Consider the following 57151-nt stretch of genomic DNA (forward strand, 5'->3'; position numbering starts at 1 on the left):
CCTCCACGAGGGCCCGGAAGCGGGCGCCGGCAGGCGCGGCGGGGCGATCGGATGCGACGAGATAGGGCATGTGTCTCTCCTTCAGGCCGCGCGGACGGCGGCGCGACCGCGCGCTTCCAGCGGCACGAACACCTGGTGCTCTGGCCCCACATAATTGGCCGATGGGCGGATGATCTTGTTGTCGGCGCGCTGCTCCAGAATGTGCGCGCTCCAACCCGACGTGCGGGCGATGACGGATATGACCGCACGTGGTCTAGGATTTAAGGGTAACAGCAATCTAAATCGCCCAAATCTGCCGCGTTCCGCGGGCATGGAGACCCCCAAGGCTCAAGTTTCTCTCGTGGCAGCGAAGTTGTTGTCTAGTGCAAGCTTTTGTCGAGGTTTTACATGGGTCAGCCCGGCAGAGTGACGACGGAAAAAGAGGGTGCACATGTGTTGGTTCGCCTCACATGGAATGATCTCCCACCCATCGATCGAGACCGCCGCATCAGAGCATCGGAAGGCCTCGCGAGGCTCATGGCGCGAAAGCTCGACGGCGGTGATTATGCGGTTGGCGAAGGATGGATATCGTTCAGGGTTCCCGATCCCGGAGAGCGCCGGCTTGAGGCGTTTACCAAGCGGATGGAGACTCGTATCGGCGAGATACTGTTCGCCCCGCTTACCCCGAAAGCCGTTGACAGGGCTCTTGGCATCACTCCCAGAGAGCGCATTCGTTGGTACAAGGATGGGCGCCTTCCCACCTGCGGCCGGGAAAAAACCGACCATGGCGACCGCACAATTCAGTTCCCTATGTTTCCATTTGCAAATATCGCCAGCATTCAGGCGAACCCCGAGATTATCTCCGGTTGGAGGGTTCAGGATGCCCTGTAGTGGCTCCCCCTCGCCGAAGTCGTCCCGAAGGCATTCCTCCAATCCAGCCGAGACCCATGTCCACACAGCATTCGATCTCCATTTTCCGATATAAAGATGTCCTTATATGTCGTTGACGTGCTGGCGTTTGGCGCGTACGTTGACCGCGTCGTGGTTCTCTGGGCCGTTTGTGGCACCGGAGCTAAGAGGGAAGCCGGTTTAATGCCGGCGCTGCCCCCGCAACTGTAAGCGGCGAGCTGACGTCCATTCGTGTCACTGGGAGCAATCCTGGGAAGACGGACGACCGGCCGAGACCCGTGAGCCAGGAGACCTGCCCCGACAACATACGTACTCGGGCGGGGTGTCCCGGTGGTGCGCTTGGGTCTCGGCTGGCTCGCGCCCACCGCGCCCTGACGCGGCTGCCATGGCCTTCGCCCATTCAACGGAAGGGTTGAAGAGCCGTGACGACCATCACCACACCACCCCCCGCCATTCCCGTGGCCACGCTCGGGACGCCCCGCATCGGTCCACGCCGGGAGCTGAAGGCGGCGCTTGAAAGCTATTGGGCCGGGAAGACCGGCGACGCGGAGCTGCTGGACGTCTCTGCGTCCCTGCGGGCCGCGAACTGGGCCCGCCAGAAGGCGCGCGGCGTGACCGTGATCCCGTCCAACGACTTCTCTCTCTACGATCAGGTGTTGGACACCAGCGTGATGGTCGGCGCCATTCCGGAAGTCTATGGCTGGCGCGGTGGAAAAGTCCCGCTCTCGGTCTATTTCGCCATGGCCCGGGGCGCTGATGGCGCGGCGTCCGAGGCCTCCTGTGGCCATTCCCATCACCGGGACGGAGGTGCAGGGCAGGGGGCGCCGGCGCAGGAAATGACGAAGTGGTTCGACACCAATTATCATTACATGGTGCCGGAATTCGCTCCGAACCAGACCTTCCAGCTCGCCAGCCTGAAGGCGGTGGACGAGTATCGCGAGGCCAAAGCCCTCGGCTATGAAACCCGGCCGGTACTGCTCGGACCCGTCACCTTCCTGAAGCTCGGCAAGAGCAAGGAGGCGGGCTTCGATCCCCTGAGCCTCCTCGGCAACATCCTGCCGGTCTATGTGGATGTGCTCCGCCGCCTGTCCGCCAACGGCGCCGAGTGGGTGCAGATCGACGAGCCCTGTCTCGTGCTCGATCTCGACGATGCTGCGCGTGACGCCCTGCGGCGTGCTTATGCCTCCATCGCGCACGCTCTGCCCAACCTGAAGATCATGCTCGCCACCTATTTCGGCGCGCTCGGCGACAATCTCGATGCGGCCCTGTCCTTGCCGGTTGCCGGCCTCCATGTGGATCTGGTGCGTGCGCCGGAACAGCTTGAGGCGGTGGTTGAGAAGGCCCGTCCGGGCCTCGTGCTGTCGCTTGGGGCCATCGACGGGCGCAACATCTGGCGTGCGAACCTGCCGGCGCTCGCGGAACGTCTGAAGCGAGTGGTTGCACGGCGCGGCACCGATCATGTGCAGCTTGCTCCCTCATGCTCGCTTCTCCACGTACCGGTGGATCTCGAGCAGGAGACCGATCTCGATCCGGACCTGAAGTCCTGGCTCGCCTTCTCGCTGCAGAAGATGGACGAGCTTGCCGTGCTCTCGGCCGCGCTTTCGGGGGACCGCGTGCGGGTGAAGGACGCGCTGGATGCCTCCGCCGCGGCAGCTGAAGCGCGTCGGACTTCGCCCAAGGTGCACAACGCGGCAGTCGCGGCACGAACCAGCGCGGTCACGGCCGCCATGGCCCGCCGCACGAGCCCGTTCAGCACGCGTGCCGAACTCCAGCGCAAGCGCTTCGGCCTTCCCGCCTTTCCCACCACCACCATCGGCTCATTCCCGCAAACCGCCAAGGTGCGCCAGGCCCGTTCGGCTCATGCCAAGGGTGCGCTCAGCGATGACGCTTACACCCAGTTCCTGCGCGAGGAGACCGCGCGCGCAGTGCGGTGGCAGGAGAACATCGGCCTCGACGTGCTGGTCCACGGCGAGTTCGAACGTAATGACATGGTTCAGTATTTCGGCGAGCAACTCTCCGGTTTCGCCTTCACCAAGCACGGCTGGGTCCAGAGCTACGGTTCACGCTATGTGCGGCCGCCCATCCTGTTCGGCGACGTCGCCCGCCCGGCGCCCATGACCGTGGAGTGGTGGCGCTACGCCCAGTCGCTGACGCAGAAGCCGCTCAAGGGTATGCTCACCGGGCCGGTCACCATCCTCAACTGGTCGTTTGTGCGCAATGACCTTCCGCGCAGCGCTGCATGCCGGCAGATCGCCCTCGCCATCCGCGACGAGGTGGAAGATCTGGAGCAGGCGGGCGCCGCCATGATCCAGATCGACGAGGCGGCCCTGCGCGAGGGACTGCCGCTGCGCCGGAGCCAGTGGGGTGAATATCTCCGGTGGGCGGTGGAGTGCTTCCGTCTGTGCTCGTCCGGCGTCGGCGACCAGACGCAGATCCACACCCACATGTGCTATTCCGAGTTCAACGACATTATCGATGCCATCGGTGCCATGGACGCGGACGTCATCTCCATCGAGACCTCGCGCTCGAAGATGGAGCTGCTCGACGCCTTCCGCAGCTACAAGTACCCGAACGAGATCGGGCCCGGCGTCTACGACATCCATTCCCCCCGCGTGCCCGCCGTCTCCGAAATGACGGATCTGCTGTCCCGTGCCCGCCAGCGGCTGGACGACAGCCAGATCTGGATCAATCCCGATTGCGGCCTGAAGACCCGCAAATGGGAGGAGGTGAAGCCCGCGCTCGTCAACATGGTCGCCGCCGCGCGGGCTATCAGGTCAGCCACGAACTGATCCGAAACAGGCAGGCGCGGGCGGACAGCCTGCGCCTGCCATGAAGGCGCCGCCTGACCACGGGTTGGATCGCGCATCGTTCAAATCCGCCAGCCGGGCGGCGCAGCATACCTAAGGGTCCGTCCTCTGCAGCAGGTGAGCGTTCGAAAGGGTAGTCAGGACTTGCAGGGGGGTCGTCCGGGCTGCTGATGCCTGATCTCGCGTTGCAGACACTCTGGGCAAAGGCAATCCCCTTCGGCCTGCCTGACCTCCAGTTTTGGCAGATCCTGGCACCAGCACCATGAATCGGAACCGGAGGACGCCGATCCGCACGTGAATTCAGCGCCGCATCTTTCGCAGAGCAGCCGACGGATCGGAACGACAACAGGCACGGCATCGCCTCGCGCTTAATCGCGGATCGGCGTCCCAGCGCTGGCAGCCTCTTGAAACTGGGACCGGTGTAACCCGCAGACGATCATATTGCTTCCCATCATGGAAGATGGAAGCTCTATCTCAGAACCTGGTCAGGCCGATGGGCCGGGCGCTGCGCGGCTTCTGCCTGAACGCCCCGGATGCACCGCCGCCCACCTGCGGACGGCGGTGCGAAACCGTTCAGGGTGCAGGGTTTCCGTGCAGTTGGTGCAGGGCGTCGATGCGGTCTTCGATCTCCGGCGTCAGGGTCACGTCGAGCGCGCCGAGATCTTCCTCCAGTTGCGCGAGGGTGGTGGCGCCGATGATGTTGGAGGTCACGAACGGCCGGCTGGTGACGAAGGCGAGGGCGAGCTGGGCGGGCGTCAGGCCCAGCTCGCGGGCGAGGGCTACATAGGCGCGCACCGCTTCTTCCGTGCCGGGCTTCTCGTAACGCTGGGTGCGGTTGAACAGCGTTTTTCGGGCGCCGGCGGGCAGGGCGCCGTCGAGATATTTGCCTGTCAGAAAGCCCTGCGCCAGTGGCGAATAGGCGAGCAGGCCCACGTCCTCGCGCTGGTGGAATTCGGCAAGGCCGGTCTCATAGGTGCGGTTCACGAGGTTGTAAGCGTTCTGCACCGAGGCGACGCGCGGGCCGATGCCCTTTTCCGCTGCGGCGAGGAAGGCGGATAGGCCCCAGGCGGTCTCGTTGGAGAGGCCGACATGGCGCACCTTCCCGGCCTTCACCAAGGCATCGAGGGCGGCCAGCGTCTCCTCCACCGTCACCTCCGGGCCATCACCGCCGCCGCGCGCGCGGGTGGTGGCGCGCTGGCCGAACAGGGGCACGGCGCGATCGGGCCAGTGAAGCTGGTAGAGGTCGATATAGTCGGTGCCGAGGCGCTTCAGCGAGCCTTCGACGGCCTCGGTGATGTTCTTCGCATCAAGCCGCGTGGTGGTGCCGTCGGCGCGGAAATAGGTGGCGTCCGAGCGGCCCACCACCTTGGTGGCGATCACCACCTTGTCGCGGCTGCCGCGCGCCTTCAGCCAGGAGCCGATGATGCGCTCGGTGGCGCCCTGCGTCTCGGCCTTGGGCGGGATAGGATAAAGCTCGGCAGCGTCGATGAGATTGATGCCGCGGTCGCGGGCGATGTCGAGCTGGGCGTGGCCCTCGGCCTCGGTGTTCTGCTCGCCGAACGTCATGGTGCCGAGCGCGATGGACGACACCGTGATGCCGGTGCGCCCGAGGGGGCGATAATCAAGCATGGGGAAATGGAAATCCACAGGAGGGAACGGCGCGGAGGGTGGCTGCGCGGGCTGGCCGCGTCAATGCGGGAACGGAACGCCGTGGCGCTCGGCGATCAGCTCCAGGATGCGGCGGGTGTCGGTGACGAAACGGTAGGTGCCGTAGGCCTGCGCATCCGCCGGGAGGGGCGCCGCGTCGCCTAGGATGAGGACGGGCAGGCCCTGATTGTCCGGCCCGAGCAGCGCCACCACCTCGGCGCGCGGCCGCAGGAAGGAGACGCGCTTCACGGTGATGCGGCTGGCAAGACCCGGATTACTCGCAAGCACCCCCTCGATCTGGTTGCAGTCGGGGCAGAAGAAGCGCCGGCCGGGCTTCTGCGGATCAGTGAAACCGGGGGCGAGGAGGATGAGGAAGTCGCGGCTCATGGGGTGGGGCGTCCGGTGGCAGGGAAAACCTGGGCTGATGAAAAAGGCGGGCCCGCGCGGGTGAGGCGCAGGCCCGTGAGGCGGGGAGGAGGGGAAAAAGGGCGTCAGGCGGTGCCGGCGGTGAAGGCCTCCAGCGGCTCGCCCTCGATGATGGTGGACGGGCGCCCGTCCACACCCACCGGCACATCACCCTTGAGGGTGATGCGGTAGAGCTGGCGGTCGAAGTCGAGCGCATAGATGTCGCGCGGGGCGAGGTGCGCGGTGGTGCGGTTATCCCAGAAAGCGATGGAGCCCGGCCGCCAGCGGAAGCGCACGGTGAATTCCGGCCGCGTGATGTGCTCGAACAGCAGCTCCAGCAGTTGCTGGCTCTCGCGCGGGGTGAGGCCGGTGATGCTCTTGAGGAAAGAGGGGCTGACGAACAGCACCCGCTCGCCCGTCTCCGGGATGACGCGCACCAGAGGATGCTCGCTCACCAGCGGACGGCGGCGGTTCTTCTCCTTGAAGTCGGCCGTGCCGGCCTGCCCCTCGGGCGGGGCGAAGGCGTGGATGCCGCGCAGGGTATCGACGAAGCCGCGCAGGGTGGGGGAGAGCGCCTCATAGGCCACGGCGAGGTTGGTCCAGAAGGTGTCGCCGCCATAGGGCGGGATGGTGACGCCGCGCAGGATGGACGCTGCGGGCGGGTTCACCGCGGCGGTCACGTCCGTGTGCCAGCCGGTCCAGGGGCGGATCAGCGGCTCGCCGGTATGGCGCGTGGCGAAGCGGTCGCGGCCGATGGAATAGACCTGCGGATAGCCTTCCACGAAGCCGAACACGGGATGGCCGATGGTGGGCGCGCCGAAGGCCGAGGCCAGCGCCACATGCTCGGCATGGCTCAGCGGCTGGTCGCGGAAGAACACCACCTTCCACTTCAGCAGCGCGGCGCGGATTTCGTCCACCACTTCCGGCGACGGCGGGCGGGAGAGGTCCGGCGCCTCGATCTCCGCGCCGATGTGGCCGGTGAGGGGATGCACGGCGATGTGGCGCGGCGGCAGGTCGACGAAACCGCCTTCGCTGGAGGAGATGGGCGCGGCGCTCGGCATCGGTTTTCCTTTCCTGATAGGCGGTTGGCGCGGGCGGTGGCCGCACGCGCCGGCGCGCCGGATGGTCCCCGACGCGGGCGGCTCGACAATAATCTATCTTTTTCATCGATTTTATCAAAAAATAATTGACGCCCCGGAGCCGGGCCATATCGTTGGGTCTCGCGATGCCCCCATCGCGCTTCCCGCAGCCAAGGAGACCCGGCATGGCCCCGCCGCCCGCAGACGCATTCCCGTTCCTCGCCCCGCCTCCGCGTCGGGCGGTTCTGAAGGGGCTTCTGGCGGCGGCGTGCGTGATCGCGGCGTCGGCCGGGACGCCGTCATTCGCTGGGGAGACCGAGGTCGCCTCCCAGCCGGTGCGCGGCGGCGTGCTGCGCTTTCTGGTGGAGCACGAACCCTCGACGCTGGTGACCATCGCCCATACGGCGGGGCCGACCCAGCGCGTGTCGCCCAAGGTGACGGAGGGCCTCCTCACCTACGATCTCGACTTCAACCCCAAGCCCGCGCTGGCGACGGAATGGAGCGTGAGCCCCGACGGGCTGACCTACATTTTCAAGCTGCGCGAGGGGGTGAAGTGGCACGACGGGCGGGACTTCACCGCCGATGATGTGGCCTATTCCATCCAGCTCCTGAAGGAAGGCCACCCGCGCGGCCGCGCCACCTTCGCCTCGGTGACGGCGGTGGAGACACCCGATCCGCACACCGCCATCATCCGCCTGTCGAAGCCGGCGCCCTATCTCCTCACTGCTCTCGACGCCAACGAATCGCCCATCGTGGCGAAGCACATCTACGAGGGGACGGATCCGCTCACCAACAAGAACGGCGCGGCGCCCATCGGCACCGGCCCGTTCATCTTCAGGGAATGGGTGCGCGGCAGCCACATCATCCTGGAGCGCAATCCCGATTACTGGGACAAGGGCAAGCCGTATCTGGACCGAATCGTGGTGCGCTTCATCGCCGACCAGAGCGCGCGCTCGGCGGCGTTCGAGGCGGGTGAGCTCGATCTCGCTGGCGGTCCGCCCGTGCCCTATGCGGACCTCGCCCGCGTTTCCGCCTTGCCGGGGCTCGGCGCCGAGACGCGCGGCTATGAATATGCCGGGCGGATGACCCAGCTCTATTTCAACTTCGAGCGGCCCATCCTTCAGGACAAGCGGGTACGCCTCGCCATCGCCCACGCCATCGATCAGCAGAAGCTCCTGGACGTGGTCTATTACGGCTATGGCGCGGTGGCGCCCTCGGTCATCAGCCCCAAGCTGAAGGCCTTCTACGACCCCGCGCTCAAGCCCTACGGCTTTGACCTGAAGGCCGCCAACCGCCTGCTGGACGAGGCCGGCTATCCCCGCAAGGCGGACGGCACACGCTTCGCGCTGAAGCTCTATGCCAACCCCTTCAACACCCAGGCGGCGGGCGATTTCGTGAAGCAGGCGCTGGCGAAGGTCGGCATCGCCGTGGACTTCCAGTTCTTCGATTTCTCCACCTACATCCAGAAGGCCTATACCGGCCGAGACTTCGATCTCACGCTCGAATCCTTGCAGAACCTGTTCGACCCCACCCTTGGCGTACAGCGCACCCTGTGGTCGAAGAATTTCCGAGTGGGCCTGCCCTTCTCCAACGCCTCCCACTACGCCAACCCGGAGGTGGACCGGCTGCTGGAGGCGGCGGCCATCGAGCCGGACCCGGCCAAGCGCCGCCAGCTATGGCTCGATTTCCAGAAGGTGGTCTACGCGGACGTCGCCGCCCTCGGCCTCATCGCTGTCGATGGCGTCACCATCTTCAACCGGAAGGTGAAGAACCATACCATCGGCGTCACCGGCGTCGATGCCTCCTTCGCCGACGTGTGGATCGAGAAATGACCATGCGCCGTCTGCCCCGCATCCTGAAAGCCGTGCGGCGCACGGCGCTGCAGGCGGTGCCGACCGTCATCGGCATTCTCATCCTCAACTTCTTCCTGTTGCGGCTGACGCCGGGCGATGCGGCCGACGCATTGGCCGGCGAGGCGGGCGCGGCGACGGTGGAGACGCTTGCCGCGCTGAAATCCAAGTTCGGGCTGGATCTGCCGGTGGCGGAACAGCTCGGCGGCTATCTCTGGAACCTCGCCCATTTCAGCCTCGGCGTCTCGCCGCGCTACAACCAGCCGGTGGCGGAGCTGATCGCCGCGCGGCTGCCCAACACACTGAGCCTGATGGGCCTCGCCCTCGTCTTCGCGCTCCTCATCGGCATCACGCTCGGCGCGCTCATGGCGACGTTCGCCGGGCGGCCCACGGACCGGGTGCTGAGCGTCCTCGCGTTGCTGTTCTATTCCATCCCGAGCTTCTGGATCGGGCTGATGCTCATCGTTCTGTTCTCGGTGAAGCTCGGCTGGCTGCCCACCGGCGGGGCCGAGACCATCGGCGCGAACCTCACCGGCTGGGAGGCGGTGCTGGACCGGGCGCGCTACCAGATCCTGCCGGCGCTCTCCCTCGCCCTCTTTTATGTGGCCATTTACGCCCGCCTCACCCGCGACGACATGATCGAGGTGCGCACGCAGGACCATGTGCGCACGGCCCGTGCCAAGGGCCTCTCGCCCTTCGCCGTCACCCGCGATCACGTGCTGCGGAACGCGCTCATCCCCGTCACCACCATGGCCGGCATCCACCTCGCCGGCCTCATGGGCGGGGCGGTGGTGGTGGAGACCGTGTTCAGCTGGCCCGGCCTCGGCCGGCTCGCCTACGAGGCGGTAATGGGGCGGGACTTTCACGTGCTGCTCGGCATCCTGCTCCTGTCGTCGCTGCTGGTGGTGGCGGTGAACGCGGCCATCGACATCCTCCAAGCGGCGCTCGATCCGCGCATCGAGGTGCGCTGATGCACGGCACCGACACCTTCCCCAGCGGCGGCCTCGCCGCAAACCCCCGCGCATCCGACGCCGAGGACCGCGCGGCGGCCGCGGCGCTGGGCGCCGAGCGCGCTCAAGCCGCGCAGCCTGAGCCGGATTTCTGGCCCAACGTCCATGCGCCGGATGCTGCCCGCACTGTGACGGCGGACGTGGCGCGGCTGGCACCCGTTGGCCGGCGCCATGCGCTGCTCGTGTTCCTCTCCAATCCCACGGCGGTGGCGGGCCTCCTCATCCTCGCCGTCGTGGTGGGGGCGGCGCTGGCTGCCCCCGTGCTCTTCCCCGACGATCCGCTGGAGATGGCGGGCCGGCCGCTCCAGTGGCCGGGCCAGAACCCGCGCTTTCCGCTGGGCACCGACGCGCTGGGGCGCGACGTGCTGGCCGGGCTCGTCCACGGCGCGCGGGTGAGCCTGCTGGTGGGGGCCTCCGCGACATTGGCGGGGCTCCTCGCCGGCATTCTGGTGGGCGCCACGGCGGGCTATTTCGGCGGCGTGGTGGACGATGTGCTCTCCAAACTCATCGAGATTTTCCAGACGGTGCCGGGCTTCATCCTGCTCATCGTGCTGGTGGCCATCGCCCAGCCCTCGGTGCCAGCTATCGCGCTCGCCATCGCGGCGGTGTCGTGGCCGCAGGTGGCGCGCCTCGTGCGGGCACAGTTTCGCGCCATCAAGGAGAAGGATTTCGTCGCCGCCGCGCGGGCGCTGGGCTTCGGGCATGGGCGCATCATTTTCCGCGAGATCCTGCCCAATGCCCTGCCGCCGGTCATCGTGCTCGCCTCGGTCACGGTGGCCACCGCCATCCTCATGGAAAGCGCGCTCTCCTTCATGGGGCTGGGCGATCCCAACGTGGTGAGCTGGGGCTCCATGATCGGCACCGGCCGCGACCTCCTGCGCACGGCGTGGTTCCTCAGCGCCATCCCCGGCGTTGCCATCGTGCTCACCGTGCTGTCGCTGAACCTGATCGGCGACGGCCTCAACGAGGCGCTCAATCCGCGCCGCGGCGGGGAGGGGTGAATGGCGCCGCTCATTGACGTGCGCGACCTCTCCATCGCCTTCCCGCGCGCCACCCCGGTGCGCGGTCTCTCCCTTACGGTCGCGTCGGGCGAGACCGTGGCGCTGGTGGGGGAGAGCGGATCGGGCAAGTCGCTCACCGCGCTCGCCTTGATGCGCCTCCTGCCCGACGCCGCCCGCATCGCCTCCGGCGAAATCCTGTTCCGGGGCCGCGATGGCGCCGTGACCGACCTCGCGCGGCTGGAGGATCGCGCCCTGCGGCGGGTGCGCGGACGGGACATCGCCATGGTGTTCCAGGAGCCCATGACCTCGCTGAACCCGGTGCTCTCCATCGGCCAGCAGGTGGCCGAGGTGGTGCGGCTGCACGAGGGCCTGTCCCGCCGCGCCGCCTTTGCCCGCGCGGTGGAACTGCTCGACCTCGTGCGCATCCCCGAGCCTGCACGGCGCGCGGGGGACTATCCCCACGAACTCTCCGGCGGCATGCGCCAGAGGGTGATGATCGCCATCGCGGTCGCCTGCGCCCCGCGCCTGCTCATCGCCGACGAGCCCACCACGGCGCTGGACGTGACCATTCAGGCGCAGGTGCTGGACCTGCTCGACGCCCTGCGCCGCGACCTCTCCATGGGCCTCCTGCTCATCACCCACGACCTCGGCGTGGTGGCCGAATGGGCCGACCGGGTGGCGGTGATGTATGCCGGCCGCAAGGTGGAGGACGCGCCCTTCGAAACCCTGTTCGGCGCGCCGCTCCATCCCTACACGCGTGGCCTGCTCGCGGCCTCGCCCCGGCTTGATGCCGGCCAGCACTATTCGGCCGGCGCGCTCGCCGAGATCGCCGGCTCCATCGCCTCGGCGGCGGGGGAGGAGGGCTGCGCCTTCGCCCCGCGCTGCCCGAACGCGCGGGCACTGTGCCGCGCCGCCGTGCCGGCCCTTGATGCGGTCGCGCCCGGCCATCTCGTCGCCTGCCCCGTCACCACGTCGGAAGCACAAAGGGAGGCGCGCCATGCCCTTGCTGTCGGTTGAGAACCTGCACGCCGGCTACGAGTCCGGCGGGCGCGTGCTGCGCGCGGTGGATGGCGTGTCCTTCGCCGTGGCGCCGGGGGAGACGGTGGGTCTCGTGGGCGAGAGCGGCTGCGGCAAGTCCTCCCTCGCCAAGGTCATCATGCGCCTCGTGTCCCCCGCCTCTGGGCGGGTGGTGTTCGACGGGGTGGACGTGGGCGGCCTTCAAGGCGCGCCGCTGAAGGCCTATCGCCGGCAGGCGCAGATCGTGTTTCAGGACCCGTTCGCCTCGCTCAATCCGCGCCAGTCCATCGCCGACATCCTCACAGCGCCTCTGGCGGTGCACGGCCTCGTGCCGCGCCGCGAGCGGCTCAAGGCGGCGGGGGACGCGCTGGAGCGGGTGGGGCTGCCGCGCGAGGCGCTGTCGCGCTATCCGCACGAATTCTCCGGCGGCCAGCGCCAGCGGCTCGGCATCGCCCGCGCGCTCATCCTCGCGCCGCGCCTCGTCATCTGCGACGAGCCAGTGTCGGCCCTCGACCTCTCCATCCAGGCGCAGATCCTGAACCTCTTGGCGCGGCTGAAGGCGGAGCTGGGGCTCTCCTATCTCTTCATCTCCCACGATCTGTCGGTGGTGCGCTATTTCGCCGACCGGGTGCTGGTGATGTATCTCGGCCGCATCGTGGAGACGGGCTCCTGGCAGTCCATCTTCGCCCGCCCGCTCCATCCGTACACCCGCGCGCTGATCGAGGCCGTGCCGACGCCTGGGCGGCGGCGCCATGCCGCCCCGCTCTCCGGCGATCTGCCGAGCGCGCGCAACGTGCCGCCCGGCTGCCGCTTCCATCCGCGCTGCCCGCTGGCGACGCCCCTCTGCACCCAATCCGACCCCGCGCTGCGCCCCCTCGGGGCCGGCCGTGCCGTCGCCTGCCATCACGCGCCTGAAGACGCGCTTCACTGAGGATTTCGCCCATGACCGCCCATGTGACCGCGCACGCCTTTCCGAAAGCCCCCGTGACGCCGCCGGAGTATCGCTATCTGGGTCGGAGCGGCCTGAAGGTGCCGAAACTGGCGCTCGGCACCATGATGTTCGGCGGGCCGACGGACGAGGCCACGTCCCACCGCATCATCCACAAGGCGAAGGAGCAGGGCTTCTTCTTCCTCGACACGGCGGATGCCTATCAGAACGGGCGCACCGAGGAGATCGTCGGCCGCGCGGTGAAGGGCGATCGGGATGCCTATGTGCTCGCCACCAAGTTCGCCAATCCCGGCGGCGCGGGGCCGAACCGGCAGGGCATCTCGCGCAAGTGGATCATCGAGGCGGCGGAGGCGAGCCTGAAGCGGCTCGGCACCGACTACATCGACATCCTCTATTTCCACCGCGCCATCTTCGACGCGCCACTCGGCGAGGCGGTGCGGGCGGTGGCGGACCTCGTGCGGGCGGGGAAGGTGCGCTATTTCGGCGTCTCCAACTTCCGCGGCTGGCGCATCGCCGAGGTGGCGCATTTTGCCGACGCGTTCGGCATCGACCGGCCCGTCGCCAGCCAGCCGCTCTACAACATCGTGGACCGTACGGCGGAGGTCGAGCAGCTTCCCGCGGCCCACCATTACGGCCTCGGTGTCGTCACCTATTCGCCGCTGGCGCGCGGCGTGCTCACCGGCAAATACGCCCCCGGCGTCGCGCCGGCGGCGGACAGCCGGGCAGGGCGGGGCGACCGGCGCATTCTGGAGACCGAGTGGCGCGCGGAATCCATCGACATCGCAGAGGCCATCGCCCGCCATGCGGCCGAGGCCGGGATTCCGGCGGCGACCTTTGCCCTGTCCTGGGTGCTGAACAACAGCCTCGTCACCTCGGCCATTGCCGGGCCGCGCACGGCCGCCCAGTGGGACGATTACGTCGCCGCCCTCGACTACGGCTTCACCGCCGCCGATGAGGCGCTGGTGGCCTCCCTCGTGCCGGACGGTCACGTCTCCACGAAATTCTACACCGACCCCAGCCACCCGGTGGAAGGCCGCGCGCCCCACACCGGCGGCGGCGATGCGGCGGCGCGGGTGCAGGAGCGCGCGCAAGAACGCGTTGCTTCGCGCGTCGCCGCCCGCGTCGGCTGAGCCAACCCAATGTTCTGCCCCTTCACGCCTTGAGCGATCAAAGGAGAGATCCCAATGGCAGTCCCATCGTCCCACGCCACGCGGCGGCAGCTCGTCCTCAATCTGTTCATCTATCCCGGCGCGCGGCCGGAGCGGCTGCTGGACATCACCTTCTATCAGGACCTCGCCCGCTCGGCCGAGGCGGCGAAGCTGGATGCGGTGTTCTTCGCCGACGGGCCGGCGCAGGTGGACAACATCCGCTACGCCTCGCGCTTCCGCCTGGAACCCTTGACCTGGCTCTCGGCCATCGCCGCCGCCACCACCCATATCGGCCTCATCGGCACGGCCTCCACCACCTATTACGAGCCCTACAATCTCGCCCGGCTGTACGCCTCGCTGGACCATCTCTCCGGCGGGCGCGCGGGCTGGAACATCGTCACCACCGCCGTCCCCCAGGCGTCCGCCAATTTCGGCCTCGCCGAGACGCCGAGCCATGCCGAGCGCTATGCCCGCGCGGCCGAGTTCGTGGACGTGGTGACCAAGCTCTGGGACAGCTGGGAGGACGACGCCCTCGTGGCCGATCCCGTCTCCGACCTGTTCGCGGATGACAGCAAGATGCACCCCATCGAGCATGTGGGCCGGCACTACCGGGTGAAGGGCGCGCTCAACTCCCCGCGCCCGCCGCAGGGCCGTCCGGTCTATGTGCAGGCGGGCTCCTCCGACGACGGGCGCTCCTTCGCTGCGCGCTATGCGGAAGCCATCTTCACCGCGCACCAGACGGTGGAGAGCGCCAAGGCCTTCTACGCCGACATCAAGAAGCAGGCGGCGGGGCTCGGGCGCAATCCGGACCATGTGAAGATCCTGCCCGGCATCAGCCCCTATATCGGCTCCACCGAGGCGGAAGCGCGCCAACTGCACGAGGCGTTCAGCGACCTCATCCAGCCGGAATATTCCATCTCCCAGCTGAAGCAGATCACCGGCGTGGACTTCTCCGGCCACCCCCTCAATGCGGTGGTGGAGCTGGACGCCTTCAAGGATGCCAGCCCCGCCAAGCTCGTGGCCAGCCGCTTCCAATTGGTGGTGGACATCGTGCGGCGGGAGAAGCCGACGCTGCGCCAGCTCATCGATCGCCTCGCCGGGGCGCGCGGCCATTACGTGGTGGTGGGCACGCCGGAGAAGGTCGCCGACGAGATCCAGCATTGGTTCGAGAGCGGTGCGGCGGATGGCTTCAACGTGATGCCGCCCTGGTACGCCGCCGGGTTCGATCTCTTCGCCTCGCAGGTGGTGCCCATCCTGCGCAAGCGCGGGCTGTTCCGCGCGGAATACACCGGCCGGACGCTGCGCGAGCACTATGGCCTGCCGCGGCCGCAGAGCCAGTTCGCCGAGGCGGCACGCGCCACCGCCTGAGGCATTCCCGATCCCTTCGTGCCGGCGCTCCCCTGGCGACGACACGGATCCGGCCCCTTCTCCGGTCGCTCGGGGAAGGGGCCGGGGCTATTTCCGTTCTCCCGCGAGGTCCGTCATGTCCGCACTTCCGTCCGTTGCCGCCGCTCCTCTCCTGCGCGGCCCGCTCGACTTTCCCGACAGCCCGCTCTCCCGCTCGGCCCGCCAGCCCTTGATGCTGGGGCTGTTCCTGAACCTTCAGGACATCCACTTTTCCGACCATCCCACCAGCAACAGCTGGACCTACGACTACAATTCCGCCCTCGTGGAGAAGGCCGACGCGCTGGGCTTCGACATCGCCTTCTCCCGCACCCAGTGGCTGCCCAAGGGCGGCTATGACGGGGAAGCCTCGCTGGACAGCTTCGTGGCCCTCGGCGCCATGGCGGCGACCACGAAGAACATTCTCCTCATCTCCACGCTCCATGTGCTCTACGGCCCGTGGCACCCGCTGCACATCGCCAAGATCGGCGCCACCTTCGATCACATCTCCAAGGGGCGCTGGGGCATCAATATCGTCACCGGCCACCGCGCCATCGAGCACGAGATGTTCGGCTGGAACCGCATCGAGCATGATCGCCGCTACGACATGACAGGCGAACTGTTCGACGTGCTCCACCGCCTGTGGAGCGACAGCGAGAACTATTCCGTCGAAGGCCGGCTGAACCCGTGGAAGATCGTCAACGGCTACATCACGCCGAAGCCGCTCTATGGCCGGCCCATCCTCGTCACGGCGACGGGCTCGGACGCCGGTATCGACTTCGCGGCGGGGCACTCGGACCTGCTGTTCATCACCTCCCCGGGCGGCGCGCACATCGACAGCGCGCTGGAGACGCTGCCGGCCCACGTCGCCGCCATCAAGGCGCGGGCGCGGGCGAAGGGGCGGGAGGTGAAGGCCATCATCAACCCCATCATCGTGAGCCGTGCGACTTCAGCCGAGGCGCACGACTATGCCCGAGCCATCGCCGCCGGGGTGCCGGCACCCACCCACACCTCCTTCGGCCATCGCGGCTATGACAGCGATGCTGTGGCCTGGCTCGGCCGGCGCGATGCGACGCACAAACAGGGGCTCAATCTCGGCGGCAACATCGAGATCATCGGCTCGCCGGAAGAAGTCGTGGACCAGCTCGCCGCACTGAAGCGCACCGGCATCGACGGCGTGCAGCTCAACTTCTATGACTTCGCCGCCGACCTCGACCATTTCGCCACGGCCATCCTGCCGTTGCTGAAGCAGGCCGGCCTGAGGCTGTGACCCTTTCCGCACCAGAGGATTTGCCATGACCGTTGCCGTCCCGCCGCGCCAGAGCGAGCATCCTGTCGAGCCGTTGTTCCTGGAGCGCTGGTCGCCCCGCGCCTTCACTGGGGAGGAGATTCCGCAGGCCGAACTCAACTCCATCTTCGAGGCGGCGCGCTGGGCGCCTTCGAGCTTCAATTCGCAGCCCTGGCGCTTCCTCTATGCCCGCCGGGGCACGCCCGCGTTCGACCCTTTCCTGAGCCTGCTCGTGCCGTTCAACCAGCAGTGGGCGCAGAATGCGGCGGTGCTCGTCTTCGTCGTTTCGGCCCGCAGCTTCGTGCGGCCGGGGACGAGCGAGCCGGTGCCGGCGCGCAGCCATTCCTTCGATGCGGGCGCGGCCTGGGCGAACCTCGCCTTGCAGGCGACGAAGCTCGGCTGGCACGCCCACGGCATGGGCGGCTTCGATGGGGAGAAGGCCCGCACGGAGCTGAAGGTGCCTGAGGACTACGAGGTGGAGATCGCCGTCGCGCTGGGCCGTCGCGGCGACAAGTCCCTGCTGCCGGAGAGCTTCCACAAGGGCGAGACGCCAAGCGGCCGCCGCCCGCTCGCCGAGACCGTGTTCGAGGGCGCCTTCCCGGCGGCATGACCCCGTAAAAAGCAAATGGCCCCGCCGTTAAGGCGGGGCCATTGGTGCGCGGCGGGAGACGCCGGATCAGAAAAAGCCTTTGGCCGGCAGCGGCGTGCCCTTCACCAGCAGTTCGCCGATGGCCTTCGCCTTGTAGCTCGACGGATTGTGCGAGGCGATGGTGCGGGCGTTGCGCCAGTGGCGGTCGAGGTTGACGGCCCGCTCGGTGGCCGAGGCGCCGCCGGTCTCGAACAGCAGCGCGCCGGACTTCAGCGCGAGATCATCCACCACCAGCTTCGCCTGCGCCGCCGCCTTCGCGGCCTCGGCGGCGAGGGCCTCGGCGGTCTCGTCCCGGTCGCGGGCATCGCTCACGCGGTCCAGCGCTTCGGCTGCCGCGAGGATCACAGCCTCGGCCGCGAAGGCGTGGGCCGCGAGCTGCCCCACCGCCTGCTGCAGGAAGGGGTCGTCAGCCGGGGTGGGCACCGGCGCATAATAGAAGCTGCGCTTGCGCCGCTTCACCAGCGCGATGGCATCCTCCAGCGCGCCGCGGGTGATGCCGGCCACCACGGTGGTGAGGAAGAGCTGCGCCTGCGTGTTGGAATAGGCGAGGCCGTAGCCCCGGCTAGGCGTGTCGAACACTGCTTCGTCCGCCTCCACCCGTACATTGTGGAAGCGCGTGGTGCCGGATGCGGTGAGGCGCTGGCCGGCGCCATCCCAGTCGTCGACGATCTCGATGCCCTCGCGCCGCGTGGGAATGATGACCGCCGCCAGCCGCCCGTCCGCCGTCGCCGCGCGGATGAGCATGGAATCGGCGAAGAGCGTGCCCGTGCTGTAATATTTGACGCCGTCGAGGCGGAAGCCGTCGCCATCGGGATCAAGCTTCGTGTCGGGCGCGAAGCCGCCGGCCGGGTTCGAGCCCGCTTCGGTGGAGGCGAGGCCGAAGAGGGTGCCGGCCGCCACCTCCGCCTGCCAGGCCCGGCCCTTCGCATCATAGGGCCGGCGAGCGAATTGCTCGGCTACGGTGAAGTGGTTGCGGAAGATGTGCGCCACGTTGGCGTCGGCCGCCGCGAGGTCCAGCGCCAATTTGTAGGTCTGGCGGAAGGTCGCGCCCGCCCCGCCATCGGCCTCTGCCAGCCGCAGCGCGCCGAAGCCGGCCTGCTTCAGCAGATCCACCGCCTCGAACGGCAGCACCCGGTCGCGCTCGCGCACGCTGGAGCCGGCACCGATCTCCGCGAAGAGGTCGCGCCAGTCGGCGGGATCGGCCGAGCGGCGGCTGGAGGGCGCGACAGGGGGGAGGGGGATGACGGGTTTGTTCATGGCGGTTCCCGGCGTCGAAAGGGGCATGACGAAAAGGGATAGACACTGCGGCCTCGGTGTGCAAACTAATTCTATTAATTTTATAGAATAAAGGTCGGGCCGGCTTTTAGGCAGGTCCGATCCTCACCGGCGCGCAGACCCGACGACATCTTCACAGCGGCTCCGCCTGCGCGGGGACGCGGGGTTTCGTGCGCCCTTCCGCCAGATCCTGACCGAGGACAGATCCATGACCTCCCGCTTCCGCTCCTCCCTCGCGGCCCTCGTCGTCTCCAGCCTCGCCTTGTTCACGCTCGCAACGGGCGCAAACGCGCAGGCCCCGGCCGCGGCCTCCGACAAGCCCCTGAAGATCGGCGTCTCGGCCGGTCCCTATGGCGACATCCTCCGCGAGGCGGCGAAGCTATCGGCCGAGCAGGGGGTGAAGGCGGAGATCATCGAGTTCACCGACTGGAACCAGCCCAATGCGGCGCTGCAGGCCGGCGACATCGACCTCAACAATTTCCAGAACCGGCCCTATCTCGCCAATCAGGTGAAGACGCGCGGATACACCATCGTCGCCCTCGACGAGTCGATCCTCGTGCCCGCCGGCCTCTATTCCAAGAAGTACACGAGCTTCGCCGACATCCCGGCTGGCTCCAAGATCGCCATTCCCAACGATCCCACCAATGGCGGACGGGCGCTGCTGCTGTTCCAGAAGGCCGGCCTCATCAAGCTGAAGCCGGGCTCGGGCCTTTATGCCAGCGTGCTCGACGTGGCGGAGAACCCGAAGAACCTGAAGATCGTGGAGATCGATGCCGCCCAGCTGCCGCGCTCGCTGGACGACGTGGCCGCAGCCTTTGTCTCCTCCAACTATGCCTATCTCGCCGGGCTCCAGCTGAAGAGCGCGCTTCTGGCCGAGACCACGCTGGAGGAGGCCAAGCCCTATTTCACTCTCGTCTTCGCCGCCCGCGAGGATCGCAAGGATGACCCGCGCATCGCCAAGTTCATCGCGGTCTACCGCTCGCAGCCGGTGAAGGACTTCACCCTCGCCAAGTTCAACGGCAGCCTCATCCCCACCTGGTGAGCGCCCCTGCCGAACCCCATCGAGGAGTGTGACCCATGACCCCGCCTGCCGCCCGTCCGTCCCATTTGTCTCTCGCCCCGTCTGCGCCCGCGCGGCCCGACTGGACCGCCCGCGCCCAGAGCGTCGCTGACGCGCTCACCCCAGACGCCGCCGAGCGCGACCGCATCGGCGCCTCGCCCCGGCGCGAACTCGCGCTGCTGCGCGAGGCGGGGCTGCTCGAACTGCTCTTTTCCGCCGAACACGGCGGGGGCGGCGGATCGTTCACCGACGCGCTCTTCGCCGTGCGGGTGATCGGCCGGGCGGATGCCTCCATCGCCCAGTTGCTCGCCTATCACTATCTCCACCTCACCAACGCCTTGTGGCGGGCGCGCCCCGAGCAGGCGGCGGCGCTGGCGCGGGCTTCGGTGGCCGGGCGCTGGTTCTGGGGCGGCGCCTCCAACCCGCGCGATCCGGAATCGCGCCTCGTGCCGGTGGAGGATTTCTATTGCCTCACCGGGCGCAAGACCTTCGCCTCCAATGCCGCGCTCGCCGATCGCATCACCCTGCGCGCGCAGCTGGGCGACGGCTTCGCCGTGCTCGTCGTGCCCGGCGACCGGGAGGGCGTGACCCACGGCAACGACTGGGACGCCTTCGGCCAGCGCCTGTCGGAGAGCGGCACCATCACCTTCGCCGACGTGAAGGTGGATGCGGACGAAATCCTCGGCGATCCCGCCGCCCCGCCTCCGCCGCGCACCAGCCTCGTGGTGCCGTTCCACCAGCTGCTCATCGTCAATTTCTACATCGGCATCGCCAAGGGCGCGCTGGCCGAGGCGAACCGCTACATCCGCGAAGTCTCCCGTCCGTGGCAGGCCTCGGGCGTGGAGAAGGCGCGGCTCGATCCCTACATTCTCGAGCATTACGGCAATCTCGACGTGGAGCTGCGCGCCTCCACCGCGCTGGCGGACGTGGCCGGCGTGCGCTTCGAGGCGGCGACCGCGCTGGGCAATGCCATCACCCCCGACGATCGCAACGTCGCCGCCGCGGCCATCTACGCGGCCAAGGTGCATTCCAGCCGCACGGCGCTGGAGATCACCTCCCGCATCTTCGAGCTGATGGGCGCCCGCGCCACCGCCGGCCATTACGGCTACGACCGCTTCTGGCGCAACATCCGTACCCACACTCTGCACGATCCGGTGGTCTACAAATCCCGCGAGGTGGGCAATTACGCCCTCAATGGCGTCATCACGCCGACCCCGCTCTACAGCTGAGCGAGGCTGACATGACGACGAAACCCCTTAACCGCGACATCCGCTTCAACGCCTTCAACATGGCCTCGCCCGGCCACACCTGGGCGGGCCTCTGGGCACATCCGCGCGACCGCGCCTTCGACTACAACAGCCTCGACTACTGGATCGACCTCGCGGTGACGGCCGAGCGCGGCCTGTTCGACGGCGTGTTCATCGCCGACGTGTTTGGCGTCTATGACGTCTACGGGAACAGCCCGGATGCGGCCCTGATCTCCGCCGCGCAGACGCCGGATATCGACCCCGCCCTCGTGGTGCCGAGCATGGCGCACGCCACCAAGCACATCGGCTTCGGCGTCACCGCCAATCTCACCTACGAGCACCCCTACCAGTTCGCCCGCCGCTTCGCGACGCTGGACCACCTCACCCAGGGCCGGGTGGGCTGGAACATCGTCACCGGCTATCTCGACAGCGGCGCGCGTGGCATGGGCGACAAGGCCAACCGCGACCATGATGCGCGCTACGAGGCGGCGGAGGATTTCCTCGCCGCCGTCTACAAGCTGTGGGAAGGCAGCTGGGAGGAGGGGGCCGTGCGCCGCGATCGCGCCGCCCGCGTTTTCACCGATCCCGCCAAGGTCCACCGCATCCGCCACAACGGCCCCTACTACCAGGTGGACGGCATCCAGCTCGCCGAGCCCTCGCCCCAGCGCACGCCGGTGCTCTATCAGGCCGGCACCTCGGGCCGCGGGCGGCTGTTCGCGGCGAAGCATTCGGAGGCCATCTTCCTCAATGGCCAGACCCGCCCCATCCTCGCCGAGGCGGTGCGCGCGGTGCGCACGGCGGCCGCGAGCTTCGGCCGCGACCCCTATGACATCCGCATGTTCCCCGGCGCGACGGTGATCGTCGCCCCCACCCGCGCCGAGGCCTTCGACCGGCTGGCCGAATATGCCCAGTATGTGAACACGGCCGGGCAACTGGCACTGCTTTCCGGCTGGACCGGCGTGGACCTCTCCACCCTCGATCCGGAGGAGGCCATCTCCTACGTGAAGAGCAATGCCATCCAGTCCACGCTGGAAAATCTCACCCTGCGCAGCGCCGAGCCGCTGAAGGTGAAGGACCTCGCCACCCTCTCCGCCACGGGCGCCCGCGCGCCCTTCATCGTCGGCGCACCCGGCGAGGTGGCGGACGAGATCATCTCCTGGGTACGCGACACGGACGTGGACGGCTTCAACCTCAACCGCCTCGTCTCTCATGAGACGCTGGCGTCGTTCGTGGATCTCGTGGTGCCGGAGCTTCAGGATCGCGGCGTCTACAAGACGTCCTACGATGAGGGTACCCTGCGCGAGAAGCTGTTCCGCCGCGGTCCCCTCCTGCCCGACACCCACCCCGCCGCCGGCTTCCGCCGGAATGCGGGGGCCGTCGCCGAGAAGCCGCGCGCCACGGCCTGATTGCTCGAGGGCGTTCGCGCGCCGTCCCATGGAGTTTGCCCGCCGATGACCGAGACTGCCGACACCTCCGGCGCCACCCTGGCGCCCGATGAAGCCGCCGCCGCCCGCGCTTTGCTGGAGGCCCGCTACGGCGCGGCCGAGGCGCCGGCCTCAATCCTCCTCAACGACACCATCGCCGGCCTGCTGAGCCATCGCAGCGTGCGCGCCTTCACGCAGGAGCCGCTGCCGGAGGGGTTGCTGGAAACTCTGGTGGCGGCGGCGCAATCCGCCCCGTCTTCTTCCAACCTCCAGACCTTCAGCGTGGTGGCGGTGGAGAACCCCGCCACCAAGGCGCGCCTCGCGGAAATCGCCGGCGGGCAGAAGCATGTCGTCGAGGCGCCTTTGGTGCTGGTGTGGCTCGCCGACCTCGCGCGGCTGGAGGAGATCGGCCGTCGCAACGCCCAGCCCACCGACGCGCTGGACTTTCTGGAGACCCTGTTCGTCGGCTTCATCGACGCCGCTCTAGGGGCGCAGAATGCGCTGGTGGCGCTGGAATCCCTCGGGCTCGGTGGCGTCTACCTCGGCGCGCTGCGCAACCGGCCGGTGGAACTCGCCGAGTTGCTCGGCCTGCCGCCCAACGTGGTGGGCGTATTCGGCCTCGCCATCGGCCATCCCGATCCCGCCCGCCCGGCGGACGTGAAGCCGCGCCTCTCCCAGCGCCTCGTGCTCCACCGCGAGCGCTATGACGCGAGTCTGCCACAGGACGCCCTGGACCATTACGAAGAGGCGCTGAAGGCGTTCCAAAAGGGCCAGAACATCCCCGAGATCGGCTGGATCGCCGCCGCCCTCCCGCGTGTGCGCGGCGCCTCGTCCCTCGCCGGCCGCGACCGCATCCGCGACGCGCTGACGGCGCTCGGCTTCGGCCTGCGCTGAGGGCAAAGGCCGCGTTCAGGCGTGGGCGACCGTCCAGGGCGGCGCGCCCGCGCGGCGTGGAACCTCGTCACTTCCTCCGGCGAGGGAAAGCCAGCTGCCGCGTCCCGTCACAGAACGACAAATAAAAAATGACTCCTCATTCGATTTTTTTCATGTAGCTTGACTTCCGACCTCGGCGTGAAGGGCATGCACCTTTCTTATGGCTTAATGGAAGGGGTGGAGCAAATTTGATAATCCATTCATTTATCCAGCACGCCATTGGCGCCGGCCGTCGCGTTTCGGCAGGGCTCGGGAGCAGCGCGCGACCTCACGTCACGCCTGCGGGGGCAAAATCGCGCAGCGCAGGAAACCTCCGCGCCGATCAGGACCGGAAATGCAACGGCGCTTGAGCAGCCGGCGCGCACGAAACTCCATCGACATAGATCGTTTCAAAGAGAGCAACATGGGCATGCATGTCACGCGCAGAACCGTCCTTGCTACATTGACCGCGGCAATCGCCGGTGCGCCGCACCGCGTTTTTGCGCAGGCCAAGTGGCCCACTCGGGCGGTGACCTTGCAGGTTGGCTATCCATCTGGCGGAGCGACGGATTTCGGCGCGCGCATATTCTCCGACGGGGCGCGGGCCTTCACATCCATCCCTTTCGTTGTTGAGAACCGCGCCGGGGCTGCCGGCACCTTGGCCGCGGGTGCGACGCTGCGTTCAAATCCCGACGGCTATACATTGTTCGTGGGGACCAGCAACGAGACGACGATGCTCAAGAGCATTCGCCGCGCGCCGCCATATGCACTTTCGGATTTTGCGCCACTGGCGATGATTCTCGACTACCCGATGGTGCTCATCGTCCCCGCGAGCTCGCCTGTATCTACGTGGCAGGACTTTCTGAAGGCCGGCAAGGAGAAGGGGGATCGTATGAACTACGCATCGCCCGGAGTTGGCAGCGCCGTTCAGTTCTTCACCGAACGTGTGGTCAACCTGTCTGGCCTGCAGGCTTCGCCCATATATTATCGAGGTTCCACAGCTGCTGCGCCTGACATTCTGGCCGGACGTGTCGATTTCGCCCTGGATGTGCTTCCGACCTGGACGTCTTCCATTCGCTCCGGCGCGGTGCGTGCCATCGCGGTCAGCACGCGCGAAAGGCTGCCGCAGGCACCAAACATTCCGTCTCTCAGAGAATTGGGCCTGCCGATTGAAGAGCGCGTGGGATGGAACGGATTGTTCGCCCCAAGCAAAACACCTGTCGATATCCAGAATGAGATCATCGAGCTCGCCCGGTCTGTGCTGCAGGGGCCTGCTCGACCCAAGATTGAAGCCGCAGGATATCGCCCCGGGACACTCTTCGGCGCAGATTTTCGTGCATTCATTCAACAAGATGAAGTTGCGTGGGAAAAGCTCGTCAAGAGTACGAATTTCCAACCCGAATGAACATCTGAAATTCTAAAAATATCGGGTGTCGCCAGGGGGAGACGGCTCCATGTCATTGGCTTTGAGTGGGTTGAACATTGTCGATTTTTCCATGGGCGTCGCCGGGCCTTACGCGACAGCGCTCTGCGCACAGCATGGTGCGAACGTAACCAAAATCGAGCCGCGCCACGGCGACTGGGCCAGAAGCCTCGGGCGTCGACATGGCGATGCAAGCACATATTTTGCCATCTACAATCGCGGCAAAAAATCGATCGTCATCGATCTGAAAACGGAAGAGGGCCGCAAGATCGCATTGTCCGCGGCAGCCAATGCGGATGTTGTCGTGGAGTCGTTCCGGCCCGGCGTGATGGCGAAGCTCGGCTTGGATTATGCCTCCGTCCGCGCGCTCAACCCGAAAGCCATATATGTTTCGATCAGCGGGTTTGGTCAGAATGGCCGTCGAAGCAGGCTTCCGGGCGTTGATTCCGTGGCCCAGGGCTACTCCGGCTTCATAAGCCTGAGCAAAGACGCAAACGGCCGGCCTGTGAAGGTCGACATGGTCATCATGGATATCGTCACCGGTCTATACGCTTACCAATCCATCCTGACGTCGGTCATACATCGGTATTCCGGGAATACGTCCGGCCATTACATCGATTGCAGCCTGCTCCAATCGGCCCTTGCCCTCCAGGCGTGCAAGCTCGCGGAACACGAGCTGGACGGTGGCGGGCAGTCCCTTTACGCCCCTCTCGGCGTGTATGAAACCGCCGACGGCTACATGACGCTTTCGGTCAATGAAGACGATGCCTTTGAGCGGTTTTCAAAAGCCGTGAATCTTCCTGAGCTGCAAGATGAGCCGTTGTACGCAACGAAAGACGGGAGACGAGAATACAAGGACGAGATCAATGCGTCCTGCGCGCGCATGTTGAAAGAAAAGACAACGCGTGAATGGATCGACATATTCGTTGCGCACGAAATATTGCATGCTCCGGTCTGGGACTACGACGACGTCCTGAAAGACGAAGACATCATGCACAGCGGATACATCGCGCGGGTTCAGCAAGGTGGCATGGATCATCCGATCCCATACTCGCTGCCACCGGGTGTTGACCCTGGGCACCTTGAGGCCATGGACGCACCCCATCTTGGAGAACACACGAAGGAGCTGTTGCTTGGCTGGGGTTTTTCCCCTGAGCAAATCGACAAGGCCCTCTCCGATGGATCCGCCGTTCAACGACCACAGGCTGAGCCTGGGGCCGCCTCATGATACCGGAGGCGGATGCGCTCCGTGCGGAAAGCGAATGCTTCAACAAGTTGCTTGAGAAGAATGAAGAACATTTCGGCACAATCACGCAGTTCAAATCGTGGTCAATAAACGACGTTGTTCAACATATCCATTATTTCAATGTCCTGGCAGATCACGCGATTTTCGACAGGGCTGCCTTCGAGACGGAGTACGGCGCCCTAAACGCATTGCGCGCCAGCGGCAGTTCGCTGGTCCATGCGACGGACGTTCGTCTCAGCCACCTCACGGGCGATCGGTTGCGGGCCGAGTGGCTGGCAACAGCGACCGCGATCAGCGCGCGCTGGTCGGATCTCGATCCGTCCATCAGAGCGGTCTGGGCGGGGCGGGAAATGAGCGTCCGCTCCCTGATAACGTCCCGCCTGATGGAAACCTGGGCACATGCGCAGGCCGTGTACGACATATTGGGCGTGGACAGAATAAGCCGGGACAGGATCAAGGGCATTGCGGCGCTTGGGGTCAGCACGTTCGGCTGGAGTTTCCGCGTTCGCAAGATGGAGGTTCCGGCTATTGTTCCTCATGTTGCCCTGACAAGCCCGTCCGGTGAGATCTGGCGGTGGGGACCTCAGTCTCATTCGGAAATCATCTCCGGCTCCGCGGAGGCGTTCTGCCAAGTTGTCACGCAGGTGCGCAACATCAAGGATGTTCGCCTCAACGTGGTGGGGGACGTGGCGCAGACGTGGATGGAGAACGCCCAGTGCTTCGCGGGCGCGCCGCAGGATGCTCCTCCGCCCGGAAGCAGATTTCGGATATGAGCGCACCGCACTGAGAAGGACGCCTGCTTGGTCGTGATAGTCCCGTAGCCGTCCCTTTCGGTCCTTTAACCACGCAACCTCTGGCGGCGGCTTTTCGGTGGGCGAGCCATCTCCAATGGTTGCGCTTTCAACCCCGGGACAACAATATCCTACCGTAGGCTTTGCTGGGGGCGGGAATGCCTGGGGATGGGATTGCGCTGAACCGTGGTCCGCGGGCGACGGCATCGAACGTGTATGGCGCCTCCACGGCGCGGATGCTTCTGTCCACCGCGCTCACGACAACCCTGTGCAGCCTCGCATTGGTCGCCGCGCCCGTCGCGGTCCGGTCGGCAGCGGCGCAGACCGTGGTGACGATCCCATTTGAGCAGAATGCCCAGGGCGCCATCGGCAGCACGGGCAGCAACGATACCGACGATTGGGAAACCACCCGTGGCGGGGTTGGAGGGACTGGCGGCTCCATCGGTGCAACGTCGATAGTCATCAGCGGGGGCTCCTCAAGCACCTACGCCATCAGGAGCATCACGACCGGCGGCTCGGGTGGCCAAGGCGGCTACGCCGCCGTGTACCGCGGCATAAGCACAGGTGACGCCTTCGGCGGAGCCGGAGGTACGGGTGGCACTGGCGGCGCCTTCACGGCGGCTGTCTCCAGCGTCACCACCGGCCCGACGAGCACCACGCCGATCGCCATCCAGTCGACTGGCGGAACGGGGGGGCTCGGCGGATATGGGTCCGCCCAGGGTTTCGGCCACGGACAGGGCGGCGCGGGCGGCACGGGTGGCAGTGGCGGCGCCGTGACTGTCTCGGTCACGGGCTCCACACTGGGATCGGCGGCCGACGGCATTGTCATCACGAGCGTCGGCGGTGAGGGCGGTGGTGGCCGCAGCGGCTTTACCGACGACCAGTCCTTTGCTGGTGCGGGCGGCGCCGGGGGCAGCGGCGGCAACGCTTCCATAAAGATCAGCTCTACGAGCATCACGAGCGGCAACGGACCTGGACTGAGCATCACGTCCGCAGGCGGCGCCGGCGGCGCCGGGGGCTATTCGAGGAGCGGATTTGCAGCCCATGCCGGCGCCGGCGGTCAAGGCGGAAACGGCGGAAACGTCTATGTCGGCCTGAGCAACGTCACGATCCAGAGCCCGAACGGGGCCGGCATCGATGCCGTGTCGCTCGGCGGTAACGCCGGCGCAGGCGGAAATGCGAAGGGCATCGGCGGTAACGGCACCGCCTATGGCGGCGGGACCGGCGGAAACGCCGGCACTGTGACCATCGTGGTCTCGGGCACCACCATCACCTCCGCAGGGGCGGGCATCGTCGCAATCGCCAATGGCGGGGCCGGCGGCTATGGCGGTTATGCAGGTGCCGACCTGCCCAATGCATCCGGTGGCAACGGCGGCAACGGCGGGAGCGGCGGAAACGTCCAGGTGACGGTTTCCGGCACCAGCCAGATCAGCACCTCCGGCAACGCGGCGGCGGGCATCGCCATCTATGCCAATGGCGGCGCGGGCGGCCTCGGAGGGAAAGCGAGCGGCACCTTATCCGGCTCTGGCGGCGACGGTGGCCAGGGCGGCACCGGCGGCACGGCCTCCCTCACGGTCCAGGGTGGCGTCACCATCACCACCAGCGGCGATACGGCCCACGGCATCATCGTGGCCGCCAATGGCGGGGCGGGCGGCAATGGCGCGCCCGCGGACGAATCGCTCAGCGAGACCGGCGGCGCTGGCGGCACCGGTGGCAGCGCCGCCAGCGGCACCGCCGTCAACGTGATCGTCGCGAGCGGCGCGAAGGTTCAGACCTCGGGCTACGCCTCGAACGCCATCGTCGCGCAGAGCCTCGGCGGCACCGGCGCGAACGGCGCGTCCGTGGGCGGGTTCATCAGCAGCTCGGGCGGCGTCGCCGGCCCGGGTGGCGCCGCGGGCAACGTCTATCTGAACTCCGGCGGCGCGGTCTCAACCGGCGGCAACGGCTCGGTCGGCATCGTGGTGCAGTCTGTCGCGGGCGGTGGCGGCAACGGCGGCTCGGCGGATGCGGTGTTCGTCTCCATGGGCGGGAACGGCGCCGTCAGCGGCGCGGGCGCGAACGCCACGGGCATCAACACCGGGACGGTCACCACCACCGGGAATTACGCCCACGGAATGCTCGTGCAGTCGGTGGGCGGCGGTGGCGGCAACCTCATCGTGGGGGGATGTTCAAACAGCGCCGCGGGGTGTGTCGCGGTCGGCGGCTCCGTCGGCAATTCAGGCACGTCCGGCACCGGCGGCAGTGCGGAAGCGACCGCCAAGAATTACGGCGTCATCACCACCAGCGGCAAGTTCTCGGACGGCGTTCTGGCCCAGTCCATCGGCGGGGGCGGGGGCAACGGCGGGGGCGCGGGCGGTGTCGCATCCCTCGGCGGACAGGGTGCGTCGGGCGGAGGCGGCGGGAAGACCACGCTCTACAATTCGGGAACGATCGTCACCAGCGGCGACAATTCGCTCGGTGTGGTCGCGCAGTCCGTGGGCGGCGGGGGCGGGCGCGGCGGCGGCACCATGAGCGTCGGTGTCGGCGTGTCCGCAGCCATCGGCGGCGGCGGGGGCAGCGGCGGCAATGGCGGAAACGTCTATGTGACGAATTCCGGTGTGGCGCCGGGCACCGTCACCATCGTCACGTCTGGCAGCTATTCCACGGCCCTGCTGGCCCAGTCCATCGGCGGCGGCGGCGGCGCGGGCGGGAAGGCGGTGGCCGACACCGTCGAAGGCGCGGCCCTGACCATCGGCGGCTCCGGCGGGTCCGGTGGCTCCGGCGGCACGGTCACCGTCACGAACTCAGCGGGCATCGTCACCACGGGCGACCGCGCGTCCGCCATTCTCGCCCAGTCGGTGGGTGGCGGTGGCGGTTCGGGTGGCAGCGGGCTGTCGCAGAGCGGCGGCCTGTATGTCGCGGTTGCGGCGGCGGTTGGCGGATCGGGCGGCAGCGGTGGCAACGGCGGCAACGTCACCGTCACCAATTCAGGGCAGATCGTCACCAGCGGCCTCGATTCCATGGGCATGGTGGTGCAGTCCATCGGCGGCGGCGGCGGCAATGGCGGTTCTTCCGCCGCCAACGCCATTTCCGCAGGCGTCGAAGGGTCGGTCACTGTAAACGCGAGCGTGGGCGGCTCGGGCGGGGACGGCGGCATCGGCATGGCCGCCAGCGCCACCAATACCGGCTCCATCAAGACCTCCGGCGCCGGCTCGACCGGCATCCTGGCGCAGTCCATCGGCGGGGGCGGCGGAACCGGCGGAGATGCGAGCGCGCTTGGCGTCAGCGTGTCCAGCGGCGTCGCCCTGACGGTCTCGGCGACGCTGGGTGGGCAGGGCGGAGCGGGCCAGAATTCCGGCACGGTGACGGTGAACAATTCCGGCACCATCGCCACGTCCGGCGATTTCGCCGACGGCATCATCGCCCAGGCCGTCGGCGGCGGCGGTGGCAATGGCGGCGTGGGCTCCACCTCGTCCAATGCCGCATCTCTTTCCGGCAAGACCTCCGTGTCGCTCGGGCTCGGCGCCGGGGGAAGCGGCAATGTCGCGGGCAACGCCTATGCGGTGACGGTGATCCAGTCCGGCACCATCACCACGTCCGGCACCAGCGCGCGGGGCATCCTTGCGCAATCGGTGGGCGGCGGCGGCGGCACCGCGGGCGGCGGCACGGCCGATGCCGCAGGCGGCTCCGTTGACCTGAGCGTTGGGCTGGGCGGCAAGGGCGGTGGTGGCGGCAAGGGCGGCGACGTCACCGTGACCGACACCGGGCAGATCGTGACGACCGGCGCCGATGCGGATGCCATTCTCGCCCAGTCGGTGGGCGGCGGTGGTGGCACCGGCGGCTCGGCCTCGGGCAAGAGCAGCACCAAATCCTCCGATCTTTCAGGGGGCTCCAACACGTCCTTCACCCTCTCCGCAGACCTCGGCGGCAAAGGCGGCAAGGGCGGAAACGGCGGAAGCGTCACGGTCACGGCCCTCGCGCCCAGCTCGGCCCAGCCGATCCACATCCAGACCTCCGGAGATCACGCCTCGGCCATCGTGGCGCAATCCATCGGTGGCGGCGGTGGCAAGGGCGGCGCTGCGGCGGGCTCCGCGAGCGGCGGGCAGGCTGGCCTCACCCTCACCCTCGGCGCGACAGGCGGAAGTGGCGGCACGGGCGGCAACGTCACGGTGAATACCGACGCCATCATCGAGACCAAGGGCGAGGATTCCGTCGCCATCCTCGCCCAGTCGGTGGGCGGCGGCGGCGGCATCGGCGGCAACTCCAACGCGGCCGCCTCGTCGAAGATCTCGCTCGGCGCATCCCTCGCGGGAGGGGGCGGCCTGGGTTATTCCGGCGGCACCGTCACAGTGACCACCGCGGGTCAGATCACCACATCCGGCAAGCTCTCGGATGCCATCCTGGCCCAGTCGGTGGGCGGCGGCGGCGGCGTGGGCGGATCGGTGGGGGCAGATTCCCATGCCTCCGGCGGCCAGTCGGTGTCGGCGACGCTGACCCTCGGCGGAGCGGGGGGGACCGGCTCCAACGGCGGCAATGTCTATGTGACCAATTCCGCCGCCATCAGGACGAGCGGCGACATGGCCAACGGCATCCTCGCCCAATCGGTGGGCGGCGGTGGCGGCAAGGGCGGCTCATCCACCGCCAAAGGCTCCGGCGGCAGCTATTCCATCACCGCAACCCTCGGCGGCGCGGGCGGCGCCGGCTCCGAGGGCGGCAAGGTGAGCGTGACGAATTCGGGAACCATCCTCGTCACCGGCGACCATTCCAATGCCATCCTCGCCCAGTCGGTGGGTGGCGGCGGCGGCACGGCGGGCGCGAGCGCGGCAGCCAGCGCGGCCAAGACCGCGAGCCTCTCCTTCGCCCTCGCCGGCACGGGCGGGACGGGGGCCTACGGCGGAGCGGTGACGGTCACGAGCACCGGCGATATCCGCACCGAGGGGCAGGACGGCGTCGGCATCCTGGCGCAGTCCATCGGTGGTGGCGGCGGCAATGCGGGCAGTTCCACCAATGCGGCCACCGGCAAGTTCGCCATCGGCTCGGCGATCGGCGGAACCGGCGGCGGCGGCGGCAACGGCGGAGCCGTGACCGTCGACCTCTACAATGCCAAGCTCGGCAGCCTTGTCACCACCGGCAACGGTTCGGACGGCGTGCTGGCCCAGTCCATCGGCGGCAGTGGCGGCAACGGCGGGGCCGGCTCGGGCAAGGCGGACGGGGCCGGCGGCAACAGCGCCAGCCTTGACGTCACGGTGGGCGGTGGCGGGGGCTCCGGCGGCCACGGTGAAACGGTGAACGTGAATAACGGCAGCGCGACCACCCAGGGCGCCGCCATCACCACGCTCGGCACCGGCTCCAACGGTCTCGTCGCGCAGTCCATCGGCGGCGGTGGCGGTAAAGGTGGCGCTACGACCTCGTCGAGCGCCGCGAAAGGCTCTTCGTCCACCGTCGGCCTGACGGTCGGGATTGGCGGCAACGGCGGTTCCGGGAATTACGGCGGGACGGCGTCCGTGACCACCGTCGGCGGCACCATCGTGACCGGCGGCGACCATGCCTCCGGCATCGTGGCGCAGTCCATCGGCGGCGGCGGCGGCATCGCGCTCGCCTCCCATACTGCGGCGGATGGCACCAAGGCCGACGCGACCGTGACCGCCACGCTGGGCGGAAGTGGCGGCTCCGGCAACACGGGCGGCACCGCCACCGTTGAGAACGGCGCAACCATCCTCACCCTCGGCAATTTCAGCTACGGCATCCTGGCGCAGTCCATCGGTGGCGGCGGCGGCAAGTCGGGCACTTCGGCTGGAGCCGCCAATGGCGGCACGGCCGGCGTCAACCTGACCCTGGCCGGGTCGGGCGGCAGTGGCGGCGACGGCGAGTTGGCCTCGGTCTCCACCTCCGGCAGCGTCTACACGACCGGGCAGGGCGCCACCGGCATCCTCGTGCAATCCATCGGCGGGGGCGGCGGCGCAGCCGGCAGCGCCGACAATGCCGCTTCCGGCAAGATCAGCATCGGTGCCGCGCTGGGCGGTGCCGGCGGCGGTGGCGGCAATGGCGGGCAAGCCACTGCGACCCTGTCCGCGACCGGAGGCGGCGGCAGGATCATCACCACCGGCGACGCGGCGGATGCCGTTCTCGTGCAGTCCATCGGTGGCGGCGGCGGTTCGGCCGGCTCGGGTACGGGCAAGGCCGACGGCAAGGGCGGCAACGGCCTCGGCCTGTCGGTGGACATCGGCGGTGGGGGCGGCAGCGCCGGAAATGGCTATTCCGCCATCATCACCAACGGCACCGGGGCCGACCCGAGCGCCACCGCCTTCGCCATCGTGACCGTGGGCACCGGCTCCAACGGCTTGGTCGCGCAGTCCATCGGCGGCGGCGGTGGCAAGGGCGGCGCGGCCTCCTCCACCACCTCGGGTGCGGACGCGGCCAATGTTTCCGCCACCCTCGGCGGGAGCGGCGCGACCGGCGGTAACGGCGGCGCGGCCACCGTGGTCAACGCCGGACGGGTGCAGACCTCCGGCGACCACGCCAGCGCCATCGTCGCGCAGTCCATCGGCGGCGGCGGCGGCAATGCGGTGTCCACCGTCTCCACCGCATCGGGCCAGAGCGCGCAGCTCAATCTCGGTGCCAGCCTCGGCGGTAGCGGCAAGGGCGGGGGCAACGGCGGCCTCACCACCGTGAACAATTCCGGCACGCTCGTCACCAGCGGCGATTTCGGCCACGGCATCCTGGCGCAGTCCATCGGCGGCGGCGGCGGCTCGGCCGCGGTGACGGGAAACAGCGGCACCGGCGGCACGGCGGCCGTCACCCTGTCCCTGAGTGGCAGCGGTGGCCAGGGCGGATACGGCAACACGGTGTCGGTCTCCAATACGGGCGACATCTTCACCGCCGGCACCGGGGCGAGCGCCATCCTTGGGCAGTCCATCGGCGGCGGCGGCGGCGCGGCCGGCAGCGCCCAGAATGCTACCAGCGGCAAGATTGCGGTGGGGACCATCGCCGGCGGCACGGGCGGGGCAGGCGGTCATGGCGGCCAGGTCTCCGTGACCGCAACGGGGGCCGTGACCATCGCCACGACGGGCGATGCGGCGGATGCCATCGTCGCCCAGTCCATCGGCGGGTCGGGCGGCGTGGGCGGTGCCGGCAAATCCACCGCGGACGGCAAGGGCGGCAACAGCTTCGACCTGTCCGCGACCGTGGGCGGCAGCGGCGGCAACGGCGGATATGGCGGCAAAGTCGAGGTCCTGTTCGGCAGCGGGGACACGTCCCACCTTGTCACGAGGGGGCACGATTCCGCGGGCATCCTCGCCCAGTCCATCGGCGGCGGCGGCGGCAAGGCCTCCGTCGCCTCGTCCTCCGGCGGCGACACCGGCGGCAAGGCGAGCGTGGCCGCCAGCCTCGGCGGCTCGGGCGGCGGCGGTGGCAACGGCGGCAACGTCACCATTGGCATCAACGGCGCGATCCAGACGCTGGGTGACGGCTCGGACGGCGTTCTGGCCCAGTCCATCGGTGGCGGCGGCGGCAATGCATCCGTCGCCAACAGCGTCGCCAACGGCGGGCAGAACACCATTACCGCCACATTTTCCCTCGGTGGTGCCGGTGGCGTGGCGGGCAAGGGCGATACCGTCAACGTCACGCAGCAGGGCACCATCGTCACCAGCGGCGACCTCGCCAACGGCATGGTGCTTCAGTCCATCGGCGGCGGTGGCGGGCGGGCCTCGACCGTGGCCACCGATTCCGGCAACGGCATTTTCTCCGCGACCGTGGGCCTCGGAGCCTCGGGCGGTGCGGGCGGCGCCGGTGGCAAGGTCTATGGCAACGTGTACGGCACCATCCAGACGTCGGGCGATGCCTCCATCGGCGTTCTGGCGCAGTCCATCGGCGGCGGCGGCGGCATCGCCGCGACCAGCTCCACCAAGACATCGGGCAGCCACTCGCTCGCCCTGACCCTGGGCGGCGATGGCGGCAGCAGCAGTGAGGGCGGCACCGTCACCTTGGATCTCGCCGCCGGCTCGGTGATCCGCACCTCGGGCGACAACGCGTTCGGCGTGGTCGCGCAGTCCATCGGCGGCGGCGGCGGCATCGGCGGCACGTCTTCGGCCGACGCGACAGGCGCCGTCGCGTTCGGCGGATCGGCCGGGCAGGGCGGCAACGGGGGCAACATCTACGCCCTCGCCGCGGGAACCATCGTCACCTCCGGCTCCGGCGCGTCGGCCATCTTCGCCCAGTCGGTGGGTGGCGGCGGCGGCATCGGCGGCTCGGCGGCAAGCGCGGTGTTCTCGAACCAGGACGGCATCCAGGGCAGCGGTGGCGGCTCGGGCAACGGCGGCGCCATCTACGTCTCCCTCACCGGCACGGCTACGACGCGGGGCGACAACGCGCCGGTGATCGTGGCCCAGTCCATCGGCGGCGGTGGCGGCCTTGCGGCGACTGCCGGAGGCGTCGGCCTCGGCACGGCCGGCGGCGCGGGCACCGGTGGGCCTGTCACCGTGCTGGTCTCCGGCAGCGCCATCGCGACCGGCGACAATTCGCCGGCCATCTTCGCGCAGAGTCTCGGGGCGAGCGGAAACGGCCAGATCCAGGTCCTCATCGCCGATGGCGGCGTGGTGCGGGGCGGCACGGGCACCGCTGCCATCGTCCTTTCGGGCGGCACCGAGAACACCGTCACCATCGCGCAAGGCGCGGTGGTCTCCGGGCTCAGCGGCATGGCCATCGCGGCCGGCGTCGGCGACGACAGCGTCATCAACAGGGGCACCCTGAACGGCAGCGTCGATCTCGGCGGCGGCACCAACGGGCTCGTCAACGAGGCGGGCGCGACGTTCAATTCCGGCACGGTCGTCAAGACCGCCGGGGACACCTCCACCTTCGCCGCCACCTTAGGTGCGGGGCCGGGCGCTCCGGGCTTCATCAACCACGGCACGGTCAATCCCGGCGGGCTGGGCGTGATCGCCACCACCAGCATCGCCGGGGGCCTCGGCTCCGATGGCGTTCTGCAGGTGGATGTGGATTCCGCTTCGGCCCGCAACGACCAGATCCGCGTCGTCGGCGGGGCCACCCTCAGCGGCACCATCGACCCGCGCGCGACCAGCATCGCACCCAAGGATTCCTACACCATCTTCGTCGCGGATCAGCTGACCAGCACGGCGGTGGCGAAGGACAGCGGCCTTGCCTACAGCTGGGCGGTGCATGCCGACGATACCTCGCTGACCATCAGCCCCATCGCCCACTTCCTGCCCAAGGGCGTGTGGCTGTCGGGCAACGAGGCATCCGTTGGCGGAAGCCTGCAGCGGGTGTGGGACACCGGCGACGTCGGCGGCATGTCCAAGGTGTTCAACGGTCTCATCGACATCAATTCGGTGCTGGCCTACCAGAGCGCGCTGGGCCAGCTTTCCCCGCAACTGCTCCAGGCCCCGGCGGGGCTGCGCATCGGCGAGAGTCAGGCCTTCCTCGACCGCACCTTGAGCTGCCCCGTGTTCGTGGCATCGAGCACCCAGCTGCGGGAGGACAATTGCGCCTGGGCGCGGATCATCTACGACCACACCGGCCAGACGACCACCTCGCAGATGCAGGGCTATGCCTCCGACAGCCTGATCTTCCAGGCGGGAGTCCAGCACGAGCTGGCCACGGACTGGTTCCTCGCCTTGTCGGGCGCCTACCAGCAGTCGTCGGTGTCCAGCCCCAGCGGCTGGTTCTCGGCGAGCGGCAACGGCGGCGATATCGGCGTCGCCCTGAAGCGGCAGTGGGGTCCCTGGCTGTTCTCCGCCGCCGTCGACGCCGGCTGGGTCTCCTATGACAACACCCGGACCATCGGCATCGCCGGAGGCCAGGCCACCAGCAACTCCGATGTGTACAACGTCACCGGCCGGCTGCGGGCGTCCTACGAATTCTCGTTCGCCAACTACTATGTGCGGCCGAGGTTGGACCTCGACCTCATTCACGTGGAGATGCCGGGCTTCAGCGAACTCGGCCGCACGGGAGCCGAGCTGGCGTTGCAGGGATCGAGCCTTACCACCTTCGTCGCCACCCCGGCGGTGGAGTTCGGCGGCCGGATGGACCTGCCGGATGGGGTGGTGCTGCGGCCCTACATGACCCTCGGCGCGTCCTTCGCCTCCAACGATGCCTGGCAGACGACGGCGCGCTTCCTGTGGGCGCCGCTGTCTGCCGGCAACTTTGTCACCTCCACGCCGCTGCCCGACGTGCTGGGCAATCTCGACCTCGGATTGCAGGCCGTTACCCGCGACAATCTGGAGATCAAGGTGGAGTACGGCCTTAATGTCGGCCAGGATTTCCTGTCCCAGCGCGGCATGGCGCGCTTCGCCGTCCACTTCTGAGGGCGGCGGCACCGGATGACTTTCTCCGCCGGGCGGTTAACATGCCGGCCGGTGATCGAGGTCCGGGAGCAGCGGGTGGCGAGGTGGCGTGAGGCAGGGTGGGGGCGCGGCGCGTTTTGCGTCTGGCTTGCCTATGCCTTCGTGCTGCAGTTGTTCGTCGCGGGCATCGCGCTCGAGCGCTCCGCCGGCACGGCCATGGCCAGCGCGCCCGGCGGCAGTGCCCTGTGCGCCCGCAGCACCGGAGTTCCGGACAACACCCCGGAGTCGCCGCAGGCAGACCATTCCGTCTGCTGCGCCCTCTGCGCCTTCCATTCTCTGGCGCCGATCCTCCCGGTTGCCGCCGACGCCGGACGTCCTGTCGCGACCCCCGCGATTTCCGAGCGGGCAGCCGTTGCCGTCGCAGAGGGAAGTGGTCGCGACCGCCGCGAGCCGCGGTCCTCGCAGGGTCCTCCCCTCGGCGCCTGACCCCTGACGCCTTCGAAGGCCGAATCTGCCCCGCCTGCGCGGCCACGCCATTGCGTGTCCGGCTCGGGTGGCGGGCGGCTCATCAAGTCCAACCAGCAGGTTCATCCCGCCATGGGGCAGAAGCCCCATTGGCGCAACCAAGGAGCACCCATGTCCATTTTCCATCTCGCCCGCCGTGCCGTGATGGCCGCTGCCGTCGCCACCGTCGCCCTGACGGGCGCTGCCGTGGCGCACGACTACAAGGCCGGCTCGCTGCAGATCGACCATCCCTGGTCGCGTGCGACGCCGGGCGGCGCCAGCGTCGCCGCCGGCTATCTGGTGGTGAAGAACACCGGCGCTGCGCCCGACCGCCTCATCTCCGCCACCGTGCCGTTCGCCGGCCGGGTCGAGATCCACGAGATGGCCATGAAGGACGGCGTCATGGTGATGCGGCCCATCCCGGACGGTCTCACCATCCCGGCCGGCGGCAGCGTCGAGCTGAAGCCGGGCGGCTACCACATCATGTTCATGGACCTGAAGTCCCCGCTCAAGGAGGGCACCTCTGTGGACGGCACGCTGACCTTCGAGAAGGCCGGCAGCGTGCCCGTGAAGTTCCAGGTGGAGGGCCTCGGCGCCTCCGGCAGCGCCCATCCCGGCCACTGAGGCGGGAAACTCACGCGCACGACGCGCCGGTCCGGAAGGTACCGGCGCGTTTCGCCTCCGGGATCGCTTGACAGCGCGGAGGTGTTCGGTGCCTGCTGCACGTGCGAACGGTGCTCCGGTTGCCACGGCATCCGGAGTGAAACGGGAATGGGGTAGGGCCTGAACCTGCGCGGATATCCGCCGGGGTTGGCCCGAAGCCCCAACCGCCCCCGCGACTGTGAGCGGCGAGCGATCTTCCAGTATGCCACTGGCCACAGCCCCTAGGGCCGGCCGGGAAGGCGGGGGTGAGCGTAGACCCGCGAGTCAGGAGACCGGCCGATCGCATGATGATAACCCTCGGGCCGTCGGGTGAGACGGCAACGGAGACCAGCATGCATATCGAACCCGGACTCGTGGACGGGGCCAAGATCGGCCTCAGCTATGTCACGGCGGCCGCCGCCGGCGGCTACGCCCTGAAGCTTGCCTATGAGGCGGCGCGCGAGCGCGGTGTCCTCTCGCTGGCCGGCCGCACCCTCGCCACCACCGCTCTCGTGTTCAGCTTCTTCGAGGTGCTGCCGCACTATCCGGTGGGCGTCTCGGAAGTGCACCTCATTCTCGGCTCGACCCTGTTCCTGATGTTCGGCGCGGCTCCGGCAGCCCTTGGCCTCGCCTTCGGCCTGCTCGTCCAGGGCCTGTTCTTCGCGCCGTTCGACCTGCCCCAGTACGGGATGAACGTGACGACCCTGCTGGTGCCGCTGTTCGGCGTCGCCGCCGTCGCGCGCCGCATCGTGGCGCCGGGCACGCCCTATGTGGAACTGAAGTACGGGCAGGCGCTCGCGCTCTCCACCACCTATCAGGCCGGCATCGTCGGCTGGGTGGCGTTCTGGGCCGTCTATGGCCAGGGCTTCGCATCCGAGAACATCGCCTCGGTGGCGACCTTTGGTGGCGCCTACATGCTCGTCATCATCGTCGAGCCGCTGGTGGACCTTGCGGTGCTTGCGGCCGCGAAGGCGCTGCATGGCGCCTTCAAGGGCGGCAACCCGCTGCTGGAGCGCCGGCTCTACGACGCGGCCTGATCGCGCGCCCGACCCTCGGATAACAGAACGCCGGCGGTGCTCCCGCCGGCGTTCTGCGTTTCAGGGAGCCTCGACGGGCGGGGGCAGGGCGGGAGAGGGCAGGGCGGCTGGGGCTTCCGGGTCCGGCACCAGATGGCGGAGCGGATCGAAGCCGCCCACATGGTTCGCCCAGGCAAGGCCGACGGCGAGGCCCTTGGCGCGGGGCAGCACATGGAAGGCGGCCGCCACCGCCACCAGTTCGCTGGCCGCAAGCTCGAGCGCCAGCGGGAGGTCGCTGAGCAGCTCCAGAATGCCACCCACCAGCGATCCGGCCAGCAGCGCAAGAGGGATTGCGAGGACCGGCACGGCGTTGGTGACGCGGGCATGGCCCAGCGCCTCGCCGCAGTGCGTGCAGGATTCCGAGACCTGCATCCAGCGCCCGAACAGGGCACCTTCGCCGCAGGCCGGGCAACGCCCGGACCAGCCACGCCGCGCCGCCGCCTCGATGGGGCGGGGCGGGTTGAAGCCGTTGGTGTGATAGAGCCGCCGCGGCGCGCGGCGCGCCGGATCGAACGCGGTGCGGGTGACGGTGCCGAATTCCGCCGACATGGCGGCGCGGGCGCGCGCGAGCGCCTCCGAAGACGCGTGAGATTGCGTGTCTGACATGAACGAAAACCCGAAGGGCCGCATGGGCGGCAGGGACCGGAGGCGTCGGGAGGCTCCCGCGCCGGTTCAGCTTTGGGTCAGGTCACAGGAGGGCCACGCGCCTGGGCGCCGCGGGCTTGCTCGGCCGGCCGTCGTTCGCAGCGCGCGGGGAGGTGCGCGATGCGCCGGCCATCGGGCGCCGCGAGCGCGGGTTGCGGCTCCACGGCAAGGCCAGGCGCCGAGGTCAGAACACAGGCGTCGCAGGGATGGGCCTTGAGAACCGTTCCGGTGTCTGCGCCATTGAGGCAGAGGTCCGGCAGCGTGCCGTCCGGCAGCGCATAGGCCGCAAGATCGACGGGAGCCTCGGAGGAGGGCAGGGCGACAGGCTGATGGGCGAACCCGAGCGTCAGCTGCGCCAGCACGAAAAGTGCGGCAGCCGCTACCCGCAAGCCCTTGAATCCCAACCCGATGCCCATGCTCCGCTTGTGTGCAACGCGGCAGAAGGGGTCAAGCGCGTGAATCTACGCAGCGTCTCCCTGCCGCAGGCCGGCTCTGGACCTGCCTGAAGCAGCCGTTATGGTCGCCCGCAACCAGCCAGCGGAACGAAGCCCGAGGAACCGCCCATGACCAAGACCGTGCCCCTTCCCAATGGCGAGACGGTGCCCGCCCTCGGCCAGGGCACCTGGTACATGGGCGAGCGTTCCACCGCCCGTTCCGCCGAGGCGAAGGCCTTGCAGCGCGGCATCGACCTCGGCCTCACGCTCATCGATACGGCGGAGATGTATGCCGACGGCGGCGCCGAGGAGGTGGTGGGGGAGGCCATCGCCGGGCGTCGGGACGAGGTGTTCCTCGTCAGCAAGGTCTACCCGCACAACGCCAGCCGGACCGGCGTCGCCGCCGCCTGCGAGCGCAGCCTGAAGCGGATGAAGACCGACGTGATCGACCTTTATCTCCTCCACTGGCGCGGCAACCATCCCCTGTCCGAGACCATCGCCGGCTTCGAGGCGCTCCAGAAGGCGGGCAAGATCCGCCTCTGGGGCGTGAGCAACCTCGACACGGACGACATGGAGGAACTGCTCGCGACCAAGGGTGGCACTGCCTGCGCCGCCAATCAGGTGCTCTACAATCCGGGCCGCCGCGGGCCGGAATTCGATCTGTTCCCGGAGCTGCGCGCCGCGCGCATCCCGGTCATGGCCTACAGCCCCATCGAGCAGGCCCGCCTGCCCCGCGGCGGGGGGCTGGGCGCCGTGGCGAAGAAGCACGGTGTGGACCCGTTCCAGGTGGCGCTCGCCTGGGTGATGCGCAGCGGGGACGTGATTGCCATCCCCAAGGCGAGCCGCGTCGAGCATGTGGAGATGAACGCCGCCGCGCGCGATCTGGTGCTGGACGCCGAAGACCTCGCCGCCATCGACAAGGCCTTCCCCCCGCCGCGCCGCAAGGTGGGGCTGGAGATGCTCTGAAGCACTTTCAAGCGAAGTGGATGCCGGTTCGCGTGAAAATGCAGATGCTCTAGGCCGGTCGCGCGTCCGGATCGTAGGGCGCGGCGATGACCACCACGTCGGCGTCGGGAATGGCGGCGGTGAGTGTCTGGCGCAGGCCCTGCGTCACCGAGCTGACGTCGGCGATGGTGCGCCCGGGCGCAAAGCCCACCGTGATCTCCACATGGGCGACATTGCCGGACTTGCGGGTCCGAACGCCGATGAGCTGCTCATAGCGATCGAAGTAGGCGGCGAGCGCGGCGTTGACCTTCATCTGGAGCGGCTCGGCCAGCGCACGGTCGAGAAGGTCCGGCAGGGCTTCCGAGATCATGGCGCCGCCGATGACCAGCATGAAGGCCGCGCCGATAAGCCCGCCGATATCGTCGGCCGCCAGCCCCACCTCGGTATGCGGCAGCAGCACGTCGAGGGCGACGCACACCACCACCGTCACCGAGGCGACCGCCTTGGCGATGCGGGCGCGGAACTGGCTGAGCACGATGATGGAGGTGCCCGCGCGCGTCGCCCGCCACAGCGGAACCAGCGGCGCCAGATTCGTGAACAGGTTGTAGACGACAAGCCCCAGGGCGGCGGCCACCCAGAATGGCGGCAGCGGCTCGGATTCGGTCGAATCCATCACCTTGATGAGGATGAACACCGCAGCGAGCAGCAGCAGAACGCCGATGGCGGCCGCGAACATGCGCTCGAGCTTGCCGATGCCGAAATCGTAGAAATACATGCGGCCGCGATGGGCGGCGCGCAGCGTCACCAGCGCGAGGCCTTCCACCAGAAGCAGCAGGCCGCCGCGCAGGAGTTCCGCCAGCATGGCCAGCGAACCGATCCGCGACACGGTGATGAGGTAGGGCACGAAAACGCTGAAATCGAGAAGGATGGCGAACAGGATCGCCCGCTCCTTCTGGAGATCGGTCGCTGTGGGCACGCGCATCAAGCTTCGCCGTTCAGGCATGAGGAACGCGCGACCCTAACCGAGACGAGCAGGAGGCGGAAATACAATCATTTTCCGCCACGCATGACGAGCTTGTCGCCGCGGAACTCGAAGGCGTCCAGCCGCGACAGGAAGCTCATGCCGAGCAGGCTGGTGCGCAATGCGCCGGCGGGAGAGACGAGGGCGGGCACGTGCCGTTCGACAATGCTGCCGATGGTCATGGTGTCCAGCACCACCGCAGCCGCCCGGGTGCGGCCAGCCGCGGTGTCGACGGGTACGTCGTACTTCAGGAAATCCACCGGCAGGCCCACCGCCTGTGCCGCCTCGTGGGTCAGCACGACGGAGGAGGCTCCGGTGTCGACCAGCATGCTCACCCCGGAGCCGTTGATGCCGGCACGCACGGCGAAGTCGCCGCCCGCGCCGCGCGTCACCTCCACGATGCTCGTGCCGGTCTGCGCGAGATTGACCGCATAGCCCGGCGCGACCTCGGCCAGCACCTTGCGGCCGACCTGGGCGAGGGGGTCACGATAGGTGTAGCCGAGGGCCAGCAGCACCGCGAGCACCAGCCAGAAGGCGGCGGCCATGAGCGATTCGGCGATCCGGCCGCGAATGATGGACCACGCCGCCGCGCCGACGAACACGGCGATGGAAAGCTGCCCCACCAGCGCACCGAACTTGTTGATGTCGATGCCCGCCACTTCGCCCTGCTCGTGGTTCACCGCGAGGATGACGCCGCCGGCGAACAGGCCGATCAGGAGGAGCCAGAGGAGACGGTCGCTGCGCATGGCGGCCTATTCCATGAAGGCGTCCGGCGCCGTCTGCCGGAGACGCGCCAGACGGTCGGGGAGGACGGCCATGATCCGGTCGCGCGCATCCGGGGAGAAGGAGGCCCAGCCGCCGATCTCGCGCAGCGTCCGCCCGCAGCCGATGCACAGCCCGCTCAAGGGCTCCACCGCACACACCTTGATGCAGGGCGTGACGATGGTGCCGGTGCGGGAAACGGTCCGGGTTTCTGACGGCTCGGTCATGGTTGCGCGGGCGGGCCCTCGGCTCCTTCCGGCTGAGGCGGGGCGGGAATCGCCGCTCGCCTACCGTCCGCCGAAGATAAGCACGCCGAGGAGGAACACAATCACCGCCACCTGCTGGGTGGCGCCCGCCACGTCGCCGGTCTGCCCGCCGATGAGGCGGCTCGACAGGCGCATCATCACCAGCAGCGCCAGCACCGGCCCGATCAGGCCGGCAAAGGCCGCGCCGATGCCGAACGCCGCCACCATCAGCACGCAGACGATAAGCGCGGCGACCAGAGCGCAGGACAGCGCCGCCGCTTCCGAGGGCCGGCCGACGGACGCGCCGGCGCCATCCGTCCGGGCCGGGGGCAGGGCGGCGATGAGCAGCACCCCGGCGGCACGGGAGGCCGCTTCGCCGGCGATGAGGGCAAGGCCGGCGCGCAGCGGGCCGACCGACATGGCGAGCGCCTCCAGCGCGCCGATCCGCAGCAGCAGCCCCAGCAGGAGCGCGGTGCCGCCATAGGTGCCGATGCGGCTGTCGCGCATGATGGCGAGCTTCTGTGCACGGTCACGGCCGCCGCCCAGCCCATCCGCGGTGTCGGCCAGCCCGTCCTCGTGGAAGCATCCGGTGGCCAGCGCCAACGCCGTCACCGCCAGCACCGCGGCAAGGAACGCCGGCAGCTTCACCGCCATGGCGAAGATAAGGACCAGCGCCCCGATCAGGCCGAGCACCGCACCGGCGATGGGGATCGCATAGGCGATGCGGTCGATGTCGGGCGGCGCGAAGGCGGTGTCATCCCGCGCCGGCAGCGGCAGGCGGGAATAGAAGCGCAGCGCGGCAGCGAGGTCCTGTCCGAGTGTTCTGGCCATCGGTTGGGGCTCGTCGCTCCGGGCGTTGCGAAGGGGCGGGGGCCCCGCCGCCCTTGGGAGCGCCATTTGCGGCGCAGGTCAAGTACCGCGCAGGTCAGGACCCGCGTAGGTCACGGCCCGGCGCACGCGATGCGCACGGCGGGCCTGCCCAAATCCCCGATCAGAAGGTGATGAGGCCGATCATCTGGCGGATGAGGCTCAGTTCCTCGCCGCTGGTGGGCGTGGTCTGCGACACGAAGTCGAACACCTTGCCGTCCTTCAGTCCGTACTGGGCGATGCGCGTCACGCGCTTGTTCTTGTCGAAATAGACCGCGAGCACCTTCTGCTCGGTGATCTCCGGCTTCAGGAAGGCGACGCGCTGCTGGGTCTGGGAGATGTAGAAGAAGGCGTCGCCGTTCAGCGTCGCGACGGTGGACGGCGTGCCGAGCACCAGCAGCACCTGTTCCTGGCTCGATCCGACCGGGATCTGATCCAGCGCGCCATCGGCCAGCACGTAGCCGCGCTGATAGGTGCGAACCACGCCGGAGAGCTGGCCGCCCGTGCCGTTCACGATCACCTGGTCGCAGCCCGTGAGCGCCATCCCGGCGAGCAAAAGGGCGGCGGTCCCCGCAAGGCCGAGCCTCCGGTTCCTGGTGGTCGGCGCGTTCCCCGTGCGTTCATGCCTCTTGTCTCGTGACGCCACACGCATCCCCATTTTTGTCCAGTGAACGGCGCCCCGGCGCGCCGCCTCGGCTACCGCCCCTTGCCATGCGGGCGAGGGCGCGTTACGCCGCTTGCCCGTTCAACTCCTCGCCGGACCTTGGCCCGGAAGCCGAAATGCTCAACCTGTTCCGCTCGTCAAAGCGTGCCAAGTCCCGCGAGACCATCGAGCGCCTGTATGGCGTGATCGTGGCACAGTCGCGGCGGGCGGAGTTCTACACCGACTTCGGCGTTCCCGATACGCTGGAGGGACGCTTCGAGATGGTGGTGCTCCATACCGTGCTGGTCTGCCACCGCCTGAAGGACGGCGACGACACCGCGCGCGCTATGTCGCAGGAGATTTTCGACGCCTTCGCCGCCGACATGGACAGCACCATGCGTGAGCTGGGCGTCGGCGACCTCACCGTTCCGAAGAAGATGAAGAAGATCGGCGAGGCCTTTTACGGCCGTGTTGCGGCATATGATACCGCACTGGCCGACCGCGGCAACGCGCTTCTGGCGCAAGCTCTCGCCCGCAATGTTCTCGGCACGGAAGAGACGGTGCCCACGGCAGCCCCCTTCGCGGCCTACGTTCGTGCCGCTGCGGACAGCCTTGCGGCAACGCCCTTTGAAACCTTCGCCCGCGGCGTGCTGGTGCTGCCGGCGCCCCAACTCAGGCCTGCTCCGGAGGCGGGACAATGAGCGACCTTCCTTATTCCCACATGATCTCCGTCGCCGACCTCCCGCCGCTCGGCCTTCACTTGAAGCTCGCGCCCGATGCCGCCGCCACGGCGGCGCTTGCGCGCTATGCGGGCGTGCTCCACGCCGAAGGGATCCTGGCGACACTTCACCTTGTGCCGGAAGGCAGGGAGGGCGTGCGCGTCTCGGGCCGACTCACGGCCACCGTCCGCCAGACGTGCGGGGTGACGCTGGAGGCGTTCGACGCGCCGCTCGAGGAGGAAATCGACGTCCACTTCGCGCCCGCCGGCACCTACAAGCCCTCCGAAGAGGACGAGGAGAACGAGATCGACCCGCCGGACGAGATCGTGGACGGGCGGATCGATGTGGGCGCGCTGGTGTGCGAGTTCCTGGCCCTCGGCGTCGATCCCTACCCGCGCAAGCCCGGGGCGGTGTTCGAGCCGCCGGCGGAGGATCCCGCCATTTCGCCCTTCTCCGCACTCTCCCGCCTGAAGGACAAGGAGTGAGCGCACCTCGCCGCCCCGGAGCAGTTGCGATGGCGCCGCGACACGCTATTGTCCGCCCGCCGCAACGGCGACGGTAACGACGGGACATGCTTGCCGGGATTCCTGATCCCTCACCTTTTCCGCCAGGGCAGAGCCCGCCGCCATTCGATCGAAGCAGGGATTTACGCCGGAGATGACCGTACCCGTCCGCATCGCCGTCGACGCCATGGGCGGCGACCATGGACCCGAGACGGTCCTTGCAGGGGCGGAAATCTCGCTGGGGCGCCATCCCGACACAAGCTTCCTCCTCTATGGCGATGAGGCACGGGTCCGCGAGGTTCTGAAGAGCCACCCCAAGCTCGCTGCCGCGTCCCGCATCATCCACACCGACGTTGTGGTCGGCATGGACGACAAGCCGAGCCAGGCGCTGCGCCGGGGCCGCTACAAATCGTCCATGTGGAAGGCCATCGACGCGGTGAAGGTCCACGAGGCCGACGTTGCCGTGTCCGCCGGCAACACCGGCGCTCTGATGGCCATGGCCAATTTCAATCTGCGCACCATGCCGGGCATCAGCCGCCCCGCCATCGCCGCCATCTGGCCGACGTTGCGCGGCGAGACGGTGGTGCTGGACGTGGGCGCCTCCATCGGCGCCACAGCCAAGAGCCTCGTCGAGATGGCGATCATGGGCTCGGCCATGGCGCGGGTGCTGTTCGACATCGAGAAGCCGACCGTCGGCCTCCTCAATGTGGGCGTCGAGGAGATCAAGGGCGTCGAGGAAGTGAAGGAAGCCGCGCGCATCCTCCGGGAGGAGGGGGTGTCGGTGAACTATCACGGCTTCGTCGAGGGCAACGACATCGGCGCCGGCACGGTGGACGTGGTCGTGACCGAGGGCTTTTCCGGCAACATCGCCCTGAAGACCGCCGAGGGCACGGCCAAGCAGCTCGCCTCCTACCTGCGCTCGGCCATGAGCCGGACGCTGCGGGCCAGGATCGGCTATCTCTTCGCGCGCGACGCCTTCCGCGTGCTGAAGGAGAAGATGGACCCGCGCCGGGCCAATGGCGGCGTGTTCCTCGGCCTCAACGGCGTCGTCATCAAGAGCCACGGCGGCACCGACGCGGAGGGCTTCGCCGCCGCCGTCGACCTCGCCTATGACATGGTGCGCCACCAATTGCTGGCGCACATCGAACAGAGCCTCACCAGCCGCAGGCCTCCGGAGATTTCCGAGCGCCGGCCGGAGGCCGCAGGGGCGGAAGGACAATCGTGAGCGGTATCAGGTCCGTCGCCCGGGGCACCGGGTCCTATCTTCCCGAGCGGGTTCTCAGCAACGCCGAGCTCGCGTCACGCATGGACACGTCCGACGAGTGGATCGTCCAGCGCACCGGTATCCGCCAGCGGCACATCGCTGCGGAAGGTGAATTCACCTCCCACCTCGCCATCAAGGCGGCCCAGCGCGCGCTGGATGCGTCCGGCCTCACCGCCGCCGACATCGACCTGATCATCCTCGGCACCGCGACGCCAGACCTGACCTTCCCGGCCACCTCGGTGACGGTACAGGCCGAGCTTGGCATCACCCGCGGCGCCGCCTTCGATGTCCAGGCGGTGTGCTCCGGCTTCGTCTTCGCCCTCGCCACGGCCGACGCCTATCTGAAGACCGGCGCCTTCAAGCGGGCGCTGGTGATCGGCGCCGAGACCTTCTCGCGCATCCTCGACTGGGAGGATCGCGGCACCTGCGTCCTGTTCGGCGACGGCGCCGGCGCGCTCGTGCTCGAAGGCGTGGACGCGGCGACAGCCGGCGATTCCGGTCTCCTGACCTCCCATCTGCGCTCGGACGGCCGCCATCGCGCCAAGCTCTATGTGGACGGCGGGCCGTCCACCACGGGCACGGCCGGCCATCTGCGCATGGAAGGCAAGGAAGTGTTCAAGCACGCGGTGGGCATGATCACCGACGTGATCGAGGACGCCTTCGCCGCCACCGGCGAGAGCGCCGCCAGCATCGACTGGTTCGTGCCCCATCAGGCGAACCGCCGCATCATCGACGCCAGCGCGCTGAAGCTGGGCATTGCACCGGAAAAGGTGGTAACGACCGTGGATCTCCACGGAAACACCTCCGCGGCCTCCATCCCCCTGGCGCTTGATGTCGCAGTGCGGGATGGGCGGATTACCAAAGGTGATCTGGTGTTGCTTGAGGCAATGGGCGGCGGATTCACCTGGGGGTCGGCACTGATCCGCTGGTAGACCACATAATGCGTTGACCTTGCTCGGCTGGCGCGGCTAGTTTGCCGGACGCCGTTGCCCGCAGGCGCTGGGGTCTGTGGGAGGTGCGGCGTCGTATCCGTCACATTCGTGCAGCCTCAACTGTTAAGAATTGCTGCGTTTGCAAGGCTGGGCGGTCGCAGGGCGTTGGCGGCCGGTCCGAGCGCGCTTTCAGGGGTCGGGGAGACATATGGCTGGTCGGACCGTAACGCGGGCGGATCTGTGTGAGGCCGTCTATCAGCAGGTTGGACTTTCTCGCACCGAGTCTGCCCAGCTCGTCGAGATGGTTCTGAAGGAGATTGCGGACTGCCTCGCCCGCGGCGAGACGGTCAAGCTGTCTTCGTTCGGTTCCTTTGTCGTGCGCGACAAGGGCGAGCGCATCGGGCGCAATCCCAAGACCGGCCAGGAAGTGCCCATCGAGCCCCGCCGGGTCATGGTGTTCAAGCCCTCGAGCATCCTGAAGCACCGCATCAACGGCACCGAGCCGGACGGCGCCGACGAGGACTGATCCCCGTCGCCTGCCCACGGACAGGATTTCGTAACCGATCGCGCGAACAACCGGGGACAAGCCCTTGCCGTGGCTTGTCCGCCTTTCCGCATGCGCCAATCGCACCTATGATTCCCGCACGGGCTCTGGGCGATTCGGTCGAACGAAGCGGGAGACAAGGTGGGCGACGCGCGCGAGACGGAGAAAGCTCCGGACGCCTTCCGGACCATCAGCGAGGTCGCGGACGAGCTTGAGCTCCCGCAACACGTCCTGCGCTTCTGGGAAAGCCGCTTCACCCAGATCAAGCCGGTGAAGCGCGCCGGCGGCCGGCGATTCTACCGGCCGGAGGACGTGGACCTCCTGCGCGGCATCCGCCACCTGCTCTACACCGACGGCTTTACCATCAAGGGCGCCCAGCGCGTGCTGAAGGACCAGGGCGTGCGCTACGTCCAGGATCTCGGCATCGAGCGCGAGGTGGCCTCCATGCGCTCCGCGCGTCCGGCCCGCGCCGCCGGCGGGGAGGGCGTGACGTTCGGCGGCCTGCTTGGTCTGCTGCCACGCCGGCGCGGCAAGGGGCGGGGAGGGGAGGAGGATGTCCTTCCCGAGCTGCCCGAAAGCGCCGAGCTGCCGCTCCCCTTCCCCGATGCCGAGGCCGACCGCGATCTCGCGTCCGAGCCAGCCGCCCCCCCGAGGCCCCTGCGTGAAGGCAGCCCCCGTGGCGGCCGCTCGGAGCGGCTCGATCCCGCGTTCGATGCCCCGCAGCGGGAAATCCCCCTGCGCAATCAGCCGCTTCGCGACAAACCCGAATTCGACGGATCGAGCCGCGCGCCTGATCGCGACAAGGCTCCCCCGGACCGCCGGCGCTCCGGAGAGGACGACCGCCGCGAGCCCTCGTTCGAGGCGCCCCGGACCGAGGCGGACGACTTTCCCGTCCGGCGCTCAGTCCCGCGGCACGATGCGGATATGGATCGCGACACCGCTCCGATGCGTCGGAGTGATCCGGGATTGGAACCGCGGCTGGAGCCGGGCGCCGAGCGTCATATGCGTCGCGATCGTTCCCACGCGGACATCGATGTGGACGAGATGGCGAGCCGACGCGCGGAGCCGCCTCCGCCCCGCCGGGCCGTGCCGGAGGGGCATCCGGGCGAACGGCTCGAGCCTCAGCTGCGCCCCATGCAGCGGCCGAGCCGCGGGCCGGCGTCGCGTCTCGCCATGCCGGCCGACGATCAGGCGCCCCATTCGCCCGAGCTCGACGACCCGCTGCTGCCGTTCCTGGATGATTTTCCGCCGGCACCGCAGGTGTCCGAGCCCATCGAGGACCGCATCCGCCGCCTCAAAGCGCAGGATCGACGTCCGCCGCGCCCGCATGAAATCCCCGAGTACGACGCCCGCGACGAGGCCCCGCGCGCGCTGGAACCAAGCCGTCCCGATCGCTCCGCGCCCTTGCCCCGCGAGCCGGAGGAATATCCGGGCCCGCCCGAGGATTTCGTCCCCCGCCACGCCCGGCGGCCGGCGGCCGAGAATCGCGACTGGCTCGAGGCGGAGCCGCCCCCTCCGCGCGACCGCGATACGCGCGAGGGCCGGCTGCTGCGTGACGGCGATTGGCGCCAGACCGATTGGGTGGAAAGCGCGATCGTTGAACCGACAGCCTCGGACGCCGATGGGCGCACCGACTGGCAGGCCAGGGACCGGCAGGACGAGGATCGGAGGGACGAGGCGTGGCGGGACGACGGCCGCTGGGCGGCTGACGCGCCTCCCGAACCGCCCCGCGCATTCCATGCCCCCTCCGCCCGTCCGGCCGATGACGAATGGCCCCAGGCCGCGCCACTGCCTGCCGAGGCGCCCGCCCCTTACCGACAGAACCCGAGAGCCGCCGAGCCGGAGTATTCCATGAACGACCAGGATCGGCCCCATGATCGGTCCGAGGATCGTTACGCCGATCGGCCGTCGGACCGGCGCGCCTTCGAGCGGCCCGTGGACCGCCCGCGCCGGCCGGACCCCCGCGCCGGTGAGGCGCGGCGCGAGCCGTCGCTGGGCGTCGCACCCGCCCCTGCGCCACGCGCTGGCGTGGAACACCCCATGAGGCGTGAACCCTACCCAACGGAATCGTACGGTCCGGGAGAGGTGTCGGCCCGCCTGCCCCGGTCGCCGGGCAGTTGGCAGGGCGAGGCCATGCGCCGCGCGATCGACGAGGAATGGGGCGAGGGGGCCCCGCAGGCCCTTCCCCGCGCCACGCGCGTCGGACCGCTCATCGGCCCCATCAGCGAAGAAGGCGAGGGCGGGTTTCCCATGCCGGAGTCCGAACAGCGGCTTCTGGCCGAGCGCATGGCCAGCCGGGGCTTGGCACCTCAGCCTGCCGCACCCGCGCAGGCCCAAGCGGCGTCGGTTCAACCGACGCGGCCGGCGGCCGAGGAGGTTGTCGTCAGCCAGCAGGCGGAGCCGAGCCAGAGGCTCCCCCGTGAGCCTTTGCGTCCCGGACCGCCGGAGCAGTATCTGCCGCCGCATCTTCGGTCGGAGCCGCGCGTGGTGGGCCAGCCGCCCATGGCGGCCCCGGTGCTCTCCCGCGACGACGTGCACCGGATGCAGTCGGCACTCTATGAGCTGGGCGAATGCCGTCGGCTGATGGAAGGGCTGACCGGACGGCGGGGCGAGGCCAGAGCGGCCGACTGACCGGCCATCATCGGGGTCGAGCAAGGCCGGGCGCGAGGCGATCCTCAGGCACGCCCGGCCTTGCTTTCAATTCCGTCCGGTCACTCGACGACGGAGAGGGAAACGCGGGTGACGCCAGAGCCGGTAAAGCCGAGCTCCGACGCTGCGGCCTTGGACACGTCGATCACCCGGCCACGGACGAACGGCCCGCGATCGTTGATGCGGACCACGACGGCTTTTCCATTGCGAAGATTGGTGACACGCACCTTGGTGCCGAAGGGCAGGGAACGATGGGCGGCCGTGTAGGCCGTCGGGTTGAAACGTTCACCACTCGCGGTGCTGCGGCCTTGCCAATAGTAGGAGGCGATGCCGGTGGAGGTGTCCGCGTTCGCCATGTTCGGAACGGCCATGGAGGCCGGCAGGGACAGGGCGGCGCAGGACAGGACCACACGTATCTTCATCCGTTCAATCTTCCGTGTTGTTGAGGAAGATCGCCGAATGACCGCGCAATCAGGCCACATTGACACGGTTCGCCGGCGAAAGAGTGGCGATTCGTTCTCCTCTGCCACAATCCCGCCGCGATGTAACACCGAACAGCGCAGCCTAAGGTGGTATCTTTATCCCGTTTGAATTATCCCTGGGGAGAGCGGCGCGCGCTTCGCACATTCGGTTCCGGAGGGGCTTGTCGGGGCCCCGGTGATGGTCTAAGCCTCCCCTCCACGTCGGAGCGTAGCGCAGCCCGGTTAGCGCACTAGTCTGGGGGACTAGGGGTCGGAGGTTCAAATCCTCTCGCTCCGACCATTCCATCCCGGCATCCGCAGTATCCCATCCCATTTTCGATCTGTGTGATGCCTGGGCCTGAGCCGCCTCGGAGCGCGGCCATCTTCTCCCTCCTGTCTGAATTTCTGAGCCCCCGAATGGGGGAGCCGTTGACGCGCGCGCGGCTGCTGCCGGCTGCGCGCTTGCACCGGGTGTTGCCCATTGCTCACCTGATGCTTCAGACGAATCGCGATTCGCATCTCTTTGCTGGCATGTGATTTTCTGCCGGAACCTCATCCAACCCTGCAGGGTTGGTGCGGCGGCAAGTCCGCGGGCTTTCGGGGCCAAGGGCCGCTTCAGTCACGATGAAAACGCCGCCCTACAAGGTGGTGCGGTGTGACTCCGGGCGCGATTTGGAGCACCCTGAGGCAGATTCTGCGCCGGGTGATCCCGGCCGCCGGGAGAGACGTGATGCCCCCCTCCAGCGACGCCGCAACCCTGACCTTCACCATCCTCGGCTGCGGCTCCTCGGGCGGCGTACCGCGGGTGGGGCAGGGGTGGGGCGCCTGCGATCCCGCCAATCCGCGCAATCGCCGCCGCCGTTGCTCGATGTTGGTGGAGCGCGTTGGGCCGGGCGGCAAAACCAGCGTCCTCGTCGATGCTTCGCCGGACCTGCGGGAGCAATTGCTCGGCGTCAACGTGACCCATCTGGACGCCGTCCTGTTCACCCACGAGCACGCCGACCACACCCACGGGATCGATGATCTGCGGCCTCTGGCCATTCACAACCGCAAGCGCGTCGATATCTATGCGGACGAAGATACCGCTCGCGTCTTGCATCAGCGCTTCGCCTATTGCTTCGCCACGCCCCCGGGCAGCGCCTATCCGCCGATCCTGAACGACCATCGGTATCGGGAAGGCCGAGAGATCGTCATCGATGGCGCGGGCGGCCCGATCGCGGCGCTGCCGTTCCGCCAGCGGCACGGCGACATCGACGCCTTCGGCTTCCGGTTTGGCGGCGTGGCCTATTCAAGCGACGTGAATGGGTTTCCCGAAAACAGCCTGATGCATCTGCACAATCTCGACGTCTGGATCATCGACGCCCTGCGGGAGACGCCGCACCCCTCGCATTTCACGCTTCAGGAGGCGCTGGACCATGTGGCGCTGCTCAAGCCCAATCTCGCGATCCTGACCAACCTGCACACGGACCTCGATTATTCCGCCCTGGCGGCGCGCCTGCCGGAGGGGGTGATTCCTGCCTATGACGGGATGCAGTTCACGTCAGACATCCGATCCGGCGCGACCGTCCACGAGCGGACTGGCGCGGCAGGCTAGCCTCCAGAGCGATTCGGATATTGCTTCTGAAGTCTCACGTAAGTCGCTGTCTTGGATGGATAAAATTGTGAATTTCGGCGGTACCGAACCGTAGCACCCAGCGGAGCGAAGGTTGCCCCGTGCCGCCTAAATTCCATAATATCTCTTCTGCGATTATTGTTTTCAGGGGAGACGCGATCGCCCCGCCTCACGCGTGCTGCACCTTCAGGTCGACCAGCGGCGTGCCGTCGAGGCAGTCCAGGCCGCGCACCATCACCTTGAGCCCCTCCACGCCCACGAGCGTGACGACCGAGGACGCGACGGGGTTCGGCCGCACCGGCGAGCGCAGCGCGAAGGTGCCGCGGGTGCTGCCGTCTCGCGGGCTCTGGAGAACGAGGTCGCGGCGGGCCCGGTCCATCCAGTAGAGCACCTGGAGGTGCGGGCAGTCGGCGACGCCCGTCAGCGCGTCCGCCCAGCGCGGATCGATCTCCAGCGTGCAGACCGGCCCCTCCTCCGGATCGCCGCGGCGCGGACAGGTCCCGCGCACCGTCCACGGCGTGCGGATGCGGCCGATGAAATAGAGCCCCGCATCGAACCGTTCCGGCAGCGCGACGCAGGTCTCGCCGGGCCGGATGTCGTCGTCGATGGGGCCGGTGGGCGCGATTTCGATCATGGGCGGGAATCCGTTGGACGCCGACAGCATAGGCGTCGCAACCCCGTGCTCAAAGGCGGCATCGGGCGCAGTCGCGCGCGGCGTGCCCGCGCATTAGGATGGTGCCCCATCCCTCCGGAGCCCCCCATGCAGCCTTCCCGCGACATTGCGCGCCTCATCGAGATCATGGCGGCCCTGCGCACGCCGGGCACCGGTTGCCCGTGGGATCTGGAGCAGACCTTCGCGACCATCGCGCCCTACACGCTGGAAGAGGCCTATGAGGTGGCGGATGCCATCGCCCGCGCCGACTTGCCGGACCTGAAGGAAGAGCTGGGCGACCTGCTCTTGCAGGTGGTGTTCCACGCCCGTCTGGCGGAGGAGGAAGGCGCCTTCGCTTTCCCCGACGTGGTGGAGGCCATCATCACCAAGCTGGTGCGGCGGCACCCCCATGTGTTCGGCGACGCCCGCGATCTGACGCCCGAAGCGGTGAAGGGGATGTGGGCCGAGATCAAGGCACAGGAGAAGGCCGAGCGCGCCGCCGCCCGCGCCGCTGCCGGGCTGGCGCCGGAGGAGGGCGGAAAGGGCACCCTCTCGGGCGTCGCCCTGCCCCTCCCTGCCCTCACCCGCGCCTTGAAGCTTCAGGAGAAGGCCAGCCGCGTGGGCTTCGACTGGAACGACGCGCGGCAGGTGCTGGCCAAGATCCGCGAGGAGACGGAGGAGGTTTCGCAGGCCCTCGACGCCGGCGGCACCGAGGCCATCCGCGACGAGATCGGCGACCTGCTGTTTGCCGTGGTGAACCTCGCTCGCCATGCGGACGTCGATCCCGAGACGGCGCTGCGCGGCACCAACGAGAAGTTCACCCGGCGCTTCGGCCACGTGGAGACGCAGCTCGCGGCGGATGGCCGCCGGCCGAACGATGCCAGCCTCGACGAGATGGAAGCCCTCTGGCAGGACGCCAAGCGGCTGGAGAAGCAGAGCGTGCGCGCGGCCGAATAGCCGCCCGCACCCCGCCCTACATGGTGTGGACCCGTCGCGCCCCGAAGCGGCGGGCGACAAGGCCGGCGCGCTCCGGCGGGATGCGCAGGGCTACCTGCAGCACGCCGTCCTCGCCGGTGGTGCGCTCCAGTACCTCGCCATGGCGATACAGCCAGCCGAGCCCCTCGCCGTCCTCCGCCGCAAGGATCACCGAAAGCGTCACGCGCCCGGAGGTGATGCGACGCTCGATGACACCCAGCAGATCGTCCGTCCCCTCCCCGGTCAGGGCAGAGACGGCAACGGGCGCCTCGGCCCCCGCACGCAAGGTCTGGTTCTGCACCTGCTCGCGGGCCTCGGGCGAAAGCCGGTCGATCTTATTCCAGACCTCGATGACCCGGCCGCCGTCCTTGACCTCGACGCCGAGGTCTTCCAGCACGTCGGCCACATCCGCCGCCTGCGCCTCGGTATCGGGGTGGGAGATGTCGCGGACATGGAGGATGAGGTCCGCCTCCAGCACCTCTTCCAGCGTGGCGCGGAAGGCGGCGACGAGCTGGGTCGGCAGCTCGGAGATGAAGCCCACCGTGTCGGAGAGGATGATGCGGGTGCCGTGCGGCAGGTCCACCGCCCGAAGGGTCGGGTCGAGGGTGGCGAACAGCAGGTCCTTGGCCATCACCTCGGCGCGGGTCAGCCGGTTGAACAGCGTGGACTTGCCGGCGTTGGTGTAGCCCACCAGCGCAACGATGGGATACGGCACGCGCTTGCGGCTCGCCCGGTGCAGGCCGCGCGTGCGCTTCACCTGTTCCAGTTCCTTCTCGATGCGAATGATGCGATCGCCGATGAGACGGCGGTCGGCCTCGATCTGCGTCTCGCCCGGTCCGCCGAGGAAGCCGAAGCCGCCGCGCTGGCGTTCCAGATGGGTCCAGGAACGCACCAGCCGGGAACGCTGGTAATTGAGGTGGGCCAGTTCCACCTGCAACGCGCCTTCCTTGGTCCGGGCGCGCATGCCGAAGATTTCGAGAATCAACGCGGTGCGGTCCACCACCTTGGTGGACCAGGCCTTCTCCAGATTGCGCTGCTGCACGGGAGACAGAGCGGCGTCGAAGAAGACGAGATCCACATGCTCGGCCTCCACGATCGCCGCCAGCTCTTCCACCTTGCCGGTACCGAGATAGGTTGCGGGGCGGATCTCGGACAGCGATACGAGGCCGGAGAAGACGACGTTCAGCTCGATGGCGGCGGCAAGGCCCACGGCCTCGTCGAGCCGCGCCTCGGGGCTGCGCCGTTCCGGCGCGCCTCCCCTGCCCCGCCGGCTGACGACGGGCGTGACGACAGCACAGCGCACGGCCGGCGCGCGACGGTCGATACCGCCACGCGTGGGCTCGTGCGTCGTGTCGTGGGTGGGGCTTTCGGAATCCATCCCGGATTCGGGCAGCAGCGCCTCATGCTCGCCGGGGACCGGAATATCCTCCCCGGCGTCGATGGGACCTTCAACCTTGCGGCCTGCGAGCTTGGACGTTGCCGTCTTCGAGGTATCTGCCTTGGACTTTGAACGTCCGCCCGCCTTCTTCCCGCTTTGATGCTGCACGCTTAAGCCTTTTCTCCCCCATCGTCCGTGGGATCGAACAACTGAACCGGGTGACCCGGCATGATGGTGGAAATGGCGTGCTTGTAAACCAGCTGGGAATGCCCGTCCCGGCGCAGGAGCACGCAGAAATTATCGAACCAGGTAACGACGCCCTGCAATTTCACCCCGTTCACCAGGAAAATCGTGAGGGGAGTCTTGTTCTTGCGGACGTGATTGAGAAAAGTGTCTTGGAGATTTTGTGTCCGTTCCGCCGCCATTTTCGTATCCATTGTTTCGGCGTTGAGGCCCACGGGCAAGCGCACGTCTGGAGTGTACACCCCCGTGAGAGTTGGGCTGCTAGAATGGCACAGCCCGATGGCGGCGCAATATTATTTTGCTCCGCAACATGATCCGGTCTGGGACAAACTCAGGCGACTTCCGAAAAATCGTGGAATTTCAATCGCAAAGCGTTGGCGACAGGGCCGGGGACACCCGATCCAACCGGGGTGCCGTCGATCATCACGACCGGCATGATGACCGTGGTCGCGGCCGAGATGAACGCCTCGTCGGCCGCGTGGGCCTCCGCAACCGTGAACGGCCGTTCCTCAACGGTATAGCCCAGGTCCGCCGCCACCTCGAATGCCACAGTGCGGGTGATTCCCCTGAGGATGCCGCTGTCTGCGGGGCGCGTGACGATGGTGCGGCCGGCGGTCACGATCCAGGCGTTGGTGGAGGCGCCTTCGGTCACATAGCCG

Annotated in this window: 47 protein-coding genes, 1 tRNA gene, 2 pseudogenes and 2 riboswitches (1 of these 52 cut by a window edge); of the genes and pseudogenes, 32 read left to right on the forward strand and 18 right to left on the reverse strand. The window is 68.3% G+C overall.

The genetic code is table 11. The features are described 5' to 3' along the window. Window positions 1-81: 81 nt before the first annotated feature. Window positions 82-234: pseudogene (locus ACE3QW_RS13700) on the reverse strand (citrate/2-methylcitrate synthase); the annotation flags it as partial. Between the two features lie 153 nt (window positions 235-387). On the opposite strand from ACE3QW_RS13700, the gene ACE3QW_RS13705 reads away from it, so the two are divergent. Then, a complete protein-coding gene (locus ACE3QW_RS13705) occupies window positions 388-870 on the forward strand; it encodes a hypothetical protein (RefSeq protein ID WP_250167576.1) in 483 nt (160 codons plus the stop codon). Window positions 871-1004: 134 nt separating this feature from the next. Further along, a riboswitch (cobalamin riboswitch) is annotated at window positions 1005-1203 on the forward strand. Between the two features lie 116 nt (window positions 1204-1319). Then, entirely contained in the window at window positions 1320-3677 is a 2358-nt protein-coding gene (gene metE / locus ACE3QW_RS13710) for a 5-methyltetrahydropteroyltriglutamate--homocysteine S-methyltransferase (RefSeq protein ID WP_374251916.1), read from the forward strand. Window positions 3678-3832: 155 nt separating this feature from the next. Here metE and ACE3QW_RS13715 read toward each other — a convergent pair whose 3' ends face one another. From ACE3QW_RS13715 to ACE3QW_RS13730, 4 genes are all read right to left on the reverse strand, one after another. Further along, complete coding sequence (locus ACE3QW_RS13715; protein ID WP_374251879.1) at window positions 3833-4048, reverse strand: cysteine-rich CWC family protein; 216 nt, start codon at window positions 4046-4048, stop codon at window positions 3833-3835. Window positions 4049-4268: 220 nt separating this feature from the next. Continuing rightward, complete coding sequence (locus ACE3QW_RS13720; protein WP_374251880.1) at window positions 4269-5324, reverse strand: aldo/keto reductase; 1056 nt, start codon at window positions 5322-5324, stop codon at window positions 4269-4271. A 60-nt stretch (window positions 5325-5384) separates the two neighbouring features. Next, window positions 5385-5729 (reverse strand): DUF3088 domain-containing protein, encoded by a 345-nt coding sequence (locus ACE3QW_RS13725; protein WP_374251881.1) that lies wholly within the window; start codon window positions 5727-5729, stop codon window positions 5385-5387. A 104-nt stretch (window positions 5730-5833) separates the two neighbouring features. After that, window positions 5834-6808 carry a TauD/TfdA dioxygenase family protein gene (locus ACE3QW_RS13730; RefSeq protein ID WP_374251882.1) on the reverse strand — a complete coding sequence of 325 codons (975 nt, stop codon included), beginning with the start codon at window positions 6806-6808 and terminating at the stop codon, window positions 5834-5836. A 203-nt stretch (window positions 6809-7011) separates the two neighbouring features. On the opposite strand from ACE3QW_RS13730, the gene ACE3QW_RS13735 reads away from it, so the two are divergent. The 9 genes from ACE3QW_RS13735 (at window position 7012) to ACE3QW_RS13775 (ending at window position 17082) form a co-directional block, all read left to right on the forward strand. Continuing rightward, the gene (locus ACE3QW_RS13735; protein WP_374251883.1) at window positions 7012-8658 is read left to right on the forward strand and encodes an ABC transporter substrate-binding protein; all 1647 of its coding nucleotides are present in this window, start codon (window positions 7012-7014) and stop codon (window positions 8656-8658) included. A gap of 2 nt (window positions 8659-8660) precedes the next feature. Continuing rightward, entirely contained in the window at window positions 8661-9647 is a 987-nt protein-coding gene (locus ACE3QW_RS13740) for an ABC transporter permease (RefSeq protein WP_374251917.1), read from the forward strand. Then, entirely contained in the window at window positions 9647-10687 is a 1041-nt protein-coding gene (locus ACE3QW_RS13745; RefSeq protein ID WP_374251884.1) for an ABC transporter permease, read from the forward strand. Before ACE3QW_RS13740 ends, ACE3QW_RS13745 begins: the two co-directional genes overlap by 1 nt. Further along, window positions 10688-11704 (forward strand): ABC transporter ATP-binding protein, encoded by a 1017-nt coding sequence (locus ACE3QW_RS13750; protein WP_374251885.1) that lies wholly within the window; start codon window positions 10688-10690, stop codon window positions 11702-11704. It abuts the gene before it with no gap. After that, entirely contained in the window at window positions 11685-12635 is a 951-nt protein-coding gene (locus tag ACE3QW_RS13755) for an ABC transporter ATP-binding protein (protein ID WP_374251886.1), read from the forward strand. Before ACE3QW_RS13750 ends, ACE3QW_RS13755 begins: the two co-directional genes overlap by 20 nt. 11 nt (window positions 12636-12646) lie before the next feature. Then, window positions 12647-13783 carry an aldo/keto reductase gene (locus ACE3QW_RS13760; protein WP_374251887.1) on the forward strand — a complete coding sequence of 379 codons (1137 nt, stop codon included), beginning with the start codon at window positions 12647-12649 and terminating at the stop codon, window positions 13781-13783. A 54-nt stretch (window positions 13784-13837) separates the two neighbouring features. Further along, the gene (locus tag ACE3QW_RS13765; protein ID WP_374251888.1) at window positions 13838-15169 is read left to right on the forward strand and encodes an LLM class flavin-dependent oxidoreductase; all 1332 of its coding nucleotides are present in this window, start codon (window positions 13838-13840) and stop codon (window positions 15167-15169) included. Between the two features lie 115 nt (window positions 15170-15284). Further along, on the forward strand, window positions 15285-16454 hold the full coding sequence (locus ACE3QW_RS13770; protein ID WP_374251889.1) for an LLM class flavin-dependent oxidoreductase: 1170 nt from the start codon (window positions 15285-15287) through the stop codon (window positions 16452-16454). A 25-nt stretch (window positions 16455-16479) separates the two neighbouring features. After that, the gene (locus tag ACE3QW_RS13775; RefSeq protein ID WP_374251890.1) at window positions 16480-17082 is read left to right on the forward strand and encodes a nitroreductase family protein; all 603 of its coding nucleotides are present in this window, start codon (window positions 16480-16482) and stop codon (window positions 17080-17082) included. A 66-nt stretch (window positions 17083-17148) separates the two neighbouring features. Here ACE3QW_RS13775 and ACE3QW_RS13780 read toward each other — a convergent pair whose 3' ends face one another. Further along, a complete protein-coding gene (locus ACE3QW_RS13780; protein WP_374251891.1) occupies window positions 17149-18378 on the reverse strand; it encodes an acyl-CoA dehydrogenase in 1230 nt (409 codons plus the stop codon). A 226-nt stretch (window positions 18379-18604) separates the two neighbouring features. Here ACE3QW_RS13780 and ACE3QW_RS13785 point away from each other — a divergent pair, with 226 nt between their 5' ends. From ACE3QW_RS13785 to ACE3QW_RS13835, 11 genes are all read left to right on the forward strand, one after another. Beyond that, a complete protein-coding gene (locus ACE3QW_RS13785; protein WP_029558513.1) occupies window positions 18605-19438 on the forward strand; it encodes a MetQ/NlpA family ABC transporter substrate-binding protein in 834 nt (277 codons plus the stop codon). 35 nt (window positions 19439-19473) lie between these two features. After that, window positions 19474-20685, forward strand: a complete 1212-nt coding sequence (locus ACE3QW_RS13790; protein ID WP_374251892.1) for an acyl-CoA dehydrogenase family protein — start codon at window positions 19474-19476, stop codon at window positions 20683-20685. 11 nt (window positions 20686-20696) lie between these two features. Beyond that, window positions 20697-22109, forward strand: a complete 1413-nt coding sequence (locus tag ACE3QW_RS13795; protein ID WP_374251893.1) for an LLM class flavin-dependent oxidoreductase — start codon at window positions 20697-20699, stop codon at window positions 22107-22109. Between the two features lie 45 nt (window positions 22110-22154). After that, window positions 22155-23021: an NADPH-dependent oxidoreductase gene (locus tag ACE3QW_RS13800; RefSeq protein ID WP_374251894.1), complete on the forward strand. Its 867-nt coding sequence runs from the start codon at window positions 22155-22157 to the stop codon at window positions 23019-23021. Window positions 23022-23463: 442 nt separating this feature from the next. Continuing rightward, the gene (locus tag ACE3QW_RS13805; RefSeq protein WP_374251895.1) at window positions 23464-24444 is read left to right on the forward strand and encodes a Bug family tripartite tricarboxylate transporter substrate binding protein; all 981 of its coding nucleotides are present in this window, start codon (window positions 23464-23466) and stop codon (window positions 24442-24444) included. Between the two features lie 49 nt (window positions 24445-24493). Then, on the forward strand, window positions 24494-25690 hold the full coding sequence (locus tag ACE3QW_RS13810; protein WP_374251896.1) for a CaiB/BaiF CoA transferase family protein: 1197 nt from the start codon (window positions 24494-24496) through the stop codon (window positions 25688-25690). Further along, window positions 25687-26481, forward strand: coding sequence for a TIGR03084 family metal-binding protein (locus ACE3QW_RS13815; RefSeq protein WP_374251897.1), 795 nt, complete (start codon window positions 25687-25689; stop codon window positions 26479-26481). Before ACE3QW_RS13810 ends, ACE3QW_RS13815 begins: the two co-directional genes overlap by 4 nt. A gap of 254 nt (window positions 26482-26735) precedes the next feature. Next, window positions 26736-36797, forward strand: a complete 10062-nt coding sequence (locus ACE3QW_RS13820) for a hypothetical protein (RefSeq protein WP_374251898.1) — start codon at window positions 26736-26738, stop codon at window positions 36795-36797. A 15-nt stretch (window positions 36798-36812) separates the two neighbouring features. Further along, the gene (locus ACE3QW_RS13825) at window positions 36813-37262 is read left to right on the forward strand and encodes a hypothetical protein (protein WP_374251899.1); all 450 of its coding nucleotides are present in this window, start codon (window positions 36813-36815) and stop codon (window positions 37260-37262) included. Between the two features lie 150 nt (window positions 37263-37412). Beyond that, window positions 37413-37904 carry a copper chaperone PCu(A)C gene (locus ACE3QW_RS13830; RefSeq protein WP_374251900.1) on the forward strand — a complete coding sequence of 164 codons (492 nt, stop codon included), beginning with the start codon at window positions 37413-37415 and terminating at the stop codon, window positions 37902-37904. A gap of 91 nt (window positions 37905-37995) precedes the next feature. Next, window positions 37996-38239, forward strand: a riboswitch (cobalamin riboswitch). Window positions 38240-38275: 36 nt separating this feature from the next. Further along, window positions 38276-38959 (forward strand): energy-coupling factor ABC transporter permease, encoded by a 684-nt coding sequence (locus ACE3QW_RS13835; protein ID WP_374251901.1) that lies wholly within the window; start codon window positions 38276-38278, stop codon window positions 38957-38959. 60 nt (window positions 38960-39019) lie between these two features. Here ACE3QW_RS13835 and ACE3QW_RS13840 read toward each other — a convergent pair whose 3' ends face one another. Together ACE3QW_RS13840 and ACE3QW_RS13845 are read right to left on the reverse strand one after the other, a co-directional pair. Further along, a complete protein-coding gene (locus tag ACE3QW_RS13840; RefSeq protein WP_374251902.1) occupies window positions 39020-39604 on the reverse strand; it encodes a DUF983 domain-containing protein in 585 nt (194 codons plus the stop codon). 77 nt (window positions 39605-39681) lie between these two features. Then, window positions 39682-40059, reverse strand: coding sequence for a hypothetical protein (locus ACE3QW_RS13845; RefSeq protein WP_374251903.1), 378 nt, complete (start codon window positions 40057-40059; stop codon window positions 39682-39684). 147 nt (window positions 40060-40206) lie between these two features. Between ACE3QW_RS13845 and ACE3QW_RS13850 the strand changes: the two genes are divergently transcribed. Then, on the forward strand, window positions 40207-41043 hold the full coding sequence (locus ACE3QW_RS13850; protein WP_374251904.1) for an aldo/keto reductase: 837 nt from the start codon (window positions 40207-40209) through the stop codon (window positions 41041-41043). 49 nt (window positions 41044-41092) lie between these two features. On the opposite strand, the gene ACE3QW_RS13855 is transcribed toward ACE3QW_RS13850, so the two are convergent. From ACE3QW_RS13855 to ACE3QW_RS13875, 5 genes are all read right to left on the reverse strand, one after another. Further along, a complete protein-coding gene (locus ACE3QW_RS13855) occupies window positions 41093-42004 on the reverse strand; it encodes a cation transporter (protein ID WP_250167549.1) in 912 nt (303 codons plus the stop codon). A 68-nt stretch (window positions 42005-42072) separates the two neighbouring features. After that, a complete protein-coding gene (locus ACE3QW_RS13860) occupies window positions 42073-42789 on the reverse strand; it encodes a TIGR02281 family clan AA aspartic protease (protein ID WP_024279031.1) in 717 nt (238 codons plus the stop codon). A 6-nt stretch (window positions 42790-42795) separates the two neighbouring features. Next, entirely contained in the window at window positions 42796-43032 is a 237-nt protein-coding gene (locus ACE3QW_RS13865; RefSeq protein ID WP_284145531.1) for a DUF1289 domain-containing protein, read from the reverse strand. Between the two features lie 60 nt (window positions 43033-43092). Continuing rightward, window positions 43093-43881, reverse strand: a complete 789-nt coding sequence (gene cobS, locus ACE3QW_RS13870; protein ID WP_374251905.1) for an adenosylcobinamide-GDP ribazoletransferase — start codon at window positions 43879-43881, stop codon at window positions 43093-43095. A 160-nt stretch (window positions 43882-44041) separates the two neighbouring features. Further along, window positions 44042-44461: an outer membrane protein assembly factor BamE gene (locus ACE3QW_RS13875; RefSeq protein ID WP_250167547.1), complete on the reverse strand. Its 420-nt coding sequence runs from the start codon at window positions 44459-44461 to the stop codon at window positions 44042-44044. Window positions 44462-44697: 236 nt separating this feature from the next. On the opposite strand from ACE3QW_RS13875, the gene ACE3QW_RS13880 reads away from it, so the two are divergent. The 6 genes and pseudogenes from ACE3QW_RS13880 to ACE3QW_RS13905 form a co-directional block, all read left to right on the forward strand. After that, window positions 44698-45261, forward strand: coding sequence for a ubiquinol-cytochrome C chaperone family protein (locus tag ACE3QW_RS13880; protein WP_374251906.1), 564 nt, complete (start codon window positions 44698-44700; stop codon window positions 45259-45261). After that, window positions 45258-45764 (forward strand): DUF177 domain-containing protein, encoded by a 507-nt coding sequence (locus tag ACE3QW_RS13885; RefSeq protein ID WP_024279026.1) that lies wholly within the window; start codon window positions 45258-45260, stop codon window positions 45762-45764. Before ACE3QW_RS13880 ends, ACE3QW_RS13885 begins: the two co-directional genes overlap by 4 nt. A gap of 172 nt (window positions 45765-45936) precedes the next feature. Beyond that, window positions 45937-47007, forward strand: coding sequence for a phosphate acyltransferase PlsX (gene plsX, locus ACE3QW_RS13890; protein WP_024279025.1), 1071 nt, complete (start codon window positions 45937-45939; stop codon window positions 47005-47007). Next, a complete protein-coding gene (locus ACE3QW_RS13895) occupies window positions 47004-47978 on the forward strand; it encodes a beta-ketoacyl-ACP synthase III (RefSeq protein ID WP_029558531.1) in 975 nt (324 codons plus the stop codon). The genes plsX and ACE3QW_RS13895 overlap by 4 nt, the downstream gene beginning before the upstream one ends. Before the next feature lie 208 nt (window positions 47979-48186). Beyond that, complete coding sequence (locus tag ACE3QW_RS13900; protein WP_024279023.1) at window positions 48187-48504, forward strand: integration host factor subunit alpha; 318 nt, start codon at window positions 48187-48189, stop codon at window positions 48502-48504. 159 nt (window positions 48505-48663) lie between these two features. After that, window positions 48664-48942: pseudogene (locus ACE3QW_RS13905) on the forward strand (MerR family transcriptional regulator); the annotation flags it as partial. A gap of 2291 nt (window positions 48943-51233) precedes the next feature. Here the strand turns inward: ACE3QW_RS13905 and ACE3QW_RS13910 are convergent. Then, a complete protein-coding gene (locus ACE3QW_RS13910) occupies window positions 51234-51593 on the reverse strand; it encodes a septal ring lytic transglycosylase RlpA family protein (protein WP_024279021.1) in 360 nt (119 codons plus the stop codon). A gap of 262 nt (window positions 51594-51855) precedes the next feature. On the opposite strand from ACE3QW_RS13910, the gene ACE3QW_RS13915 reads away from it, so the two are divergent. Then, window positions 51856-51933, forward strand: a tRNA-Pro gene (locus ACE3QW_RS13915). 429 nt (window positions 51934-52362) lie between these two features. Continuing rightward, window positions 52363-53226 carry an MBL fold metallo-hydrolase gene (locus tag ACE3QW_RS13920; RefSeq protein WP_374251918.1) on the forward strand — a complete coding sequence of 288 codons (864 nt, stop codon included), beginning with the start codon at window positions 52363-52365 and terminating at the stop codon, window positions 53224-53226. Between the two features lie 187 nt (window positions 53227-53413). Here the strand turns inward: ACE3QW_RS13920 and ACE3QW_RS13925 are convergent, their stop codons facing one another. Continuing rightward, complete coding sequence (locus ACE3QW_RS13925) at window positions 53414-53878, reverse strand: SAM-dependent methyltransferase (RefSeq protein WP_374251907.1); 465 nt, start codon at window positions 53876-53878, stop codon at window positions 53414-53416. Between the two features lie 126 nt (window positions 53879-54004). Between ACE3QW_RS13925 and mazG the strand changes: the two genes are divergently transcribed. Next, window positions 54005-54853 (forward strand): nucleoside triphosphate pyrophosphohydrolase, encoded by an 849-nt coding sequence (gene mazG / locus ACE3QW_RS13930; RefSeq protein WP_374251908.1) that lies wholly within the window; start codon window positions 54005-54007, stop codon window positions 54851-54853. Between the two features lie 16 nt (window positions 54854-54869). Here mazG and hflX read toward each other — a convergent pair whose 3' ends face one another. From hflX to ACE3QW_RS13945, 3 genes are all read right to left on the reverse strand, one after another. Beyond that, a complete protein-coding gene (gene hflX / locus ACE3QW_RS13935; RefSeq protein ID WP_029877129.1) occupies window positions 54870-56249 on the reverse strand; it encodes a GTPase HflX in 1380 nt (459 codons plus the stop codon). Window positions 56250-56419: 170 nt separating this feature from the next. Continuing rightward, complete coding sequence (gene hfq / locus ACE3QW_RS13940; RefSeq protein WP_024279016.1) at window positions 56420-56674, reverse strand: RNA chaperone Hfq; 255 nt, start codon at window positions 56672-56674, stop codon at window positions 56420-56422. 149 nt (window positions 56675-56823) lie between these two features. Continuing rightward, on the reverse strand, window positions 56824-57151 hold the 3' end of the coding sequence (locus ACE3QW_RS13945) for a D-amino-acid transaminase (protein WP_374251909.1). It continues 530 nt past the right edge of the window; the window shows 328 of its 858 coding nt (coding positions 531-858); its start codon lies beyond the right edge, outside the window — the gene reads right to left on this strand; the stop codon is at window positions 56824-56826.

Source organism: Xanthobacter sp., from assembly GCF_041911315.1.
Classification (GTDB): Bacteria; Pseudomonadota; Alphaproteobacteria; order Rhizobiales; family Xanthobacteraceae; genus Xanthobacter; species Xanthobacter aminoxidans.

Coding starts and splice junctions, on each gene's coding strand:
- ACE3QW_RS13850 (WP_374251904.1), top strand. CDS start 40,207: ATGACCAAGACCGTGCCCCTTCCCAATGGCGAGACGGTGCCCGCCCTC.
- ACE3QW_RS13780 (WP_374251891.1), bottom strand. CDS start 18,378: ATGAACAAACCCGTCATCCCCCTCCCCCCTGTCGCGCCCTCCAGCCGC.
- ACE3QW_RS13745 (WP_374251884.1), top strand. CDS start 9,647: ATGCACGGCACCGACACCTTCCCCAGCGGCGGCCTCGCCGCAAACCCC.
- ACE3QW_RS13860 (WP_024279031.1), bottom strand. CDS start 42,789: ATGCGCAGCGACCGTCTCCTCTGGCTCCTCCTGATCGGCCTGTTCGCC.
- ACE3QW_RS13790 (WP_374251892.1), top strand. CDS start 19,474: ATGACCCCGCCTGCCGCCCGTCCGTCCCATTTGTCTCTCGCCCCGTCT.
- ACE3QW_RS13845 (WP_374251903.1), bottom strand. CDS start 40,059: ATGGGCATCGGGTTGGGATTCAAGGGCTTGCGGGTAGCGGCTGCCGCA.
- ACE3QW_RS13840 (WP_374251902.1), bottom strand. CDS start 39,604: ATGTCAGACACGCAATCTCACGCGTCTTCGGAGGCGCTCGCGCGCGCC.
- ACE3QW_RS13865 (WP_284145531.1), bottom strand. CDS start 43,032: ATGACCGAGCCGTCAGAAACCCGGACCGTTTCCCGCACCGGCACCATC.
- ACE3QW_RS13815 (WP_374251897.1), top strand. CDS start 25,687: ATGATACCGGAGGCGGATGCGCTCCGTGCGGAAAGCGAATGCTTCAAC.
- ACE3QW_RS13820 (WP_374251898.1), top strand. CDS start 26,736: ATGCTTCTGTCCACCGCGCTCACGACAACCCTGTGCAGCCTCGCATTG.
- ACE3QW_RS13875 (WP_250167547.1), bottom strand. CDS start 44,461: ATGGCGCTCACGGGCTGCGACCAGGTGATCGTGAACGGCACGGGCGGC.
- hfq (WP_024279016.1), bottom strand. CDS start 56,674: ATGGCGGCGGAACGGACACAAAATCTCCAAGACACTTTTCTCAATCAC.
- ACE3QW_RS13795 (WP_374251893.1), top strand. CDS start 20,697: ATGACGACGAAACCCCTTAACCGCGACATCCGCTTCAACGCCTTCAAC.
- ACE3QW_RS13835 (WP_374251901.1), top strand. CDS start 38,276: ATGCATATCGAACCCGGACTCGTGGACGGGGCCAAGATCGGCCTCAGC.
- ACE3QW_RS13825 (WP_374251899.1), top strand. CDS start 36,813: ATGACTTTCTCCGCCGGGCGGTTAACATGCCGGCCGGTGATCGAGGTC.
- ACE3QW_RS13800 (WP_374251894.1), top strand. CDS start 22,155: ATGACCGAGACTGCCGACACCTCCGGCGCCACCCTGGCGCCCGATGAA.
- ACE3QW_RS13755 (WP_374251886.1), top strand. CDS start 11,685: ATGCCCTTGCTGTCGGTTGAGAACCTGCACGCCGGCTACGAGTCCGGC.
- ACE3QW_RS13705 (WP_250167576.1), top strand. CDS start 388: ATGGGTCAGCCCGGCAGAGTGACGACGGAAAAAGAGGGTGCACATGTG.
- ACE3QW_RS13725 (WP_374251881.1), bottom strand. CDS start 5,729: ATGAGCCGCGACTTCCTCATCCTCCTCGCCCCCGGTTTCACTGATCCG.
- ACE3QW_RS13900 (WP_024279023.1), top strand. CDS start 48,187: ATGGCTGGTCGGACCGTAACGCGGGCGGATCTGTGTGAGGCCGTCTAT.
- ACE3QW_RS13885 (WP_024279026.1), top strand. CDS start 45,258: ATGAGCGACCTTCCTTATTCCCACATGATCTCCGTCGCCGACCTCCCG.
- mazG (WP_374251908.1), top strand. CDS start 54,005: ATGCAGCCTTCCCGCGACATTGCGCGCCTCATCGAGATCATGGCGGCC.
- plsX (WP_024279025.1), top strand. CDS start 45,937: ATGACCGTACCCGTCCGCATCGCCGTCGACGCCATGGGCGGCGACCAT.
- ACE3QW_RS13770 (WP_374251889.1), top strand. CDS start 15,285: ATGTCCGCACTTCCGTCCGTTGCCGCCGCTCCTCTCCTGCGCGGCCCG.
- ACE3QW_RS13765 (WP_374251888.1), top strand. CDS start 13,838: ATGGCAGTCCCATCGTCCCACGCCACGCGGCGGCAGCTCGTCCTCAAT.
- ACE3QW_RS13785 (WP_029558513.1), top strand. CDS start 18,605: ATGACCTCCCGCTTCCGCTCCTCCCTCGCGGCCCTCGTCGTCTCCAGC.
- ACE3QW_RS13740 (WP_374251917.1), top strand. CDS start 8,661: ATGCGCCGTCTGCCCCGCATCCTGAAAGCCGTGCGGCGCACGGCGCTG.
- ACE3QW_RS13910 (WP_024279021.1), bottom strand. CDS start 51,593: ATGAAGATACGTGTGGTCCTGTCCTGCGCCGCCCTGTCCCTGCCGGCC.
- ACE3QW_RS13925 (WP_374251907.1), bottom strand. CDS start 53,878: ATGATCGAAATCGCGCCCACCGGCCCCATCGACGACGACATCCGGCCC.
- ACE3QW_RS13760 (WP_374251887.1), top strand. CDS start 12,647: ATGACCGCCCATGTGACCGCGCACGCCTTTCCGAAAGCCCCCGTGACG.
- ACE3QW_RS13880 (WP_374251906.1), top strand. CDS start 44,698: ATGCTCAACCTGTTCCGCTCGTCAAAGCGTGCCAAGTCCCGCGAGACC.
- ACE3QW_RS13810 (WP_374251896.1), top strand. CDS start 24,494: ATGTCATTGGCTTTGAGTGGGTTGAACATTGTCGATTTTTCCATGGGC.
- ACE3QW_RS13805 (WP_374251895.1), top strand. CDS start 23,464: ATGGGCATGCATGTCACGCGCAGAACCGTCCTTGCTACATTGACCGCG.
- ACE3QW_RS13855 (WP_250167549.1), bottom strand. CDS start 42,004: ATGCGCGTGCCCACAGCGACCGATCTCCAGAAGGAGCGGGCGATCCTG.
- hflX (WP_029877129.1), bottom strand. CDS start 56,249: ATGGATTCCGAAAGCCCCACCCACGACACGACGCACGAGCCCACGCGT.
- ACE3QW_RS13920 (WP_374251918.1), top strand. CDS start 52,363: ATGCCCCCCTCCAGCGACGCCGCAACCCTGACCTTCACCATCCTCGGC.
- ACE3QW_RS13830 (WP_374251900.1), top strand. CDS start 37,413: ATGTCCATTTTCCATCTCGCCCGCCGTGCCGTGATGGCCGCTGCCGTC.
- ACE3QW_RS13775 (WP_374251890.1), top strand. CDS start 16,480: ATGACCGTTGCCGTCCCGCCGCGCCAGAGCGAGCATCCTGTCGAGCCG.
- ACE3QW_RS13750 (WP_374251885.1), top strand. CDS start 10,688: ATGGCGCCGCTCATTGACGTGCGCGACCTCTCCATCGCCTTCCCGCGC.
- ACE3QW_RS13730 (WP_374251882.1), bottom strand. CDS start 6,808: ATGCCGAGCGCCGCGCCCATCTCCTCCAGCGAAGGCGGTTTCGTCGAC.
- cobS (WP_374251905.1), bottom strand. CDS start 43,881: ATGGCCAGAACACTCGGACAGGACCTCGCTGCCGCGCTGCGCTTCTAT.
- ACE3QW_RS13735 (WP_374251883.1), top strand. CDS start 7,012: ATGGCCCCGCCGCCCGCAGACGCATTCCCGTTCCTCGCCCCGCCTCCG.
- ACE3QW_RS13720 (WP_374251880.1), bottom strand. CDS start 5,324: ATGCTTGATTATCGCCCCCTCGGGCGCACCGGCATCACGGTGTCGTCC.